Origin of the sequence: Agromyces mediolanus, from assembly GCF_014648575.1 — a bacterium.
GTDB classification, from domain to species: Bacteria; Actinomycetota; Actinomycetes; order Actinomycetales; family Microbacteriaceae; genus Agromyces; species Agromyces mediolanus.
The window spans coordinates 107,463-163,885 of sequence record NZ_BMRJ01000003.1; the positions used below are offsets into that span (position 1 = coordinate 107,463).

Annotated in this window: 53 protein-coding genes (1 of these 53 only partly in view); 15 read left to right on the forward strand and 38 right to left on the reverse strand. The window is 72.9% G+C overall.

The genetic code is table 11. The features are described 5' to 3' along the window. Together IEY71_RS14585 and IEY71_RS14590 are read right to left on the reverse strand one after the other, a co-directional pair. Positions 1-1,425 (reverse strand): aspartate ammonia-lyase (locus IEY71_RS14585; RefSeq protein ID WP_189086198.1); only part of this gene is annotated, 1,425 nt, incomplete at its 3' end. 210 nt (positions 1,426-1,635) lie between these two features. Next, entirely contained in the window at positions 1,636-3,222 is a 1,587-nt protein-coding gene (locus IEY71_RS14590) for an amino acid permease (RefSeq protein WP_189086094.1), read from the reverse strand. A gap of 222 nt (positions 3,223-3,444) precedes the next feature. Here IEY71_RS14590 and IEY71_RS14595 point away from each other — a divergent pair, with 222 nt between their 5' ends. Genes IEY71_RS14595 through IEY71_RS14615 form a run of 5 tightly spaced genes read left to right on the forward strand, consistent with a single transcriptional unit; the run spans position 3,445 to position 8,582 of the window. Continuing rightward, positions 3,445-4,812 (forward strand): glutamine synthetase family protein, encoded by a 1,368-nt coding sequence (locus IEY71_RS14595; protein WP_189086095.1) that lies wholly within the window; start codon positions 3,445-3,447, stop codon positions 4,810-4,812. Continuing rightward, complete coding sequence (locus IEY71_RS14600; RefSeq protein WP_189086096.1) at positions 4,793-5,644, forward strand: gamma-glutamyl-gamma-aminobutyrate hydrolase family protein; 852 nt, start codon at positions 4,793-4,795, stop codon at positions 5,642-5,644. Before IEY71_RS14595 ends, IEY71_RS14600 begins: the two co-directional genes overlap by 20 nt. Then, on the forward strand, positions 5,641-6,996 hold the full coding sequence (locus IEY71_RS14605; protein WP_189086097.1) for an aldehyde dehydrogenase family protein: 1,356 nt from the start codon (positions 5,641-5,643) through the stop codon (positions 6,994-6,996). Before IEY71_RS14600 ends, IEY71_RS14605 begins: the two co-directional genes overlap by 4 nt. 52 nt (positions 6,997-7,048) lie before the next feature. Next, the gene (locus IEY71_RS14610) at positions 7,049-7,837 is read left to right on the forward strand and encodes a 3-oxoacyl-ACP reductase (protein ID WP_189086098.1); all 789 of its coding nucleotides are present in this window, start codon (positions 7,049-7,051) and stop codon (positions 7,835-7,837) included. Positions 7,838-7,847: 10 nt separating this feature from the next. Beyond that, positions 7,848-8,582 (forward strand): FadR/GntR family transcriptional regulator, encoded by a 735-nt coding sequence (locus IEY71_RS14615; protein WP_189086099.1) that lies wholly within the window; start codon positions 7,848-7,850, stop codon positions 8,580-8,582. Between the two features lie 58 nt (positions 8,583-8,640). Here IEY71_RS14615 and IEY71_RS14620 read toward each other — a convergent pair whose 3' ends face one another. From IEY71_RS14620 to IEY71_RS14630, 3 genes are all read right to left on the reverse strand, one after another. Then, positions 8,641-8,988, reverse strand: coding sequence for a DUF4190 domain-containing protein (locus IEY71_RS14620; RefSeq protein ID WP_229781772.1), 348 nt, complete (start codon positions 8,986-8,988; stop codon positions 8,641-8,643). A gap of 89 nt (positions 8,989-9,077) precedes the next feature. Beyond that, positions 9,078-10,544: a glycerol-3-phosphate dehydrogenase/oxidase gene (locus IEY71_RS14625; protein ID WP_189086100.1), complete on the reverse strand. Its 1,467-nt coding sequence runs from the start codon at positions 10,542-10,544 to the stop codon at positions 9,078-9,080. After that, positions 10,541-11,149 (reverse strand): TetR/AcrR family transcriptional regulator, encoded by a 609-nt coding sequence (locus IEY71_RS14630; RefSeq protein WP_189086101.1) that lies wholly within the window; start codon positions 11,147-11,149, stop codon positions 10,541-10,543. The genes IEY71_RS14625 and IEY71_RS14630 overlap by 4 nt, the downstream gene beginning before the upstream one ends. A 20-nt stretch (positions 11,150-11,169) precedes the next feature. Between IEY71_RS14630 and IEY71_RS14635 the strand changes: the two genes are divergently transcribed. From IEY71_RS14635 to IEY71_RS14650, 4 genes are all read left to right on the forward strand, one after another. Continuing rightward, positions 11,170-12,822, forward strand: a complete 1,653-nt coding sequence (locus IEY71_RS14635) for an FAD-binding oxidoreductase (protein WP_229781773.1) — start codon at positions 11,170-11,172, stop codon at positions 12,820-12,822. Positions 12,823-12,824: 2 nt separating this feature from the next. Further along, positions 12,825-13,772, forward strand: coding sequence for a YegS/Rv2252/BmrU family lipid kinase (locus IEY71_RS14640; protein ID WP_189086102.1), 948 nt, complete (start codon positions 12,825-12,827; stop codon positions 13,770-13,772). Further along, positions 13,769-15,418 carry a GMC oxidoreductase gene (locus tag IEY71_RS14645; protein ID WP_189086103.1) on the forward strand — a complete coding sequence of 550 codons (1,650 nt, stop codon included), beginning with the start codon at positions 13,769-13,771 and terminating at the stop codon, positions 15,416-15,418. The genes IEY71_RS14640 and IEY71_RS14645 overlap by 4 nt, the downstream gene beginning before the upstream one ends. A gap of 181 nt (positions 15,419-15,599) precedes the next feature. After that, the gene (locus IEY71_RS14650; RefSeq protein WP_189086104.1) at positions 15,600-16,886 is read left to right on the forward strand and encodes a uracil-xanthine permease family protein; all 1,287 of its coding nucleotides are present in this window, start codon (positions 15,600-15,602) and stop codon (positions 16,884-16,886) included. Positions 16,887-16,952: 66 nt separating this feature from the next. Here IEY71_RS14650 and IEY71_RS14655 read toward each other — a convergent pair whose 3' ends face one another. The 8 genes from IEY71_RS14655 to IEY71_RS14690 all read right to left on the reverse strand — a co-directional run bounded on the left by IEY71_RS14655 (position 16,953) and on the right by IEY71_RS14690 (position 26,821). Beyond that, positions 16,953-18,416 (reverse strand): NCS2 family permease, encoded by a 1,464-nt coding sequence (locus IEY71_RS14655; protein ID WP_189086105.1) that lies wholly within the window; start codon positions 18,414-18,416, stop codon positions 16,953-16,955. Positions 18,417-18,493: 77 nt separating this feature from the next. Continuing rightward, positions 18,494-18,844 (reverse strand): peptidase, encoded by a 351-nt coding sequence (locus IEY71_RS14660; RefSeq protein ID WP_189086106.1) that lies wholly within the window; start codon positions 18,842-18,844, stop codon positions 18,494-18,496. Beyond that, positions 18,841-20,019 (reverse strand): inorganic phosphate transporter, encoded by a 1,179-nt coding sequence (locus IEY71_RS14665; RefSeq protein ID WP_189086107.1) that lies wholly within the window; start codon positions 20,017-20,019, stop codon positions 18,841-18,843. The genes IEY71_RS14660 and IEY71_RS14665 overlap by 4 nt, the downstream gene beginning before the upstream one ends. A 108-nt stretch (positions 20,020-20,127) precedes the next feature. After that, a complete protein-coding gene (locus tag IEY71_RS14670; protein ID WP_189086108.1) occupies positions 20,128-20,610 on the reverse strand; it encodes an 8-oxo-dGTP diphosphatase in 483 nt (160 codons plus the stop codon). Positions 20,611-20,626: 16 nt separating this feature from the next. Further along, positions 20,627-21,658, reverse strand: coding sequence for a 6-phosphofructokinase (locus IEY71_RS14675; protein WP_189086109.1), 1,032 nt, complete (start codon positions 21,656-21,658; stop codon positions 20,627-20,629). Positions 21,659-21,807: 149 nt separating this feature from the next. After that, the gene (locus IEY71_RS14680; RefSeq protein ID WP_189086110.1) at positions 21,808-23,931 is read right to left on the reverse strand and encodes a DEAD/DEAH box helicase; all 2,124 of its coding nucleotides are present in this window, start codon (positions 23,929-23,931) and stop codon (positions 21,808-21,810) included. A gap of 255 nt (positions 23,932-24,186) precedes the next feature. Then, positions 24,187-24,921, reverse strand: coding sequence for a ZIP family metal transporter (locus IEY71_RS14685; RefSeq protein ID WP_189086202.1), 735 nt, complete (start codon positions 24,919-24,921; stop codon positions 24,187-24,189). Between the two features lie 34 nt (positions 24,922-24,955). Further along, positions 24,956-26,821, reverse strand: a complete 1,866-nt coding sequence (locus tag IEY71_RS14690) for a DUF2207 domain-containing protein (RefSeq protein WP_229781774.1) — start codon at positions 26,819-26,821, stop codon at positions 24,956-24,958. Positions 26,822-26,904: 83 nt separating this feature from the next. Between IEY71_RS14690 and IEY71_RS14695 the strand changes: the two genes are divergently transcribed. Next, positions 26,905-27,183: a metal-sensitive transcriptional regulator gene (locus IEY71_RS14695; protein ID WP_189086111.1), complete on the forward strand. Its 279-nt coding sequence runs from the start codon at positions 26,905-26,907 to the stop codon at positions 27,181-27,183. A 22-nt stretch (positions 27,184-27,205) separates the two neighbouring features. Here the strand turns inward: IEY71_RS14695 and IEY71_RS14700 are convergent, their stop codons facing one another. The 10 genes from IEY71_RS14700 to truB form a co-directional block, all read right to left on the reverse strand. Further along, complete coding sequence (locus IEY71_RS14700; RefSeq protein WP_189086112.1) at positions 27,206-27,466, reverse strand: hypothetical protein; 261 nt, start codon at positions 27,464-27,466, stop codon at positions 27,206-27,208. Positions 27,467-27,468: 2 nt separating this feature from the next. After that, positions 27,469-28,329 (reverse strand): aldehyde dehydrogenase family protein, encoded by an 861-nt coding sequence (locus IEY71_RS14705; protein WP_189086113.1) that lies wholly within the window; start codon positions 28,327-28,329, stop codon positions 27,469-27,471. Continuing rightward, positions 28,326-29,915 carry an aldehyde dehydrogenase family protein gene (locus IEY71_RS14710; protein ID WP_189086114.1) on the reverse strand — a complete coding sequence of 530 codons (1,590 nt, stop codon included), beginning with the start codon at positions 29,913-29,915 and terminating at the stop codon, positions 28,326-28,328. The genes IEY71_RS14705 and IEY71_RS14710 overlap by 4 nt, the downstream gene beginning before the upstream one ends. Before the next feature lie 17 nt (positions 29,916-29,932). After that, positions 29,933-30,940, reverse strand: a complete 1,008-nt coding sequence (deoC, locus tag IEY71_RS14715) for a deoxyribose-phosphate aldolase (protein WP_189086115.1) — start codon at positions 30,938-30,940, stop codon at positions 29,933-29,935. A gap of 62 nt (positions 30,941-31,002) precedes the next feature. Beyond that, the gene (locus IEY71_RS14720; protein WP_189086116.1) at positions 31,003-31,947 is read right to left on the reverse strand and encodes a sugar-binding transcriptional regulator; all 945 of its coding nucleotides are present in this window, start codon (positions 31,945-31,947) and stop codon (positions 31,003-31,005) included. A gap of 155 nt (positions 31,948-32,102) precedes the next feature. Beyond that, a complete protein-coding gene (locus IEY71_RS14725) occupies positions 32,103-33,320 on the reverse strand; it encodes an MFS transporter (RefSeq protein WP_189086117.1) in 1,218 nt (405 codons plus the stop codon). A gap of 2 nt (positions 33,321-33,322) precedes the next feature. Further along, the gene (locus tag IEY71_RS14730) at positions 33,323-34,258 is read right to left on the reverse strand and encodes a bifunctional riboflavin kinase/FAD synthetase (protein ID WP_189086118.1); all 936 of its coding nucleotides are present in this window, start codon (positions 34,256-34,258) and stop codon (positions 33,323-33,325) included. After that, positions 34,255-34,728: a hypothetical protein gene (locus IEY71_RS14735; RefSeq protein WP_229781775.1), complete on the reverse strand. Its 474-nt coding sequence runs from the start codon at positions 34,726-34,728 to the stop codon at positions 34,255-34,257. The genes IEY71_RS14730 and IEY71_RS14735 overlap by 4 nt, the downstream gene beginning before the upstream one ends. A 46-nt stretch (positions 34,729-34,774) precedes the next feature. Further along, positions 34,775-35,143, reverse strand: a complete 369-nt coding sequence (locus tag IEY71_RS14740) for a hypothetical protein (protein WP_189086119.1) — start codon at positions 35,141-35,143, stop codon at positions 34,775-34,777. Further along, entirely contained in the window at positions 35,140-36,036 is an 897-nt protein-coding gene (truB, locus tag IEY71_RS14745; RefSeq protein ID WP_229781776.1) for a tRNA pseudouridine(55) synthase TruB, read from the reverse strand. Before truB ends, IEY71_RS14740 begins: the two co-directional genes overlap by 4 nt. Positions 36,037-36,091: 55 nt before the next feature. On the opposite strand from truB, the gene IEY71_RS14750 reads away from it, so the two are divergent. Next, positions 36,092-37,087, forward strand: a complete 996-nt coding sequence (locus IEY71_RS14750; protein WP_189086120.1) for a ketopantoate reductase family protein — start codon at positions 36,092-36,094, stop codon at positions 37,085-37,087. Positions 37,088-37,109: 22 nt separating this feature from the next. Here the strand turns inward: IEY71_RS14750 and IEY71_RS14755 are convergent, their stop codons facing one another. Then, positions 37,110-37,451, reverse strand: a complete 342-nt coding sequence (locus IEY71_RS14755) for a hypothetical protein (RefSeq protein ID WP_189086121.1) — start codon at positions 37,449-37,451, stop codon at positions 37,110-37,112. Positions 37,452-37,805: 354 nt separating this feature from the next. Here IEY71_RS14755 and IEY71_RS18560 point away from each other — a divergent pair, with 354 nt between their 5' ends. After that, a complete protein-coding gene (locus IEY71_RS18560) occupies positions 37,806-37,928 on the forward strand; it encodes a hypothetical protein (RefSeq protein WP_268243570.1) in 123 nt (40 codons plus the stop codon). Positions 37,929-38,006: 78 nt separating this feature from the next. Here the strand turns inward: IEY71_RS18560 and IEY71_RS14760 are convergent, their stop codons facing one another. Continuing rightward, a complete protein-coding gene (locus tag IEY71_RS14760) occupies positions 38,007-38,594 on the reverse strand; it encodes a nucleoside/nucleotide kinase family protein (protein WP_189086122.1) in 588 nt (195 codons plus the stop codon). 52 nt (positions 38,595-38,646) lie between these two features. Here IEY71_RS14760 and IEY71_RS14765 point away from each other — a divergent pair, with 52 nt between their 5' ends. After that, entirely contained in the window at positions 38,647-39,531 is an 885-nt protein-coding gene (locus IEY71_RS14765) for an iron-sulfur binding domain-containing protein (protein WP_189086123.1), read from the forward strand. A gap of 80 nt (positions 39,532-39,611) precedes the next feature. On the opposite strand, the gene rbfA is transcribed toward IEY71_RS14765, so the two are convergent. The 6 genes from rbfA to IEY71_RS14795 all read right to left on the reverse strand — a co-directional run bounded on the left by rbfA (position 39,612) and on the right by IEY71_RS14795 (position 47,312). Continuing rightward, on the reverse strand, positions 39,612-40,076 hold the full coding sequence (gene rbfA / locus IEY71_RS14770; protein WP_189086124.1) for a 30S ribosome-binding factor RbfA: 465 nt from the start codon (positions 40,074-40,076) through the stop codon (positions 39,612-39,614). Positions 40,077-40,135: 59 nt separating this feature from the next. Then, positions 40,136-42,925 (reverse strand): translation initiation factor IF-2, encoded by a 2,790-nt coding sequence (infB, locus tag IEY71_RS14775; protein ID WP_189086125.1) that lies wholly within the window; start codon positions 42,923-42,925, stop codon positions 40,136-40,138. 85 nt (positions 42,926-43,010) lie between these two features. Next, positions 43,011-43,256 carry a YlxR family protein gene (locus IEY71_RS14780; RefSeq protein ID WP_189086126.1) on the reverse strand — a complete coding sequence of 82 codons (246 nt, stop codon included), beginning with the start codon at positions 43,254-43,256 and terminating at the stop codon, positions 43,011-43,013. Between the two features lie 63 nt (positions 43,257-43,319). Beyond that, on the reverse strand, positions 43,320-44,309 hold the full coding sequence (nusA, locus tag IEY71_RS14785) for a transcription termination factor NusA (RefSeq protein WP_189086127.1): 990 nt from the start codon (positions 44,307-44,309) through the stop codon (positions 43,320-43,322). 107 nt (positions 44,310-44,416) lie between these two features. Next, positions 44,417-45,484, reverse strand: coding sequence for an LOG family protein (locus IEY71_RS14790; RefSeq protein WP_189086128.1), 1,068 nt, complete (start codon positions 45,482-45,484; stop codon positions 44,417-44,419). 58 nt (positions 45,485-45,542) lie between these two features. Beyond that, positions 45,543-47,312 carry a proline--tRNA ligase gene (locus tag IEY71_RS14795; RefSeq protein WP_189086129.1) on the reverse strand — a complete coding sequence of 590 codons (1,770 nt, stop codon included), beginning with the start codon at positions 47,310-47,312 and terminating at the stop codon, positions 45,543-45,545. 62 nt (positions 47,313-47,374) lie between these two features. Here IEY71_RS14795 and IEY71_RS14800 point away from each other — a divergent pair, with 62 nt between their 5' ends. After that, positions 47,375-48,841 carry an RNB domain-containing ribonuclease gene (locus IEY71_RS14800; protein ID WP_189086130.1) on the forward strand — a complete coding sequence of 489 codons (1,467 nt, stop codon included), beginning with the start codon at positions 47,375-47,377 and terminating at the stop codon, positions 48,839-48,841. Here the strand turns inward: IEY71_RS14800 and IEY71_RS14805 are convergent. From IEY71_RS14805 to IEY71_RS14835, 7 genes are all read right to left on the reverse strand, one after another. After that, positions 48,807-50,312 (reverse strand): hypothetical protein, encoded by a 1,506-nt coding sequence (locus IEY71_RS14805; RefSeq protein WP_189086131.1) that lies wholly within the window; start codon positions 50,310-50,312, stop codon positions 48,807-48,809. The two genes, IEY71_RS14800 and IEY71_RS14805, sit on opposite strands and share 35 nt — an antisense overlap. Before the next feature lie 229 nt (positions 50,313-50,541). Next, positions 50,542-51,672 carry a flavodoxin-dependent (E)-4-hydroxy-3-methylbut-2-enyl-diphosphate synthase gene (gene ispG, locus IEY71_RS14810; protein WP_189086205.1) on the reverse strand — a complete coding sequence of 377 codons (1,131 nt, stop codon included), beginning with the start codon at positions 51,670-51,672 and terminating at the stop codon, positions 50,542-50,544. A 94-nt stretch (positions 51,673-51,766) separates the two neighbouring features. Next, positions 51,767-52,468, reverse strand: coding sequence for a hypothetical protein (locus IEY71_RS14815; protein ID WP_189086132.1), 702 nt, complete (start codon positions 52,466-52,468; stop codon positions 51,767-51,769). Then, complete coding sequence (locus IEY71_RS14820) at positions 52,468-53,211, reverse strand: hypothetical protein (RefSeq protein ID WP_189086133.1); 744 nt, start codon at positions 53,209-53,211, stop codon at positions 52,468-52,470. The genes IEY71_RS14815 and IEY71_RS14820 overlap by 1 nt, the downstream gene beginning before the upstream one ends. Positions 53,212-53,287: 76 nt before the next feature. Then, entirely contained in the window at positions 53,288-54,283 is a 996-nt protein-coding gene (locus IEY71_RS14825) for a YihY/virulence factor BrkB family protein (protein WP_189086134.1), read from the reverse strand. A gap of 62 nt (positions 54,284-54,345) precedes the next feature. After that, on the reverse strand, positions 54,346-54,990 hold the full coding sequence (locus IEY71_RS14830; RefSeq protein WP_189086135.1) for a CoA transferase subunit B: 645 nt from the start codon (positions 54,988-54,990) through the stop codon (positions 54,346-54,348). Position 54,991: 1 nt separating this feature from the next. Next, positions 54,992-55,765 carry a CoA transferase subunit A gene (locus IEY71_RS14835; RefSeq protein WP_189086136.1) on the reverse strand — a complete coding sequence of 258 codons (774 nt, stop codon included), beginning with the start codon at positions 55,763-55,765 and terminating at the stop codon, positions 54,992-54,994. 132 nt (positions 55,766-55,897) lie between these two features. Between IEY71_RS14835 and IEY71_RS14840 the strand changes: the two genes are divergently transcribed. Continuing rightward, a protein-coding gene (locus tag IEY71_RS14840; protein WP_189086137.1) for an acetyl-CoA C-acetyltransferase crosses the window boundary here: on the forward strand, positions 55,898-56,423 show its start. It continues 659 nt past the right edge of the window; 526 of the gene's 1,185 nt are visible here — the first part of the coding sequence; its start codon is at positions 55,898-55,900; its stop codon lies off the right edge, out of view.

Genomic DNA, 56,423 nt, shown 5'->3' on the forward strand with positions numbered 1-56,423 from the left:
CGGGATCGCCGTCGTGATCGGGCGGATGCCGGAGAGCTTCGACGGCGAGAGCTGCCGCTCGACGTCTTCGCGGCTCATCAGCCCGGCCTCGACGACGAGGTCGGCCACGGGGCGACCGGTCGCGAGCGCCAGCTTCGCGAGCGTCGCGGCCTCGGTGTAGCCGATGAACGGGATGAGTGCCGTGATGACGCCGACGCTCGTCGAGACCATGTGCTCGAGCCGCTCGGTGTTGGCGGTGATGCCGTCGACGCAGTTCACCCGCAGCGTCCAGCAGGCCTGACGCATCCAGGTGATCGACTGCAGCAGCGAGTGCGCGATGACCGGCTCGAAGGCGTTCAGTTGCAGCTGCCCGCTCTCGGCCGCCATCGTGACCGTGAGATCGGCGCCCGCGACGGCGTACGCGACCTGGCTGACCGCCTCGGGGATGACGGGGTTGACCTTGCCCGGCATGATCGACGAGCCCGCCTGCTTCGGCGGCAGGTTGATCTCGCCGAGGCCCGCCTGCGGGCCCGAGGAGAGCAGGCGCAGGTCGTTGCAGATCTTCGAGAGCTTGATGGCGCTGCGCTTCAGCGCGCTCGAGAACGTCATGAAGACGCCGGTGTCGCTCGTCGCCTCGATGAGGTCGGGCGCCGATTCGAGCGTGAGCCCGGTGATCTCGCTCAGCGTGCGGACCACGGCGGCGGTGTAGCCGGGCTCCGCGGTGATGCCGGTGCCGATCGCGGTGGCGCCGAGGTTCACCTCGGACAGCAGCTTGATGGTCTCGCGGAGCCGGTCGACGTCCTCGCCGAGCGTGGTCGCGAAGCCGTGGAACTCCTGCCCGAGCGTCATCGGCACGGCGTCCTGCAGCTGCGTGCGGCCGACCTTCAGCACCTCGTGGAACTCGCGCCCCTTCTTGCCGAAGGCGATGCGCAGCAGATCGAGCTCGGTCAGCATCGTGCGCAGCGAGAACGCCATCGCGAGCTTCACCGCGGTCGGGTAGGTGTCGTTCGTCGACTGGCTGCGGTTGACGTCGTCGATCGGGTGCAGGACGTCGTAGCGCCCCTTCTCGTAGCCGCCGATCTCGAGCGCGAAGTTCGCGATGACCTCGTTCGCGTTCATGTTCGTCGAGGTGCCCGCGCCGCCCTGGATGACGCCGACGACGAACTGGTCGTGCAGCTCGCCGTCGATGATGCGCTGGCAGGCCTCGTCGATCCAGGCGGCCTTCTGCTCGGTGAGCACGCCGAGCTCGCGGTTCGCCCGGGCGGCCGCCTGCTTGACGGAGGCGAGGGCGACGACGAGCTCCGGGTAGACCGAGATGGGGCGCTTCGTGATCGGGAAGTTCTCGAGGGCGCGGAGCGTATGCACGCCCCAGTAGGCGTCGATGGGCACGTGGCCTTCGCCGAGCGAGTCCCGCTCGACTCGGGTGGGGACGTCGGGTCCGATCATGTTCGCCTCCAGGCGGCGCTCGTGGGTCGGGTGTGCGGAGATCGACACGCTGGCTCCATCGCCTCGGCCGCCGGGGATCGCCCGGCGGGTGGTACCGGCGCGGTTCCGCGCCTCCCCCGAGCCTAGCCCGAAGCGCCGAGCGGCGGAGCGCCCCCCGCGCCCCGCCGCTCGGCTCCTCCCGGCACCCCCGCACCGGGATCCGTCGCCCGCTCAGCCGAGCGGGGCCGCACCGCCCGGTCCGCCCGGCGCCCGCCCCTCGGCGGGCTCGTCCACGCCGTCGCTCGCGAGCAGCTCCTCCTCGACCGTGCCGCCGTAGCCCTCGGCCTGCGGGTCGCCGTGCAGGCCGCCGGACACCGCGTACTCCTCCTCCGGGGAGAGCACCAGGCGGTGCCGGCCCCAGACGCCGAAGCCGATGAGCATCACGAGGTACACGACCGCGATCGCGATGATCGCGGGCACGAAGGTCGGGTTCAGCAGGAAGCCGACGAAGATGAGCCCGGCGATGACGGCCGCGGCGATGGCGCCCGGCACGCCCCAGGGGCTGCGGTACGGGCGGCTCGCGTTCGGGAACTTGCGGCGCAGCAGCACGAAGGCGACCATCTGCATGAGATAGGCGAGCACCGCGCCCCACACGGCGATGTTCAGCACGATCGCACCGGCGACACCGCCGGCACCGCCCGCGAGGTCCACGATGTTGAGCGCCACGAAGCCGATGACCGCCCCGGCGACGAGCGCCACCCACGGGGTCTGCCGCGATCCGGTGAGCGAGAGGAACTTCGGGTAGTAGCCCGCACGGGACAGCGAGTACATGTTGCGGCCGTAGGCGAACATGATCCCCTGCAGCGAGGCGAGCAGGCCGACGAGGGCGAAGAGCGCGAGCACGGCGGCCGCGCCGTCGCCGACGATCGCCCGGAAGCCGTCGAGCAGCGGCTCGCCCGCGGTGCCTGTCGCCTCGGCGCCGATGACGCCCGTGTTGAGGAACAGCACGAGCAGGCCGGTGATGATGAGGGTCGCGCGGGCGATGAGCCCGGCGCGCGGGATGTCGCGGACCGGGTTGTGCGACTCCTCCGCGGCGAGCGGGAGCTCCTCGATGCCGAGGAAGAACCACATCGCGAACGGCAGCGCGAAGAGGATCGGCAGCACGCCGTGCGGCAGGAACGCCGTCTGGCCGGCGTCGGGCGCGATGTCCCAGAGCGCGTCCCAGGAGAACTGGCCGGAGAACAGCGCCATGGCCGAGAACACGAGGATGATCGCGATCGAGATGATCGACACGACGATCGCGAACTTGAAGGAGATGCTCGCCCCGGCCGCGTTGAGCGCGATGAACGCGAGGTAGAGGATGGCCCACCAGATCGGCGCCGGCATCGAGAAGCCGAGCAGCTCGCTCGTGATGCCGTCGGCGTACGCGGCCGAGAAGTAGACGATCACCGCCGTGGTGGCGACGTACTCGATGGTCTCGGCGAGGCCCGTGATGAAGCCGCCCCAGGGGCCCATCGCCGCCCGCGAGAAGGAGTAGGCGCCGCCCGTGTGCGGCATCGCGGAGCTCATCTCGCCGATGGAGAAGATCAGGCCGTAGTACATGACGATGAGCACGGCGAAGGCGATCAGCATGCCGCCGAAGCCGGCGAAGTCGATGCCGAAGTTCCACCCCGAGAAGTCGCCGGAGATGACGGCGGCGACCGCGAGGCCCCAGAGCCCCCAGACGCCCGCCGAACGCTTGAGCCTGCGCTTCTCGAAGTACCCCTCGTCGGCCGTCGAGTACGTGACGCCCGACACCTTGAGCGTGTCCTTGGCCATGGTGCTCCCTTGCATTCATGGCGCGCGCCGTTCGGGGGCGAGCGCGGGGGTGCGGTGTATTGGCCACGATGATAGGGGCGTCAATGGTCGGCCGTACAGACCTTTCGCGAAGAAATCTCTCGGAAACATCCAGATCGAGCGCGAGGCATCCATTCCCAGCGGCGCGCACTCGTGATGTAATGGTCGCCACAACCGACCATTCCACTCGAGGAGGAGCATCGAATGTCGGCACCCACGGGACCCCTCACGCTCGAGCAGCTGCGCCAGGCGATCGCCGACGACCACGTCGACACGGTCATCGTCTCGTTCACCGACATGCAGGGGCGGCTCGTCGGCAAGCGGGTCTCGGCCCGGCTCTTCCTGGAGGACGCCGCCGCGCACGGCGTCGAGGCGTGCAACTACCTGCTCGCGGTCGACGTGGAGATGAACACCGTCGACGGCTACGCGATGTCGAGCTGGGAGCGCGGCTACGGCGACATGGCGCTCATCCCGGACTTCGCGACGCTGCGGATGGCGCCCTGGCTGTCGCAGACCGCGATCGTCACCGCCGACCTCCGCTGGCTCGACGACTCCCCCGTCGAGCCGTCGCCCCGACGCATCCTGCAGCGCCAGCTCGAGCGCCTCGCCGAGCGCGGCCTCACCGCCTTCGTCGGCACCGAGCTCGAGTTCATCGTCTTCGACGACTCGTACCGCGAGGCCTGGCGCAAGGGCTATCGCGAGCTCACGGCGGCGAGCGATTACAACATCGACTACGCCCTGCTCGCCTCCACCCGCATGGAACCGCTCCTGCACGACATCCGCCGCTCGATGGAGGGCGCCGGCATGTACTGCGAGGGTGTGAAGGGCGAGTGCAACTTCGGCCAGCAGGAGATCGCGTTCCGCTACGCCGACGCGCTCACCACCTGCGACAACCACTCGCTCTACAAGAACGGCGCGAAGGAGATCGCCGACCGGCACGGCAAGGCGCTCACCTTCATGGCGAAGTACGACGAGCGCGAGGGCAACAGCTGCCACATCCACATCTCGCTCCGCGGCGCCGACGGCGAGGCGGTCTTCGCCGACGGGTCCGCCCCGCACGGCATGTCCAAGCTGTTCCGGCACTTCCTGGCCGGGCAGCTCGCCGCCATGCGCGAGCTCACCCTCTTCTCGGCGCCGAACATCAACTCCTACAAGCGCTACGTCGCCGGCAGCTTCGCGCCGACCGCGATCGCCTGGGGACTCGACAACCGCACCTGCGCGCTCCGCGTCGTCGGCCACGGCCACGGCATGCGCGTCGAGAACCGGGTGCCGGGCGGCGATGTCAACCAGTACCTCGCGGTCGCCGCGCTCATCGCCGCCGGCCTGCACGGCATCGAGCAGGAGCTCGAGCCCGACGAGCTCTTCGCCGGCAACGCCTACGAGTCAGATGTCGCGCGGGTCCCGGCGACCCTCCGCGAGGCCGCCGAGCTCTTCGCGGACTCGACGATCGCGCGCGAGGCCTTCGGCGACGAGGTCGTCGAGCACTATCTCAACAATGCGCGGGTCGAGATCGCCGCCTACGACGCGGCCGTGACGGACTGGGAGCGGGTTCGTGGCTTCGAACGACTCTGAGCCGCAGCGCCCTCCCGCGGCGAGCGCGGACGCGCCCGTCATCGGCATCACCACCTACCTGGAGCAGGCCCGGACCGGGGTCTGGGACGTGCCGGCGTCCTTCCTGCCGAAGGTCTACCTCGACGCCGTCACGGACGCGGGCGGCATCGCCGTGCTGCTGCCGCCCCAACCCGTGGACGCGCCGCTCGCGCGCCGGGTGCTCGCCTCGCTCGACGGGCTGATCGTCGCCGGCGGCGCCGACGTCGACCCGGCCCGCTACGGGCAGCCCGCCCACGAGCGCACGGGTGCGCCCAGGGGCGACCGCGACGATTGGGAGGACGCCCTGCTCACCGCCGCGATCGACGACGGCGTGCCCTTCCTCGGCATCTGCCGCGGCGCCCAGATGCTGAACGTCGCCCTCGGCGGCACCCTGCACCAGCACCTGCCCGACGTCGTCGGCTCCGAGGCCTACCAGCCGGCGCCCGCCGTGTTCGGCGAGACGACGGTGCGCGTCGCCCCGGGCTCGCGCCTCGCGGGGCTCGTCGGCGAGACGGACGCCCTGCCTGTGCACGTCTACCACCACCAGGCGCTCGACCGGGTCGCCGACGGCCTCGTCGTCACCGCGCGCAGCGATGACGGGGTCATCGAGGCCGTCGAGCTGCCCACCGCCCCGTTCGGCGTCGCCGTGCAGTGGCACCCGGAGGAGAACGCCCGCGACCGCCGGCTGTTCGCCGGGCTCGTCGAGGCCGCCCGGGCGCACCGGGTCGCGCGCGAGCGGGCCGCCGCAGCGCCGCCCGCGGCCTCGGTTCCCGCATCCGCCGCATCCGTCGCCCCCGAGAGGACCGCGCCATGACGCACACCATCGTGAACCCCGCCGACGAGGAGCTCGTCACCACCGTCGAAGGCGCCGACGTCGAGCAGACGGATGCCGCGATCGCCGCGGCCGCCGTGGCGCAGCGCGAGTGGGCCGCCGCGGCGCCCGCCGACCGGGCGCGGGCGCTCCGCCGCTTCGCCGAGGCCGTCGACGGCGCTGTCGAGGAACTCGCGGCGATCGAGGTGCGCAACTCGGGGCATCCGATCGGCCAGGCCCGCTGGGAGGCGGGCCACGTCCGCGACGTGCTCGAGTACTACTCGGCCGCCCCCGAGCGGCTGTTCGGGCGGCAGATCCCGGTCGCGGGTGGCCTGGACGTCACCTTCCAGGAGCCGCTCGGCGTCGTCGGCGTCATCACGCCGTGGAACTTCCCCATGACGATCGCCTCCTGGGGCTTCGCACCGGCGCTCGCCGCCGGCAACGCGGTGGTGCTGAAGCCCGCCGAGTGGACGCCGCTCACGAGCCTCCGGCTCGCCGAGCTCGCGCTCGAGTCCGGGCTGCCGGAGGGCCTGTTCCAGGTGATCCCGGGCCGGGGCTCGGTGGTGGGCGAGCGCTTCGTCACGAACGAGACGGTGCGGAAGGTCGTCTTCACGGGCTCCACCGAGGTCGGTCAGCGCATCATGGCCGGCTGCGCGGCGCAGGTGAAGCGGGTCACGCTCGAGCTCGGCGGCAAGAGCGCGAACCTCGTCTTCGCCGACGCCGACCTCGAGCGCGCCGCGGCCACCGCGCCGTACGGCGTGTTCGAGAACGCCGGCCAGGACTGCTGCGCCCGCAGCCGCATCCTCGTCGAACGGAGCGTGTACGAGCGCTTCATGGAGCTGCTCGAACCCGCCGTCCAGGGAGTGAAGGTCGGCGACCCGCGCGACGAGGCCACCGAGATGGGGCCCCTCGTCGCGGCGGCGCACCGCGAGCGGGTCCGGGAGTTTGTGCCCGACGACCGCGACGTCGCGTTCCGCGGGAGCGCGCCCGAGGGCCCGGGGTTCTGGTTCCCGCCGACGGTGCTCACCCCCGCTCGCGACGCCCGCACCGCGACCGAGGAGATCTTCGGCCCGGTCGTGTCGGTCTTCCCCTTCGACGACGAGGCGGATGCCGTCGCGTTCGCCAACGCCGGCCGCTTCGGCCTGTCCGGCTCGATCTGGACGCGGGACATCGGCCGCGGCATCCGCGTCGCGCGCGGCATCGAGTCCGGCAACCTCTCCGTGAACTCGCACTCCTCCGTGCGCTACTCGACCCCGTTCGGCGGCTTCAAGCAGTCCGGGCTCGGCCGCGAGCTCGGCCCCGACGCGCCCGCCGCCTTCACCGAGACGAAGAACGTCTTCATCGCCGTCGACTGAGCCGGCCCATCACGCATCGCCCCGATTCGACCACCGCAACCCAGGGAGCACCATGACCGTCACCCCGCTCGACCTCACCCAGCGCCTCGCCGGCCGCGTCGCCGTCATCACCGGCGGCGCCTCCGGCATCGGCCTCGCCACCGCGCGCCGCCTCGCGGCGGAGGGCGCGAAGGTCGTCATCGGCGACCTCGACCCGAGGAGCGGCGCGGCCGCGGCGAGCGAGGTCGACGGCCTCTTCGTGCAGCTCGACGTCACCGAGGAGGCGCAGGTCGACCACCTCTTCGACGAGGCCGCCCGCGTCTACGGCTCCGTGGACATCGCCTTCAACAACGCGGGCATCTCGCCGCCCGACGACGACTCCATCGAGACGACCGAGCTGCCGGCGTGGCAGAAGGTGCAGGACGTCAACCTGAAGAGCGTGTACCTGTGCTCGCGGGCGGCGCTGCGGCACATGGTCGCGCAGGGCCGCGGCTCGATCATCAACACCGCCTCCTTCGTCGCGGTGCTGGGCTCGGCCACCTCGCAGATCTCCTACACCGCGTCGAAGGGCGGCGTGCTCGCGATGAGCCGTGAGCTCGGCGTGCAGTTCGCGCGCCAGGGCATCCGGGTCAACGCGCTCTGCCCGGGCCCGGTCAACACACCGTTGCTGCAGGAGCTCTTCGCGAAGGACCCCGAGCGGGCGCAGCGCCGGCTCGTGCACGTGCCGGTCGGGCGCTTCGCGAACCCCGAGGAGCTCGCCGCGGCCGTCGCGTTCCTCGCGAGCGACGACGCCTCGTTCATCACGGGGTCGACCTTCCTCGTCGACGGCGGCATCAGCGCCGCCTACGTCACGCCCCTCTAGGCTCGGAAGCATGGACGAGCGGGGAGCGGAGCAGCCGGGCGTGCTGGACGCCGGGCTGCTGCTGCGACCCGCCCGGCCGGCGAACGCCTTCGAGGAGACCGTGCAGCGGCTGCTGCAGACGATCCGGCTCGGGCTCATCGCCCCGGGCGAGCGGCTGCCGGCCGAGCGCGAACTCGCGGCGACCCTCGAGGTCAGCCGGGACACCCTCCGCGAGGCGATCGGCTCGCTCGCGGACGCCGGCTGGGTCGTCGCGCGGCGCGGCCGCTACGGCGGCACCTTCGTCTCCGATCCGCTGCCCGAACCCGGGCCGGGCGTGCCCCGACCGATCGAGCGGCGGAGCCTCGACGACACCCTGGCGCTGCGCGCCGTGGTCGAGGTCGGCGTCGCCCGGCGGGCGGCCGAGAGCGAGCTGAGCGCCGCCGACCGGGAACGCCTCTGGCAGGCGCACCTCGCCTGCGGGCAGGCCGATGAGGCGGGCTACCGGGTCGCGGACTCCCGCCTCCACCTCGTCATCGCCGAGGTGGTGGGGGCGGAGTCGGTGACCCCGCTCGTCGCCGAGGTGCGGATGCGCATCAACGAGCTGCTCGACGGCATCCCGCTGCTCGCGCCGAACATCGCGCACTCCGACGAGCAGCACGGCGCGATCGTGGCGGCGATCCTGAAGGGCAGCCCGGAGGAGGCGGCGCAGGCGATGGCCGAGCACCTCATCGGCACCGAGGCGCTGCTGCGCGGCTTCTACGGCTGACCGCAGGCGACGCGGAACGGGGCGCGCCCGACGGCGCGCCCCGTTCGCGATGCGAGCGTCAGAAAGCGGTCGCGAAGAAGGGCAGGAACGGCAGCGTGAGCGCGCCGAAGGCGAGCATGCCGAAGCCGACGAGCACGGTGCCGACGAGCATCACCGTGTTGAGCACGACGCCCCAGATGGCCATCGTGCGCGACGCCGGCTCGCGCTGGAGGCCGACGATGCCGAGTACGAGACCGCCGATCGGCACCAGGAAGGTGAAGCCGGCGACGATCGACACGAGCCCGAGCACGAGGCTCGCGATCGAGAAGCCGTTCGTCTCGGCCGCCCGGGGCTGCGCCGGGGCGGGCTGCTGGGCCCCGCCCGCCGGGTGGACGGGAGTGACGGTGGGATCGATGGTGGTGGTCATGGCTCCAACGCTACGGATCGCGCCGCGGCGTCGGTATGGGGATATCCCCCGATTCCGGACCCCGAGCACCCCGAACGGGCCGAACGGGTTCACCCCTCGGCGAGCACCTCGGCGACGAGCTGCTCGACGACGGGCAGGCAGCGCGCGCGGTCGGCGGCGACGAAGCCGATCCTGGTGCGCCGGTCGAGCACATCGTCGGCGGTGAGCGCGCCCTCGACGCGCACGGCGTACTCGACGTCGGCGCGGCGCACGGCGACGCCCTCGGCGATCGGCACGGCCGGCTCGCTCAGACGGGTGCGGGCGAGGGCGTCGTCGATCCCGACGAGCCGCAGTCCGGCGGTGCGGCTCGGCGGCGCCGCGATGGTCCGGGTCGCGAGCGCGAGGTCGACGGCGTCCTCCGCCATCCGCCGGTACGTGGTGAGCTTGCCGCCGAGCACGGAGACGAAGCCCGCGTCGGACACCGCGACGAGGTGGCGGCGCGAGAGGTCGGCCGTGCGGTCGGCCCCGCTGTCGATGAGCGGCCGCAGCCCGGCGAACGCACCGAGCAGCTGCTCGCGTCGCACCGGGGTCTCGACGACCCGGTTCAGGCTCGCGAGGAGGAAGGCGATCTCGGCCTCGCTCGGCTCCGGCACGTCCGGCACCGGCCCCGGGGCCTCCTCGTCGGTGAGGCCGACGACGACGCGGCCGGAGCGCTGCGGCAGGGCGAACACGTAGCGGCTGATCGAGCCCTCGTGCGGGATCGTCAGCGCCGCCGACGGCTGGCCGAGGAGCGCGCCGTCGAGCACGAGGTGCGTGCCGCGGCTCGGCCGAACGGCGATGCCGCCGTCGAGGCCGCCGGCCCAGACGCCCGTCGCGTTCACGACGGCCCGCGCGCGGAGCTCGAAGCGCTCCCCGCTCAGCACGTCCGCCACCTCGGCCCCGTCGGCGCGGAGCCGGAGCGCGCGGACGCGGGTGAGGATCCACGCCCCGTGCGCGGCCGCGGTTCGGGCGACGGTGACGACGAGCTTCGCGTCGTCGACGAGCTGCCCGTCGTACGAGAGCATGCCGCCGCGGAGCCCCCGCCCCTCGAGCGCCGGCACGAGCCGCCGCGCCGTGCCGGCCGTGACCGGCCGGGGCGGCGGCAGCACCGCCCGCGGGGTGCGCGCCTGCACGCGGAGCAGATCGCCGAGGCCCATGCCGACGGCCCCGGCGGCGCGCTGACGGAGCGAGACGCCCGGCAGGAACGGGAGCAGTTGCGGCAGCGGGCGGATGAGGTGCGGCGCGATCGAGGTCATCAGCAGGTGGCGCTCGGCGGCGCTCTCCCTGGCGGTCGCGACGTCGCCGGTGGCGAGGTAGCGGAGGCCGCCGTGCACGAGCTTGGAGCTCCACCGGCTCGTGCCGAAGGCGAGGTCCTGGGCCTCGACGAGCACGACGCGGAGCCCCCGCGAGGCCGCGTCGAGCGCGACTCCGGCCCCGGTGATGCCGCCGCCGACGACGAGCAGGTCCGCTGTCTCGGCGGCGGCGCGCTCCATCTCCCGCCCGCGGCGGGTGGCGTCGAGCGCGTCGGTGCCCGTCATGGCCGCAGGTGCCCGTCGAGCGCCGCTCGGAGCTCGCGCTCCCAGGCCTCCTCGTCGATGAGCTCGGTCACGGTGCCGTGCGAGAGCACCGCCGACTGGGCGATGAGCAGCAGCATGACCGCGATCTCCTGCGGCGCCCCCTGGCGCACCGAGCCGTCCTCCTGCGCGGCCGCGATCGCCGTGGCGAGCCAGGCGAGGATCATCCGCTGGCTCGAGCCGACCCGCTGCAGGGTGTAGCGCGTGAAGGCCTCCGGCTCGTCGTCGAGCAGCCGCCCGTAGACCGCGTCGCTGCGGAAGCGGGCGGAGAAGCGCAGCACGTCGTCGACGAGGCCCGCGCGCGTGCTCGCGGGGGTCTCGAAGGAGGCGAGGATGCGGATGACGCGGCGCAGCAGCGCTGAACGGACCACGTCGTCGGCGTCGCTCCAGCTGCGGTAGACGGTCGGGCGGCTGAGGCCCGAACGGCGCGAGAGCTCGGCGATGGTCACCCCGCCGACGCCGCGGCGGCGGATGAGCTCGTCCGCGGCGTCGAGCACGCGCGACTGCGTGGCGTCCCACTCGGGGAGCTCGGCGCCGAAGGGCGGCAGCACTGCTTGACGTTCTTCCATGATCTGTCACACTGTAATGCATGAGCGATGCACGCGACAGGGTCGACGCGGACCCGCCGATGCGGTGGAACGGCTGGGGCGACCCGGCCAAGGCGAAAGACCTGCCCCTCGCCGTGCGCACGCTCCTGCCGCTCCTGCTCGGCCGGGTGCGGCGACCGGCGCCGGCCGCGGAGCTCGACGCCGTGCGCGTTGCGCCGCCCGCGCTCACCGCCGAGGAGCTCGACGCGCTCCGCGCCGTCGTCGGCGAGGCGCACGTCGAGCTCTCCGCCGAGGCGCGGCTCCGGCACGCCGGCGGCCGATCCACGCCCGACCTGCTCCGTCGCAGAGCGCCGGAGCAGCTCGCGCCCGACGCCGTCGTGCGTCCCGCCGATCACGGCGAGGTGCTCGCCTGCCTCGAGCTTGCGCACGCCCGCGGCATCGCGGTCATCCCCTTCGGCGGCGGCACGAGCGTCGTCGGCGCCCTCGATCCCGAACGCGGCGCCCACCACGCCGTCGTGAGCCTCGACCTCCGCCGGCTCACTGGCCTCCTCGCGCTCGACGAGCTCAGCGGCGAGGCCGTCCTCGGCGCCGGCACGACCGGCCCCGAGGCGGAGGCGCTGCTCGCCGCGCACGGCTTCGAGCTCGGCCACTACCCGCAGAGCTTCCGCTACGCGACCATCGGCGGCTTCGCCGCGGCCCGCTCCTCCGGGCAGAACTCGGCCGGCTACGGCCGCTTCGACACCATGGTCACGGGACTCCGGGTCGCCACCCCCACCGGCGAGCTCGAGCTCGGCCGCTCCCCCGGCTCCGCCGCCGGCCCCGATCTCGTCCGGGTGTTCCTCGGCTCGGAGGGCATCTTCGGCGTCATCACCGAGGTCCGGCTGCGCGTGCACCCGGTGCCTCGCGAGCGCGTCTTCGAGGCCTGGACCTTCCCCGACTTCGCGGCGGGCGCCGAGGGGCTCCGCCGGGTCGCCCAGCACGGCGGCGGGCCCACCGTCATCCGCCTCTCCGACGAGGCGGAGACCGCCGTGAGCCTCGCACAGCTCGGCAAGCTCGGCAAGGCGCTCGCGAAAGGCGCGAGCGCCGTCACGGTCTACGAGGGCGACGGCATCGAGGAGCGCCGGGCGCGCACCTCGGAGCTGCTGCGCGCCGCGGCCGGCACCTCCTCCGGCGCGGGCGCCGCCGCCGACTGGCTCGCCGGCCGCTTCGACGGCCCCTACCTGCGCGACGCGCTCCTCGACGCCGGCGTGTTCTGCGAGACGCTCGAGACGGCCACCACCTGGTCGAAGCTGCCGGCGCTGCGCGAGGCCGTCGAGCGCACCCTCCGCGACGGCCTCGGCGCAGCCGGCGCGAAGTCGTACGTCATGTGCCACGTCTCGCACATCTATCCCACCGGCGCCTCGCTCTACTTCACCGTCCTCGCGGGGATCCGCGAGGAGCCGCTCGGAGTCTGGGAGCGGGTGAAGGCCGAGGTGAACGACGCCATCCTCGCCGCCGGCGGCACCATCAGCCACCACCACGCCGTCGGCCGGGACCACGCCCCGTGGCTGCCGAGCGAGATCGGCGAGACCGGCATCCGCATCCTCCGGGCCATCAAGCGCGAACTCGACCCGCGCGCGATCCTGAACCCCGGCGCGGTCATCGCGGCCGAGCCGGCCGCGCACCCCGCGTCCGCACCAAGCCGGGAGGGATGACGGTGGGCGGGCACATCGCGGTGCTGGCCAATCCGTTCGCCGGAAAGGGGCGCGGACGCGCCGCCGCCGCCTCGGCCATCGCCGGACTCCGCGCGCACGGCGTCGAGGTGCGCAGCTACGAGGGGGGCTCGGCCGCCGAGACCGCCGCGCTCGCGGCGCGGGCACTCGATGGCGCCCCGACCGCGCTCGTGGTCGTCGGCGGGGACGGCACCCTCTCCGGGATCCTCGAGCCCCTCCTCCGCGCGTCCGTGCCGATCGTGCTCGTGCCCGCGGGCACCGGCAACGACCTCGCCCGCGCGCTCGGACTCCCCCGTGACGACGCGGCGGCGGCCGCGGCGCTCGCCCTCACCGGCACCGCCCGGGTCATCGACGTCGGCGAGGTGCGCAGCGCCGGCCGGACGACCCCCTTCCTCACCGTCGCCGCCCTCGGCTTCGACGCGAAGGTCAGCGACCGCACGAACCGGCTGCGCTGGCCGCACGGCGCGCTCCGCTACTACCTGGCCCTCGCGATCGAGCTCGTGCGGCTGCGCCCCATGGACTTCACCATCCGGATCGAGGACGAGGACGAGCTCCGCGCGCCCGGCACGCTCGTCGCGGTCGGCAACACCGAGAGCTACGGCGGCGGGATGCCCGTCTGCGTGGGCGCGCTCCCCGACGACGGGCTGCTCGACGTCGTGCACGTCGCCCCGCTCACGCGGCTGCGGCTCGTGCGGCTCTTTCCGCTGCTGCTGCGCGGCCGGCACGACCACCGCCCCGAGGTGACCCACCGGCGCGCCCGCGAGGTGCGGGTCTCGGCCCCTGGACTCACCGTCTACGCCGACGGCGAGCGCGTCGGCAGCGGTGCCTGCGAGATCGTCTCGCGGGCGGGCGCGCTGCGCATCATGGTGCCGCACGCCCAGGGCCGGCCGTCGGCCGCCGACGCGGCGCACGCGGCGGGCGGCCCGGCATGAACGCGGCCACCGGCTTCGACGAGGACGTCGTCATCGTCGGCTCGGGCTTCGGCGGCTCGGTCGCGGCGCTGCGGCTGGCCGAGAAGGGCTACCGCGTCCGGGTCTACGAAGCCGGCCGGCGCTTCGCCGACGAGGACTTCGCGAAGACGAGCTGGAACCTGCGCCGCTACCTCTGGGCGCCCGCGCTCGGCTGCTACGGCGTGCAGCGCATCCACCGTCTGCCCCACGTGATGATCCTCGCGGGCGCCGGGGTCGGCGGCGGCTCGCTGAACTACGCGAACACCCTCTACGAACCCGGACCCGGCTTCTTCGCCGACCCGCAGTGGGAGGGCCTCGCGGACTGGGCGGGCGAGCTCGCCCCGCACTACGCGACGGCCAAGCGCATGCTCGGCGTCGTCGAGCGGTATCCGCACCGCGGCCCCGTCGAACGGATCATGGCGGGCGCGGCGGAGGACCTCGGCGTCGGCGACACGTTCCGGCACGCGCCGGTCGGCGTCTGGTTCGGCCGCCCCGGCGAGCGCACGGCCGACCCCTTCTTCGGCGGCGAGGGGCCCGAGCGCACCGGATGCACGCTCTGCGGCAACTGCATGGTCGGCTGCCGGGTCGGCGCGAAGAACACGCTCGTGAAGAACTACCTCGCGCTCGCCGAGCGCCGCGGCGTCGCCATCGAGCCGCTGCGCACCGTCACCGAGGTGCGCGAGCTGGCGGGCGGCGGCTTCGCCGTCACCACCCGCCGCACCGACGGCCGCCTGCGCCGCGGCGAGCGCACCGTCACCGCGGAGCGGGTCGTGCTCGCCGCCGGCACCTGGGGCACGCAGCAGCTCCTGCACCGGATGAAGCGCTCCGGCGCGCTGCCGGCCGTCTCCGACGCGCTCGGCCGGCTCACCCGCACGAACTCGGAGGCGCTCGACGGGGCCGTGGCCACCGCGGTGCCCGAGTCGCTCGGCCTCGCCCGCGGCGTCGCCATCACGACCTCCTTCCACGTCGACGACCGCACCCACGTCGAGAACGTGCGGTACGGGCCCGGTTCGAACCTGATGGGCGCCCTGGCCACCGTGCTGGTGCCGGGCGAGCTCCCGCTCGCCCGCCGCTTCGGCCGGGTCGTGCGGCTCGTGCTGCGCTCACCGGCGCGTCAGCTCCGGCTCGCCTCGCTGCGCCGCTGGAGCGAGCGCGGCATCATCGCCCTCGTCATGCAGACGGCCGACAACTCGCTGACCCTCTCGTTGCGCCGCCGCTTCGGCCGGCTTCGCCTCACGAGCGAGCAGGGGCACGGCGAGCCGAACCCGAGCCATCTGCCGGAGGCGCACCGTGCCGCCGAAGCCATCGCGGCCCGGATGGCCGTGGAGGGCGGCGTGCCCGCCGAGGCGCGCGGCTCGTGGCCGGAGGTGTTCGGCATCCCGCTGACGGCGCACTTCCTCGGCGGCGCCACGATCTCGGCGTCGCCCGCCGACGGCGTCGTCGACGCCTACCACCGGGTGTGGGGCCATCCGGGGCTCTCCGTCGTCGACGGCGCAGCCGTGCCCGCGAACCCCGGGGTGAACCCCTCGCTCACTATTACCGCGCTCGCCGAGCGCGCGCTGTCGCACTGGCCCATGGCCGGCGCGGCCGACGGTCGGCCGAGTCAGCAGCAGCTGCTCGACCGCTGAGCACGGCCCGCGCGGCAGCCCGTCCTCGCCACGTCGTCGCTTCTCCGCTCGAAGTCGCGACAGGGGCCCCTCCGCTTCGCTATGCTCCGATGCAGCGCACGGTCCCGACCGCGCCGCTCCAGCCCCGGCCCGCCGCGCGATCCGCGATGACGGGCACCCCCACCACGCGAAACGGAGCCCCATGGCACTCCCCTGGACCCTTCACGGCGACGGCAAGACCGTCGCCCCGGGCGAGGTCGTCGCCCCCGGCGAACGCCTGAGCTGGCCGCGCACCATCGGCCTCGGCGCGCAGCACGTCGTCGCCATGTTCGGCGCCACCTTCCTCGTGCCCCTGCTCACCGGGTTCCCGCCGGCGACGACGGTGCTGTTCTCCGGCATCGGCACGATCCTCTTCCTGCTGATCACCCAGAACCGGCTGCCGAGCTACCTCGGCTCCTCCTTCGCGTTCATCGCCCCGGTCACCGCCGCGCTCGCCTCCGAGCAGGCCGCCGACCCGATGGGGGCCGCGCTCTTCGGCATCGTCGCCGTCGGCGTGATGCTCGCCCTCATCGGCGCGCTCGTGATCTGGACGGGCACCGGCTGGATCGACGTGCTCATGCCGCCGGTCGTCGCGGGTGCGATCGTCGCGCTCATCGGTCTGAACCTCGCCCCGGCGGCGAAGTCCAACTTCGACCAGGCGCCGCTCACCGCGCTCATCACGCTCGCGGCGGTGCTGCTCACGACCGTGCTGTTCCGCGGCATCCTCGGCCGGATCTCGATCCTCATCGGCGTGCTCGTCGGCTACATCGCGGCCGTGCTGCAGGGCCAGGTCGACTTCGAGGCGATCCAGCAGGCCGCCTGGCTGGGGCTGCCCGAGTTCCACCTCGCCGGCAACCCCTTCGCGGATGCCGCGCTCTGGGGCCTGCTGCCCGCGTTCCTGCCGATCGTGCTCGTGCTCATCGCCGAGAACGTGGGCCACGTGCGCGGCGTCGCGCAGATGACCGACCCCTCCGTCAACCGGCAGACGGGCCGCGCGCTCTTCGCCGACGGCGTCGCGACCACCATCGCGGGCTTCTTCGGCGGCTCGGGCACGACGACCTACGGCGAGAACATCGGCGTCATGGCCGCGACGCGCGTCTACTCGACGGCCGCCTACTGGGTGGCCGGCTTCGTCGCGATCCTGCTCGGCCTCTCGCCGAAGTTCGGCGCGCTCGTGAACACGATCCCCGCCGGCGTGCTCGGCGGGGCCACGGTCGCGCTGTACGGCCTCATCGGCATCATCGGCGTGAAGATCTGGGTCGACAACAAGGTCGACTTCTCGCGCCCGGTGAACCAGTTCACGGCCGCGACGGCGCTCATCATCGGCATCGCGAACTTCACGATCGAGTTCGGCTCCGTGGTCTTCAACGGCATCGCCCTCGGCACCGTCGCCGCGATCGTCGTGTACCACGCGATGAACGCCATCGGGAAGGCGCGCGGCACGGCGTAGGCCCGCTCGAACGACGGATGCCCCGGGCAGCAGTGCTGCCCGGGGCATCCGTCGTTCCGGGGTCGATCAGGCGAACAGCGCCTCCACCGGGCCGCGGGCGAAGTAGAGCAGGAAGCCGGCCGCGACGATCCACAGCAGCGGGCTGATCTCGCGCGCCTTGCCGCCGAGCGAGCGCACCACGACCCAGGCGATGAAGCCCGCGCCGATGCCGTTCGCGATCGAGTAGGTGAGCGGCATGACGGTGACCGCGAGGAACACCGGCAGCAGCACCGAGAAGTCGCTGAAGTCGATGTACCGGATCTGCGACATCATCAGCGCGCCGACGATGACGAGCGCGGCCGCCGCGACCTCGGTCGGCACGATCGACACGAGCGGTGTGAAGAACATCGCGAGCAGGAACAGCACGCCCGTCACGACGTTCGCGAAGCCCGTGCGGGCCCCCTCGCCGATGCCGGCGCCCGACTCGATGAAGACCGTGTTCGAGGAGCCCGAGGTGAAGCCGCCCGCGACGGCGCCGACGCCCTCGACGACGAGGGCCGACTTGATGCGCGGGAAGTCGCCGCGCTCGTCGGCGAGACCGGCCTCCTTGGACAGGCCCGTCATGGTGCCCATCGCGTCGAAGAAGTTCGTGAAGACGAGGGTGAAGACGAGCATGAGCGCGGCGAGCACGCCGATGCGCTCGAAGGAGCCGAAGGAGACCTGGCCGACGAGCGAGAGGTCGGGCAGGCTCACGGGCGAGCCGGAGAGCTCCGGCACCGACAGGCCCCAGCCGTTCGGGTTCACGAGCTCGCCGTTCGCGATCTTCGGGCCGAGGTTCCAGATCGCCTCGATGACGACCGCGAGCACGGTGCCGGAGACGAGGCCGATGAGGATGCCGCCCTTCACCTTGCGCGCCACGAGCACGCCCGTGATGAGGAGGGTGAGGATGAAGACGAGGCTCGGCACGGTGGCGACCGAGCCGCCGGCGCCGAGGCCGACCGGCGGCGAGGCGACGCCCGTGGCGGTCACGAAGCCGGCGTCGACGAAGCCGATGAAGGCGATGAACAGGCCGATGCCGACCGTGATCGCGAGCTTCAGCTGGATCGGCACCGCGTTGAAGATCATGCGGCGCAGGCCGGTGGCCGCGAGCAGCACGATGATGAGGCCGTTCACGACGACGAGGCCCATCGCCTGGGGCCAGGTGACCTGCCCCACGACGGAGACCGCGAGGAAGGAGTTGATGCCGAGGCCCGCGGCGAAGCCGAACGGCAGCCGCGCGACGACGCCGAAGAGGATCGTCATCACGCCCGCGGTGAGGCCCGTGACCGCCGAGAGCTGGGCGAAGCCGAGCTGGTCGCCGTCGACGTCGACGCCGGAGGACAGGATGATCGGGTTCAGGATCACGATGTAGGCCATCGTCACGAAGGTGACGATGCCGCCTCGGATCTCGGTGCCGACGGAGGAGCCGCGGGCGGTGATCTCGAAGAAGCGGTCGAACGCGTTCTTGGGGGTCTGCTGCGGGGTGTCAGCAGTCGGGGTCGTGGTCGTCATTGGCTGCGCCTTCTGTGGGGTCGCCGAGCTCGCGCTCGGAGGTGGGGAATCCGAAGGGTGGAGCAGCGACTCGGGCGTCAGGCCCCGCCGACGAGCCGCGTGAGGTGCTCGCCGAGGATCAGGTAGATCCCGACGAGCACGGCGATCGCGCTCAGCGCGAAGCACCCCCACGCTCCGATGAGCGCGAGCCGCTTCTGGCCTTCCGTGAGCGGACTCTTCTTGGCCGCCTTCGCGGCGCGCTTCGCTGCGGCCTTGATCTCGGCGGGCGTGACGATGGTGATCGCGTCGGTGAACTCGGCGGGCGTGACGAGCGGGGTGCGACCGGACAGGGTGAGCAGGCGGATGCCGAGCGCGTAGGCGCTCACGACGACGCAGGCCCCGACGAGCGCGGAGACGAGCACGAGGAGGAAGTCGAGCCAGTCGATCACTTCTTCGCCTTCCGCTTGGGCTTCGGGTTGCGCTTGATCTTGACGGCGCGACCGGAGTCGGCGACCTCGGAGACCACGTTGTGGTGGGAGACCTCGCTGCGCCGGGACCACATGAAGATGCCGATGATCACGACGACGCCGACGACCGCGTCGATGATGACGCCGCCGACGCCCAGGTGGGCGACGAGCGCGGCGAGCGCGCCGACGGCGCCCGCGGCGGGCAGCGTCAGCAGCCAGCCGACGCCGATGCGACCGGCCGTGCGCCAGCGCACCTTCGACCCCCGCCGGCCGAGGCCCGAGCCGATGACCGAGCCCGAGGCGACCTGCGTCGTCGAGAGCGCGAAGCCGACGTGGCTCGAGGCGAGGATCGTCGCGGCGGTCGCCGTCTCGGCGGCGAAGCCCTGCGCGGGCTTCACGTCGGTGAGGCCGGTGCCGAGCGTCTTGATGATGCGCCAGCCGCCCATGTACGTGCCGAGCGCGATCGCGACGGCGCAGGTGACGATGACCCACCACTGCACGTCGCTGCCGGGCGACTGCAGGTTCGCGGCGACGAGCGTGAGCGTGATGACGCCCATGGTCTTCTGCGCGTCGTTCGTGCCGTGCGCGAGCGCGACGAGCGAGGACGAGAAGATCTGCGCGTAGCGGAACCCGTCGCGGCCGTCGGGCTTGCCGTCGTAGCGCCGGGTGATCGCGTAGGCGAGCTTCGTGGCGGCGTAGGCCACGAGCCCCGCGGTGAGCGGCGCCAGGAGCGCCGGCAGGATGACCTTGGACACGACGACCGGGAAGTCGATCGCGCCGAGGCCGGCGCCCACGATCGCCGCGCCGATGAGGCCGCCGAACAGGGCGTGGCTCGACGAGGACGGGAGCCCGAGCAGCCAGGTGATCATGTTCCAGACCACGGCGCCGATGAGGCCCGCGAACACGAGCTCGGGGGTGATCAGCACGCCGCCGTCGCCCTCGCGGATGATGCCGCCCGAGATGGTCTTCGCGACCTCGGTGGAGAGGAACGCGCCGACGAGGTTCAGGATCGCGGCGAGCGTGACGGCGGCCTTGGGCCGGAGCGCGCCGGTGGCGATGGGCGTCGCCATGGCGTTCGCCGTGTCGTGGAAGCCGTTGGTGAAGTCGAAGAAGAGCGCCAGTGCGATGACCAGCACGACGATGAGGGTGAGATCCACCGGCGCCTTTCTGTAGTGGACGCTGCCTCTTGTGATCGGTGAAGACGTTCACCAGAAGTTCATGGGGTATCGCTTGCGGCCTCCGGGGAGCCCGCGCACCCGTCGATCCTACGCGACGGACGGGCCCGGTTCCACCACGGTCGCGAGATCGTCGCCGAAGACGAAGGAGCGCTCCACCCGGCCGCCCGCGAGCACGCCCGGGAGCCAGCGCGAGGCGTCGTCCCACATGCGCTCGAGCGGCACCTCGTCGACCGGGAACCACTCGGGGTCGAGCTCGTCGGAGCCGCTCGCTTCGCCCCGCCACCGGCGGCAGACGAAGACGTGCGAGCGCTGGCTCCACGACTCCCGGCTCGGGAAGCGGTAGTCGATCACGCCCCGCGCCTCGAGGTCGGCCTGGTCGAGGTCGAGGCCGACCTCCTCGGCGACCTCGCGGACGCACGCGGCGGCCGGGGACTCTCCCGCCTCGAGCTTGCCGCCGGGCGCGACGAGCCGTCCCTCGCCGAGGCCGTGCTTCTTGCGCCCGAGCAGCACCTCGAGCCGCCCCTCCCGCTCGCGCAGCAGGTAGCAGACGCACACCTCTGGGTGCCGCATCCGGCGGGCCCGCCCCTCAGCCGAAGAGGATCCTGGCCTCGTCGTAGCGCGACTGCGGCACCGTGTTCAGGCTGCCGGTCGCCTCCGCGATCGAGACCGTGCGGATGTCGGTGCCGCGGAGCGTCACCATGGAGCCCCAGGCCTCGTCGTAGACGGCCTCGACGGCGGCCATGCCGAGCCGGGTCGCGAGCACCCGGTCGTAGGCGCTCGGCTCACCGCCGCGCTGGATGTGGCCGAGCACGGTCGCGCGGGACTCGATGCCCGTACGCTCCTCGATCATCGGGGCGAGCACGTCGGCGATGCCACCGAGGCGCGGCCGGTTGAAGGCGTCGAGGCCCTTGTGCGAGTGCGGCTCGTCCATGCCGGGCAGGGTGAAGCCCTCGGCGACGACGACGAGCGGGGCGCGGCCGCGCGAGCGCACCGACTCCACCCACTCGCAGATCTGCTCGATCGACTGCGGCTGCTCGGGGATGAGGATGGCGTGGGCGCCACCCGCCATGCCGGAGTGCAGCGCGATCCAGCCGACGTGCCGGCCCATGACCTCGAGCACCATGCAGCGGCCGTGCGAGTCGGCCGTGGTGCGGAGCCGGTCGATGGCCTCGGTGGCGATCTCGACGGCGGTGTCGAAGCCGAAGGAGTAGTCGGTCGCGGCGAGGTCGTTGTCGATCGTCTTCGGCACGCCGACGACCTTGATGCCGCCCTCGTCGTAGAGCCGGCGGGCGGCCGTGAGCGTGCCCTCGCCGCCGATCGCGATGATGGCGTCGATGCCGTGCTCGTCGAGGGTGCGCTGGATGTTCTCGGGGCCGCCGAGCTCGCCCTCGAAGGGGTTGGTGCGGCTGGAGTGCAGGATGGTGCCGCCCTGGCGGGCGAGGCCGCGCACGTCGTGCCGAGTGATGGGCACGATGTCGCGCTCCACGACGCCGCGCCAGCCCCAGCGGAAGCCGACGAACTCGGTGTCGTGGGAGATGACGCCTTTCAGCACGGCGCCGCGGATGACCGCGTTGAGGCCGGGGCAGTCGCCGCCTGAAGTGAGCAGGCCGATCTTCATAGGTGCACGTCTCCTGGGGAAGTGGGAAGGCGGGAAGGGTGCATGACCACGTCGGCGGGGTCGAATCGGAGTCTATACGGTCGCCGGAGCCGTCCGGAGACGCCGACGGGGCCGGGGCGTCGCCCCGGCCCCGTCGTGCGCGGATCGCCTCAGAGCGCGCCGTCGAGCGCCTGCCGCAGGAGGTGCTGGAGCGCGTCGAGCTGCACCGAGTCCGCCGAGCCCGGCTCGACGTCCTGGCCGTCGAGGGCGCGGGCGGCGAGGCCCTGCTTCTGGTCGATGAGCTCGGCGATGCGGGCGTCGATCGTGTGCGCGGCGATGATCCGCCACGCGGTGACCGGCTCGTCCTGACCGATGCGGTGCACGCGGTCGATCGCCTGCGTCTGCTCGGCGCTCGTCCAGCTGAGCTCGGCGAGCACGACGTTCGAGGCCGCCTGCAGGTTGACGCCGACGCCGGCCGCCGTGAGCGAGCAGACCGCGACGTGCACCTCGGGGTCCGAGTTGAACGCGTCGATCGCGGCCTGGCGGGCGAGCGCCGTCTGGTCGCCGCGCAGCGAGACGGTGCGGATCTCGCGCGCCGCGAACGCCGCCTCGGCCTGGTCCATGACGTCGATGTGCTTCGCGAAGAAGACGACCTTGCCGACCGAGCGGGCGAGCTGGGCGGCGTAGTCCGCCGCGAGCCCGGCCTTCGCCTGGCCGATGCGGCGCACCATCGTGAAGACGTTCTCGCCGGACTTCGCCTGCTTCGACTCCTCGAGCTCGGCGCTCGCGACCGCGCGGACGAACTGGTCGCGGGTGTCCTCGTCGAGGTCGCCCACGCGGAGGTCGCGCGCCTCGACGAGCGCCCGGAAGCGCTGCACGAGCCGGTTGCCGAGCTCGCGCTCGGCGGCCCGCACGGAGCGGCCCAGCTCGTCGTCGAGCTCCACCGGGAGGTCGGCGATGCGCTTGGCGGGCAGGTCCGCGGCGACGTCTACCTTGCGGCGGCGGACGATCCCGAGGTCGATGACCGCGCGGCGCGCCTCGGCGTAGAAGCCATGGTCGGCGGGCGTGAGCCCGATGCGCTCGAGCTCGGCGAGGAGCTGCGGGGCCGGCTTGTCGCCGTCGATCCAGCCGAGGAACTGCCAGATCGCCCGGAAGTCGTCGACGTCGTTGATGAGCGGCGTCCCGGTGAGGGCGAGCAGCAGCGGGTCGCCGCCCGGGGCGCTGCGACGGATGCGCTCGGCGAGGGCGAGCACGTTCTTGGAGCGCTGCGAACCGAGGTTCTTGATGAAGTGCGCCTCGTCCACGACCATGCCGCGGAAGCCGAGGGTCGACAGCCACGACATGTGCCGGTCGAGCACGTCGTAGTTCACGACGACGACGTCGGCGAAGGCGTCGACGCTCTGGCCGTCGCCGTGGATGACCGTGGCTCGCCGCTGCGGCGTCCAGCGCTCGACCTCGCGCGCCCAGTTCATCTTCACGACGTTCGGCACCACCGCGAGCAGCGGGTAGGCGTCGGCGACGGAGGCCGCGAGCACGGACTGCGCCGTCTTGCCGAGGCCGGGCTCGTCGGCGAGCAGGAAGGTGCGGTGGCCGAGCCGGGCCGCCTCCACGAAGCGGGCCTGGTGCTTCATGAGCTCGAGGCCGCGCGGGGTGACCCGGTCGATCTTCGGCGCCTCGGGCAGCGGCATCGTGGCCGACTGGCCGCCCGAGCCGAGCTCGAAGGCCTTGAACAGCGGGCTCAGCAGCTCCCAGTTCGCGAGCCGCCGGGCCGGGACGGCGGCCTGCGGCTGCCGCGAGAAGTCGGGTGCGAGGAACGGGCTCGCGAGCTGCCGCGACTTCACGGAGCGCGGCACGACCTGGTTCTCGGCGAGCATCGGCGCGGGCTCCGGCTCGCGCGTGATGATGAGCTCGTCGGCGCTGAGCTCGGCGCCGGACTCGAGCAGCCAGTCGCGGCGGAAGCGCTGCGCGACCGTGGAGATCGAGGCATCCGGTTCGAGCAGGGTGATGAGGCTGGTGTCGCGCGCCGCGGTCTTCGCGAGGATCTGCGCGATGCCGTCGAGGCGCTTCAGCAGCTCGGCGCGCTGGGCGTCGCTGAGCTCGGCATCGGCCTTCACGCGGGTGCGCTCCTCGCGCATGAGCAGGGCGATCACCTGGAACTTGGTCCGATTGGTCGGGCCGAGCTTGTTCTTCTGCGCCTTCTGCTCGACCTCGCGCACCTTGCGCGCGAGGATCGGGATGATGGGCGCGTCGTCGTCGCGGGAGCGCGTGCGGGAGCGCTGCCTGGTCTGGGCCATGGTCCTCCGGTCTCTTGGCCGTCGCGCCGAGCGTCGGCCCGTTCGGAACGACGACTCCCCCTCGCGGCCCCCGGCTGACGGATGCCGCACGACCGGAACCGCGGACTGCGCGGTGTCGATCGTCGACTGCAGGGCGGCATCTGGGACGGCTGGCGCGGATCGCACCGCCTGCCCCTGAGCGGAATCGCCCGGCGCACCCGCCATTCTAGCGGGAATCGCGCCGAACAGGCGAGTTCGCGCGGATCGGCGCGGCGCTCAGCCGCCGAGCACGTGCACGGTGTAGCTGAGCAGGAAGCCGGCGGTCGCGAGCAGGCCGGTCGCGGCGTGCGCCGTGCGGAACGCCTCGGGGATCATCGTGTCGCAGATCATCGCCAGGATGGCGCCCGCCGCGATCGCGGTGACGATGGCGGTCGTCTCACCGCTCGCCCCGTCGAGCAGCATGAAGCCGGCGATCGCCGAGACGGCGCTCGCGATCGCGATGCCGGACCACAGCAGCAGCACGTAGCGGCGGCTGCGGCCGGCGGTCTTCAACTCGGCGGTGCTCGACAGCCCCTCCGGCAGGTTGGAGATGAGGATGGCGACGAAGACGGGCACGCTGACGCCCGACCCGCCGACCATGCTGAGCCCGAGCACCGCGGACTCGGGGATGCCGTCGAGGAGCGCGCCGACCGCGATGCCGGTGCCGGTGCCCGGGTCCTCGCCGCTGCCGGGCCGGTTGCGCTGATCGAGCCGGTCGAGGAGCTGGTTGAGCACGACGTAGACGACCGCGCCGCCGGCGAAGCCGAGCACCGTCGGCCAGAGCCCGCCCTGCTCCTGCGCCTCGAGCACGAGATCGAAGGCGAGCGCGGAGACGAGCACCCCGGCGCCGAACGCCATGATGCCGGCGACGATCCGCTTCGGGACGTCGACGTACCAGGCCACGAGCGCGCCGACGAGGAGGGCGCCGCCGGCGAGCAGGCCGGCGACCCCCGGGGCGATCCACTCGGGGATCACCGCAGCGCTCCCGCGCCGCCCGCGGCCGGGCTCACAGTCCGCCGCCTCCGCCGCCGCCCCCGCCGCCGCCCGAGGCGCCGCCGCCGCCGGACCCGCTCGAGGAGGAGCTGGAGCTCGAGCCCGACCACGAGCTCGAGGCGGTCGTCGAGAACGCCGAGACCCCGGCGCTGAACGCGAGCGCATCGAACGGCCCGCGTCCCGCGTACCAGTCGGGCTGGGCGCCGCGCTCCGCGTACTCGGCGGCGAGCACCCGGCTCCACTCCCGCTCGATGCCGAAGAGCACCGCGTACGGCAGGAGCTTCTCGTGCAGCTTCAGCACGGCTTCGGGGCCGCCGGTGCGCAGCGCGCCCTCCGGGCTCTGCAGCATGCGGATGCGGTCGGCCTCGGCGAGCCGGAGGTAGACCCTGAGTCCCTCGAGGTGATCCTTCGCCGCGCGTCCCGGCTCGGTCAGCGGCCGCACGTCGATCACCGCGAACGCCGCGGCGAGCACCGCGAGGATGCCGAGCACGAGGCCGAGCACCGGCCAGCCGCCGCCCATCGCCTGGTCGAGGGCCACGATGCCGAAGACGACGGCGACGATGCCGCCGAGCAGGGCGAGCAGGCCGAGCAGCAGTCGCGGCCCGACGGCCGGCGTGCGGCGGAGCCCCTCGGTCACGACCCGGCTGCGCACGGCGCTGCGCAGCGCGAGCAGCTTCTTGCCGAGCGCGGTGTCCTGCTGCTTCAGCTCCCGCCGGCCGCTCGTGGCGAAGAGCTCGCGCAGCAGCCGGTCGGCATCCGGATCCGGCCCTTCGCCGCCCCCGTACTCGACCGCGAAGCGCTTCGGGCCGAGCTCGACGACTCGGAGCCGATGCTGCACCGCGAGCTGCAGGATCGTCGCGGTGACGCCCTTGCCCGGCTGTCCGACGAGCTCCGCGGCCTCCATCACGCTCAGCCCGGGCGGCGGCTCGTACTGGGCGATGATCGTGCCGCGTCCCGGATGATCCCGCCACCGCGTGGCCCGGGCGACGATGGCCGCGCCCGCCGCGCCGAGGGCGAGGAGGGCTCCCCCGGCCCCGGCGAGCGCCGCCGGCGAGGAGGTGAAGGCGTCGTCGCGCGGCACGAAGGTGCCGGGCTCGAAGGCGAGCGCGACGGTGAGGTTCTCGTACGGCCCGAGCCCCTCGGCCGTCGCGAGGGCCCCTTCGTCGCCGAGCTCGAGCGCGGTGCACGGCGTGGCGGAGCCGGACGGGCCCTGATAGCAGGCGCCCTCCCGCGTGAATCCCGCGGCCGCGGCCCCGGAGAGCCGCACCTCGGCGCTCACCCGTCCGAAGGGCTGCGCCCAGCCCGTGCCGTTCACGTCCCAGTAGAACTCGTCGATCGGCCGGTCGTCGGGCACGTGGGTCACGTTGTGCTGGCGGTACTCGATGACGTAGCTCTGCCGGCCGTGCACATACTCGTCGCCCGCGATGGAGACGAGGAGGAACTCGTCGTCGTCGTCCGGCTCGGTCGAGTAGGCGCGCGGCGTGCCGTTCTCGTCGGTCACGGAGCGCACCTCGAGGTCGACCGGGTGGCCGTCGTAGGAGAGCGGGATGGCCCGGCGGATGCCGCGGTTCTGGTCGAACTCGGGGAACACCGCGACGAGCGTCTCGGTGGTGTCGAGCACGGATCGGCCGTCCGCGTCGGTGCCGAGCTCGTACACGGCGTCGAAGGAGTCGAAGACGAAGTCGTCGGTGCCGGTGGGCAGCACGGACACGCCGGCCGGCGGGGCGGGGGCGAGCGCGGCCGGGCCGAGCGCGGCCGCGGGGGCCGCCGAGCCGCCCGGCTCCGCGAACGCGAGCGGGGCGCCGGCGAGCGCGAGCCCGGCACCGGCGAGGAGGCCGGCCACGAGGGCGGCGGCGGTGCGGGGCATCCGGCGGCTCATGCTGCCACCGTAGCGAACCCGGCCGACTCGGCGGCGCTGAATACCCCGGTCGGTACCGGATTCGCAGGCGCTATCCTGAGGGGGTGATCGAGGACATCAAGAAGCGCGCGCTGCACCGCACGAAGATCATCGAGGGCCAACTGCGCGGCATCGAGAAGATGATCGAGAACGAGGACTACTGCGTCGACATCATCACGCTGTCGCTCGCCGTGCAGAAGTCCCTCGGCTCGCTGAACAAGCTGCTCGTCGAGAACCACCTGCGCACGCACGTGAGCCACCAGTACGAGGCCGGCGGCGAGGAGCGCGAGGCCGCCGTCGCCGAGCTGATCCGCATCTTCGAGCTGTCGAACAACCGCAGCTGATCCCCGCGAACGGCGCCGGGGCTCAGCCCCGGCCGCGCCGTTCGTTCCCACGGCGGTAGTTGCCGGTCGCGCGGGCGAGCAGGTGCTGCACCGCGGGCTCGTCGCCGGCCGACTCGGCCCGCTCCAGGCGCGCGAGGAGGCGCGCGGCCTCCGCTCCCCCGACGGTCACGACGTGGCGGCCGCCACGGGAGACGAGCAGCTGGCCGGCCGCCGTGGCGCGCCACGCGAACGGGTCGTCGACGAGACGACCGCGTTCGTCGGAGGCGCCCCGGCGACCGGCCACGCTCAGCGCAGGCTCTTCGTGTGCCAGACCGTCTTCGTCTCGGTGAAGCCGACGATCCGCTCGAGGCTCGGCGCCGCGGCATCCGCGCCCTGCTCGGGGCGGTGCACCCGCTTCAGGGTGTCGGCCGCCGCGATCTCGAGGTCGATCCAGTCGAGCGCGCCCGCGCCGACGAGGTCGAGCGCATTGACGTCGGCGTGGCTCGCGAGCCACGGCGCGATCTCGGCGGGCGAGCCCGTGAGCACGTTGACGACGCCCTTCGGCACGTCGCTCGTGGCGAGCACCTCGGCCAGCGAGATCGCCGAGAGCGGGAAGCGCTCGCTCGCGACGACGACGACCGCGTTGCCCGCGACGAGCGCGGGGGCGACGGCCGAGACGAGGCCGAGCAGCGCGGAGTCCTGCGGCGCGACGATGGCGACGACGCCGGTCGGCTCCGGCACGGAGAGGTTGAAGTAGGGCCCGGCGACCGGGTTGGCGTTGCCGGCGACCTGGGCGAACTTGTCGGCCCAGCCCGCGTACCAGACCCAGCGGTCGATGGCCTCGTCGACCTGCGCGCCCGCGGCGGCGCGGGAGACGCCCTCGGCCTCCTCGATCTCGGCGACGAACTGCGCCCGGCGGCCCTCGAGCAGCTCCGCGATGCGGTAGAGCACCTGGCCGCGGTTGTAGGCGGTCGCGCCGGCCCAGCCCGCGACGGCGCCGCGGGCCGCGACGACCGCGTCCCTGGCGTCCTTGCGCGAGGCCTTCGCCGCGTTGGCGAGGAAGCCGCCCGAGGCGCTCGTCACCTCGTAGGTGCGGCCCGACTCGCTGCGGGGGAAGGCCCCGCCGATGAACAGCTTGTACGTCTTCGGCACGGTGAGGCGGCTCACTTCGCGGCTCCCTTCTCAGCGGACTTGCTCGTTCGGCGGCTCCGCTTCGCGGGGGCCGGCTTCGCCTCGGCATCCGCCTTCGCGGCGGGGCGCGTCTTCGCGGCGGGCGCGGCGGATGCCTCGACGGCGCGCGCGGCACGCGCGCTGCGGCTCGCGGCGGGCGCGAGGTAGGCGCCGAGCCCGTGCCGACCGCCCTCGCGGCCGTAGCCGGACTCCTTGTAGCCGCCGAACGGGCTCGCCGGGTCGAAGCGGTTGAAGGTGTTCGCCCAGATGACGCCCGCGCGGAGCTGGTCGGCGACCGCGAGGATGCGGCTGCCCTTGTCGCTCCAGATGCCGGCCGAAAGGCCGTACGGCGTGTTGTTCGCCTTGGCGATCGCCTCCTGCGGGGTGCGGAAGCTCAGCACCGAGAGCACCGGGCCGAACACCTCCTCGCGGGCGATGCGGTGGCTCGTCTCGACGCCCGTGAAGATCGTCGGCGCGAACCAGAAGCCCTCGGCGGGCAGTTCGCACGGCGCGCTCCAGCGCTCGGCGCCCTCGGCCACGCCGACGTCGCTGAGCTCGCGGATGCGGGCGAGCTGCGCCGCGGAGTTGATCGCCCCGATGTCGGTGTTCTTGTCGAGCGGGTCGCCGAGACGGAGCGTCGAGAGGCGCTGCTTCAGCCGATCGACGACCTCGTCGTGGATGCTCTCCTGCACGAGCAGGCGGCTGCCGGCGCAGCACACGTGGCCCTGGTTGAAGAAGATGCCGTTGACGATGCCCTCGATGGCCTGGTCGATGGGCGCGTCGTCGAAGACGATGTTCGCCGCCTTGCCGCCGAGCTCGAGGGTGACCTTCTTCTGCGTGCCCGCGACCTGCTTCGCGATCGCCCGGCCGACGCCCGTCGAGCCGGTGAAGGCGACCTTGTCGACGTCGGCGGCGACGAGCGCCGCGCCCGTCTCGCCCGCGCCGGTGACGATGTTCACGACGCCGGCGGGCAGCTCGGCCTGCTGCAGGATCTCGGCGAACAGCAGTGCCGTGAGCGGCGTGGTCTCGGCCGGCTTCAGCACGACCGTGTTGCCCGCGGCGAGCGCCGGGGCGATCTTCCAGGCGAGCATGAGCAGCGGGAAGTTCCACGGGATGACCTGCCCGGCCACGCCGAGGGCGCGCGGGTCGGCGCCGAGGCCGGCGTGGTCGAGCTTGTCGGCCCAGCCCGCGTAGTAGAAGAACCAGGCGGCGACGAGCGGCACGTCGACGTCGCGCGACTCCTTGATCGGCTTGCCGTTGTCGAGGGACTCGGCGACGGCGAGCTCGCGGGCGCGCTCCTGCACGAGGCGCGCGATGCGGAAGAGGTACTTGCCGCGGTCGCGGCCGCTCATCTTGGACCAGACCCGCTCGTAGGCGCGGCGGGCCGCGGCGACGGCGTCGGCCACGTCCTCCGCGTTCGCGGAGGCGATCTCGGCGATCCGCTCCTCGTTCGCCGGGGAGATGGTCTGGAAGGGCGTGCCGCGTCCGTCGACGAACTCGCCGTCGATGAAGAGGCCGTATCGGTCGCGCAGCGACAGGATGGCCCGGGACTCCGGGGCCGGTGCGTATTCGAGGAAGCTCATTGCAGGTCTCGTCTCGGTCAGTCGATGGTCACGTAGTCGGCGCCGGAGTAGTGCCCGCTCGCGAGCTTCTGGCGCTGCAGCAGCACGTCGTTCAGCAGGCTGGAGGCGCCGAAGCGGAAGAGGTGCGGCACGAGCCACTCCTCGCCCACGGTCTCGGCGACGGTGACGAGGTACTTGATGGCGTCCTTCGAGGTGCGGATGCCGCCGGCGGGCTTCACGCCCACCTTGTGCCCGGTGAGCCGGTGCCAGTCGCGGACGACCTCGAGCATCAGCAGGGTCACGGGCAGGGTCGCGGCGGGCTGCACCTTGCCGGTCGAGGTCTTGATGAAGTCGCCGCCGGCGAGGATCGAGAGCCACGAGGCGCGGCGCACGTTGTCGTACGTCACGAGCTCGCCGGTCTCGAGGATCACCTTGAGGCTCGCGCTCGTGCCGTCGGGGCGGCGGCAGGCGTCTTTCACGGCGGCGATCTGGTCGAAGACGAGGCCGTAGCGGCCGGCGAGGAACGCCCCGCGATCGATCACCATGTCGATCTCGTCGGCGCCGGCCGCGACGGCCTCGGCGGTGTCCGCGAGCTTGATGTCGAGCGAGGAGCGGCCGGACGGGAAGGCGGTCGCGACGGCCGCGACCGAGATGCCGCCGTCGTCGGGGTCGCCGTGCGCGGCGCCGAGCGCCTCGACCGCGTACGGGACCATGTCGCCGTAGACGCAGACGGCGGCGACCCGCGGAGTGGCGGGGTCTGCGGGGTCGGGGTTCTGCGCCTTCGCGACGAGCGAGCGCACCTTGCCGGGGGTGTCGGCGCCCTCGAGCGTGGTCAGGTCGATGAGCGAGATGATCCGGTCGAGCGCCCAGGCCTTGGAGCTGGTCTTGACGGAGCGGGTGCCGAGCGCGGCGGCCCGCTGTTCGAGGCCGACCGCGTCGACGCCGGGGATGCCGTGCAGATAGCGGCGGAGCGTCGCGTCGTCGGGGTCGCCGCCGAGCACGGCGAGCGCGCGCTCGCGGGCGGTGACGAGGGTGGTGCCAGTCATTCTGGGTGACCTGCCTTCCGGCTGTTGTGGCGATACGTGGTTCGTGGGGAGGTGCGCGGCGTTCAGCCGTCGAGGAGGTGGAGCGCCGTGGCCTCGTCGGTGACGAGCACGGTGCACAGCCCGCTGCGCACGACCGCGTCGGCGACGGGATGCTTCGCCTGGCCGGCGATGACGGCGATCGCGAGCGGGGCCTGGCGCAGTTCGTCGAGGGTGAGCCCGACGGTGCGCGCGTCGAGGGCGGGGTCGACGATGTTGCCGTCGGAGTCGAGATAGCGGCCGACGACGTCGCCGACGGCCCCCTTCGCGACGAGGAGATCGACGTCGGAGACGGAGAGGTAGCCGCTCTCGACGTGCACCGAGCTCTCGTCGGCGGCGCCGGCGCTGAAGAGGTAGGCGTCGGCGGAGCGGGCGAGCTCGATCACGCCCGCGACGACGCGGTCGGACTCGATGGCCTGCTTCGTCTCGAGCCGTTCCAGGATGGCGGGGCTCGGCAGCAGGGTGGCCTGCCCGCCGCCCTTCTGGGCGATGCCGACGGCGGTGGCCGCGGCGGTGCCCGGCCGCCGGTTGAGGCTCACACCGCCGTTGATCTGCACGACGTTCACGCCCGTGGCCCAGCCGTTGCGGAGGTGCTGCGAGATCTCGTAGAGCGTGCGCCCCCAGCTCACGCCGAGGGTGCGCGGCACCGGGCGGAGCGCGGTGAGGTAGTCGGCGGCGGCCTGGGCCGTTCGCGCCTGCAGCTCCTCGGGGCCGGCGACGCCGGCGGAGGACACGACGATCGCGTCGCTCAGCCCGCGCTCCTCGCGCAGGCGCCGCTCGATCGGCAGGCGCCGGGCGCGCGGGTGCAGGATCTCGATGCGGATGAACCCGCGCTGCTTGGCCTGGGCGAGCAGCCGCCCGACCTTCCAGCGGGTCAGGCGCAGCGCCTGACCGATCTCGTCCTGGGTCTTGTTCTCTTCGTAGTAGAGCTCAGCGGCCCGGATCGACAGCAGCTCATCGGTCTCGTCCATCCGTCTCCTTCCCCTCGTTCCAGGGTAGGCACCGGATCCGCGCCCAGCAACACTCGCAGGCGATTCTGCTCAGATGAGCAGCCGGGCCCCGCGGTGCACGCGCGCGAGCACCGCGAGGAGGCATCCGCGCGCGAGGCGCCCGAGCGATCCGGCGCTCAGCGCCGCTCGTCCTCCAGGAACCGCGATCGCGCCACGACGGCGCCCGCGACCGCGGCCGGCAGCGCAGACGCGAGCAGCAGTAGCAGCGGCCACCTCCAGCCCCCGCTCGCCTCGTGCAGCAGACCGACCGCGAGCGGGCCCGCGGCGACCACGAGATAGCCCGCCGACTGCACGAAGCCGCTCAGCGCGACCGCCCCGTCGTGGCTCCGCGTGCGGAGGTTGATGAGCACGAGCGAGAGCGGGAACAGCATCGGACCGCAGCCGACGAGCGCGACCCAGAGCCAGGTGACGTGGCCGGGGGCGAGGAGGAGACCCAGGTACCCGATCACGAACGCCAGCACCGCGAACCAGACGAGCGGCCGCACCCAGCCGAACCGCACCGCGAGCACCGGCACGAAGAGCCCCGCCGGGATCCCCATCGCCGCGTACAGCGAGAGCAGGGCCCCAGCCTCCGCCGGAGCGGACCCCGCGAGGTCGTGCAGGATCTCGGGTAGCCACGCGAACGCCGAGTACGCGTTGAAGCCGGCCGCCGCGAAGACGACGAGCAGTGCCCAGCCGAGCGGCGAGCGCGCGGCGAGCGCGAGCAGTCCCGCCGCCGGCTCGTCGGAGCCCCCTGGGGCCCGGCTCGCCGGCCGCGCGAGGAGCATCGCCCACGGCACGAGCGCGACGGCCGCCACGACCGCCCACTCCCCCACCGACACCCGCCAGCCGGCCGCCTCGGCCACCGGCTCGGCGAGGAGCGGCGGCACGAGCGTGCTCACCGACATCGCCGTGACGTAGACCGTCGTCAGCAGCCCGATCCGTTCCGGGAAGTAGCGCTTCACGAGCGGCGGCAGCAGCACGTTGCCGACCCCCATCGCCGCGAACGTCACGACGCTCGCCAAGACGAGCTGCGCGGCGTCCGCGGCGAGCCCGCGCCACGCCAGCCCGCCTGTCAGCAGCAGGAGCGAGCCGACGAGCGTGCGCTCGAGCCCGAACCGGCGGGCCACGGACGGCGTCAGGATGCCGAAGGCCGCGTAGCAGAGCGGCGGCAGCATGCCGAGGAAGCCGACGAACGCCGGGCTCAGCGCGATGTCCTCGCCGACCCGGCCGAGCACCGGCGAGAGTGCGGCGACGGCCGTGCGCAGGTTGAACGCGACGAGCACGATGCCGAGGAGCGCGAGCAGCCGGCCGCGCCACGGGGCTCTGGGCGAGGCCGGACCCGCGGGGGCCACGCTCAGCCCAGCAGGATGGTGCGGATGCGGTCGACGTCGTCCTGGATCGTCGCGATCAGGTCGGGGATGGTCGTGAACGCCACCATGCCGCGGATCCGCTCGACGAACTCGACGTCGACGAGGTGGTCGTACAGGTCGAGCTCGCGGTCGAGCACGTACGCCTCGACCTGCTTCTTCGGCACGCCCTCGAACGTCGGGTTGTCGCCGACGGAGATCGCCGCCGGATACCGCACGCCGGCGTCGGTCAGCCAGCCCGCGTACACCCCGTCGCCGGGGATGAGCCCCTCCGACTCCGGCGAGAGGTTCGCCGTCGGGAAGCCGAGCTCGCGCCCGCGCGCGGCGCCGTGCACCACGACGCCGCTCACCGTCGGCCGGTGGCCGCCGAGCAGCTCCGCGGCGCGGGCGACGTCGCCCTCGTCGAGCAGCTCGCGCACCCAGGTCGAGGAGACCCGGCGTTCGCCGTCGGGCCGGATGTCGCCCAGCACCTCGACCGTGAACCCGTGGCGTTCGCCGAGGCGTTCGAGGAGCGCGACATCGCCCGCGCCCCTGGCGCCGAAGCGGAAGTCGTCACCGACGAGCAGCGCCTTCGCGCCGAGCGCGCCGACCAGGATGCGCTCGACGAACTCCTCGGCGGGCACCGAGGCCAGCACCCGGTCGAAGTGCAGCAGCAGGGTCGCGTCGAGCCCCGTCGTCGCGAGCAGCTCGAGCTTCTGCCTCGTGCTCACGAGCGAATCCGGGCACTTGTCGGGTGCGAGCAGCGCGAGCGGGTTACGGTCGAAGGTGACCGCGACCGCCGAGAGCTGCCGTTCGGCCGCGATCTCGCGCAGCCGGCCGATGACCGCGCGGTGGCCGACGTGCACGCCGTCGAACTTGCCGATCGTGACCGCAGCGGGGCCGAACCCCGCCGGCACGCCGGCGAGGTCGTCGAAGACCCTCACGAGGCCGGCCGTTCGGCGGCGGCGAGGGGCGATTCGGCCGGGGCGGCGTCGGGGCGGTGCTTCGCGAGCCACCACATGCCGAGCACCGGCAGCACGAGCGGGATGAACAGGTAGCCGCGGCCGTACCAGGACCACACCGTGTCGTGCGGGAAGAGGCCGGGGAGCACGACGCTCAGCGTGCCGACGACGATGACGCCGGTGAACTCGAACACGATCGTCGCCCAGGCGACGCGGTACCAGCCGCGCCCCGAGCGGACGAGGGCGACCGTGGCGATGACGTAGACGACCGCGGCGAGCGCCGAGAGGGCGTACGCGAGCGGCGCCTCGTCGAACTTCTGCACGATCTGCACGAAGGAGCGGCCGAGGGCCGCGAGGGCGAGCACGCCGTAGACGGCGACGAGGACGCGGCCGATGCCGCTCATCCGCCGACGCGCGGAGGGCGCGTCCGGGCTCTGGGGTGCGCTGTTCATGTCGCTTCGATTCTCTCAGACGCGCCGGGCGTTGCGGCGCGCGGGGTCAGAGCCCCTGGACGGTCCAGATCTGCAGCATCCGGTACACCATGACGCCCACGGCGAAGGCGGCGACGCCGAGCACCACCGTCGACCAGCGGTTGCGCTCCAGCAGCGCCCACAGCGCGGCCGCCGGCGGCAGCAGCAGGGCGCTCACGAGGTAGGTGTAGAACTCGAGCACGCTGCCGCTCGGGGCGTTGCCGAACGCGGGCGCCAGGAGCGCGACGACGAGCTGCGCGACGAGCAGCAGCTCGACGAGGGCGAGCGCGCCGATGGTGAGGTCGCTGGGCTGGCGCCCGGCGAGGCCCAGGACGAGGCAGAGCAGGCCAGCCGCGACGGCGACGCCGAGCTGCACCCAGGTGTACCACTCGATCATGGGGTCGTCTCCTCGTTCGGGAAGCCGGTGACGACGCGGAGCTCCTCGCCGCGGCGCTCGACGATGGCGACGAGCCGGTCGGCGGGCCCGATCGCGGCGAGCGGCTGCTTCGTCGGGGCGTCGCCCGCGGGGATGCGCTTGCCGTGACCGAGGTCGATCGCCTGCTGCGCGTCGATCGCGACGACCGGCAGCGCGCGGCTCGCCGCATCGGCGGGGCTCAGGATGCGCGCGGCGACGTCCAGCCCCTCGAGCGGCGCGGCCTGCTCGACCGGGAAGCTCCCGATCCTGGTGCGCCGGAGCGCCGTCAAGTGCCCGCCGACGCCGAGGCCGGCGCCCAGGTCGCGAGCGAGCGCGCGGATGTACGTGCCCGAGCTGCAGTCGACGCGCACATCGAGGTCGAGGTGGTCGTCCGCGCGCCGGGTCTCCAGCAGCTCGAACGCCGAGACGGTGACGCGGCGGGGCGCGAGCTCGACCTGCTCGCCCGCGCGGACGCGGTCGTAGGCGCGTCGCCCGTCGACCTTCACGGCGCTCACGGAGCTCGGCACCTGCTCGATCTCGCCGGAGAGCGCCGACATTCCGGCGGCGATCGCCGCGTCGGTGACGGCCGCGATGCGGCTCGGATCGGTCGCCGGGTGCGGCTCGCCCTCGGCGTCGTCGCTCGTGGTGCCCCAGCCGAGACGGATGGTCGCGAGGTACTGCTTGTCGAGCCCGACGAGGTAGTGCAGCAGCCGGGTGGAGCCGCCGACGCCGAGCAGGAGGAGTCCGGTCGCCATCGGGTCGAGCGTGCCGGCGTGGCCCACCCGACGGGTGCCGGCGAGGCGGCGGACGCGCGCGACGACGTCGTGGCTGGTGATCCCCTGCGGCTTGTCGACGAGAAGGATGCCGCTGTTCACGCCGACCAGGCTAACAGTCGCCCGCGGGCCGGGGCGCCGCCCCTACGCTGGTGGGATGCGGATCGGGATCATCGGCGCCGGCGCCCTGGGCGGCACCTTCGCCGCGCTCCTCGCCCGCGCGGGCCACGAGGTCGAAGTGACCGCGCGCGGCGCCGGGCTCGAGGCCATCCGCGCCGGCGGCATCCGCCTGTCCGGCGGCTACGGCGAGGCCGCCGTCGAGGTCGCGGCGAACCCCCGGCTCACCCGCCGCCCGGAGCTCGTGCTCGTCTGCACGAAGGCGCAGGATGCCGAGGCCGCGATCACCGCGAACGCGCAGTCGATCGAGGGCCTGCCGACCGTCGTCGTGCAGAACGGGCTCGACGGCGTCGCCACGGCCGAGCGCCTGCTGCCCGGCACACCGTGCTTCGGCGTGCTGTCGATCATCGCCGCGAACTACACGGAGCCGGGCGTCGTGCGCGTGACGACCACGGCCACGAGCTACCTCGGCCGCGGCGAGGGGCCGGCCGACGCCGAGAGCCGGCGCATCGCGGCACTGCTCAGCGACGCCGTGCCGGTCACGGCGATCGGCAACTTCCGCGGCGCGCAGTGGTCGAAGCTCGTCGTCAACATGGTCAACGCGGTGCCCGCGATCCTCGGCCGCCCCGTGCAGGACGTCCTCCGCCACGGCCCGACCCGCCGGGTCGTCGCCCGCTCGATGCGCGAGACCGTGCGGGTGGGCGTGGCGCGCGGCGTGCGGTTCGGCGCGCTGCAGGGACTCGGCGACCGACGGCTGCGGTGCTTCGCCGCGCTCCCCGTCGTGCTCGGCCAGGTGCTGCCGTGGCTGATGGGCGTGCGCATGGGTCAGGTGCCGAACCTCGGCTCCACCCAGCAGAGCCTCCGCCGCGGGCAGCCGACCGAGGTCGACTACCTGAACGGCGCGGTCGTGCGCGAGGCTGGGGCGGCCGGGCTCGCCGCACCGGTGAACGCGGCGCTCGTCGAGCTCGTGCACCGCGTCGAGCGCGCCGGCGCGCCGCTCGACGAGCGCGAGCTGCTCGCGGCCATCCCGAGCTGAGCGCGGCGTCGCCCGGCCAGGCTCAGGCGGCCGGGACCGCCGCCGCGTCGAACGAGGCGGTGAGGGCGCGGTGCTCCTCCTCGCTCAGCGAGTCCCGGAAGCGGTCGGCGAGGAGCGCCCAGCGGATGGTCGCGAGCGCGGTGTTCCGGCCGCCGGTGTAGCCCACCCGGTCCATGAGCTCCATGATCTCCTCGGTGAACTCGGCGGAGGCCTGGGCGAACTCGGGGGCACCGGCGATCGTGACCCGGGCGCGCAGGTACTCCGCGCTGAAGCGGGCGCGCTTGGCGGCCTCGTGCGCGACGACGATCCGGTGCAGCTGCTCGGCGTCGAGGCTGGCGAGACGGTCGGTGGTGGTGGTGGCCATGGTCGTGGTCCTTTCTGCGGTCGGACGGCGGTGGACGGCGGGGACGGAGAACGCCACCCGGTCGTCGACCGGGTGGCGTTGAGCGTCTGGGTGTCCGGCTCAGCTGCCTGGCGGTCGGGCGGGGCGGTCGGGGGTGACGACGCGGTCGCGCAGCAGCGCGTCCGCGGTGCGGTGAACCATCACGACTGCCCTCCCTGCAAAGATTCCGATTGAACTGACTATCATCCCAGATTCCCTGGTGAACGGCAATTCCCGGCGCCGCGAGCGGTGCTGACCACCCCGGGCCACCCTCGCACAGAAAATGGACTATGGTGTCCGGAAGCCCGCCAGCTGACGAAGGGAAGCGAGCTCATCATGGCCGGAAAGTCACCCAAGGCAAGCACGTCGAAGAAGCAGCCTCAGCTCTCGCTGAAGGAGAAGCGAGCGCAGAAGCGCGAGAAGGCCGACGAGGGCATCATCAAGGCGCGCAAGCGCTGAGCCCGGCCGGGTGCGGGCGGCCGCCGCACCCGGCGATACCGCCCCATGACCGGACCGTCGCGATGCGACCGTCGCGACTCAGAGCGCTCGCGGCCTCGCCGGGTCCGCGAGGTCGACGACCACGTCCGCGACGCGGCGCGGGTCGCACCTGGCATAGGCGATCGCGTCGGCGGGGTCGACCGGATCACCGGCGATCGCGATCGAGAAGTCCCAGAGCGGGCGGAGCCGGTCGCGCAGCAGGAAGCGGCCGTCGAGGAGGAGCAGCGCGTCCTCGGGCCCCGTGAGCCACTTCGGCTCCACCCAGGCATCCCGTCCGACGTCGCGAACCCGCGTGACGAACCCCGTCGAGCCCGCGAGCCGGAACGGCTCGACGAGCACCCGGCGCAGCGCCGACTCGTCGAAGCCGTAGTCCACGTACCGTTCGGCCGTGTCAGGACCGAACGCCGCTTGCGCTTCGCGCGAGCGGTGGAAGCCCTCCATGCGCGCCCGGAACACCGTCGCACCGCGCTCCTCGAGCACCGCGCCGAGGTCGTCGGCGAATGCGGTCTTGCCCGAGCGCAGCGGACCGTCGACCGCGAGCACCACCCGGCCCCGGGCGGTGCGCAGCTGCACGAGGTCGGCGAGGTCCCGCAGGAACGTCACTCGCGGGGTCGTCACGAGTCGCATACTGCGAGCCTAACCGCCGCGGCCCGCCTCGGCACGGCCTAGGCTCGAGAGGATGCCACACCCCACCGAGCCGAGCTTCGCCGAGCTCGTCGACGACTGGTTCGCCGACGCCGCGCGGCCCCTGCCCTGGCGCGCCGCCGAGGTGTCGCCCTGGGCGGTGCTCGTGAGCGAGTTCATGCTGCAGCAGACGCAGGTCTCGCGCGTGCTCCCCCGCTGGACGGCGTGGATGGAGCGCTGGCCGACGCCCGCCGCCCTCGCCTCAGCTCCCCCGGCCGAGGCCGTGCGGGCCTGGGACCGCCTCGGCTACCCCAGGCGCGCGCTCTGGCTGCACGAGGCCGCGACGGAGATCGTGGAGCGCCACGGCGGCGAGGTGCCGTCCGGCCTCGACGAGCTGCTCGCCCTCAAGGGCATCGGCCCGTACACGGCACGGGCGGTCGCCGCCTTCGCCTTCGGTGAGCGCCATCCCGTCGTGGACACGAACACCCGCCGGGTGCTCGCCCGCGCGATCGACGGCCGCGCCCACGCCGGCGCGCCCTCGACGGCGCGCGACCTCGCCGCCATGTCGGCGCAGCTGCCCGTCGAGCGCGACGCGGCACGCCGCTTCAACGCCGGGGCGATGGAGCTCGGGGCGACCGTGTGCACGGCGCGCACGCCGGACTGCGACGGCTGCCCCGTGCGCTCGCGCTGCGCCTGGCTCGCCGCAGGGCGCCCCGACGACGGCGCACCGAAGCGGAGGCAGGCGCGCTACGAGGGCTCCGACCGCCAGGTGCGCGGCATCGTGCTCGCGGAGCTGCGCGCCGCGCACGCGCCCGTCGACCGGGCGCTGCTCGACGCCCGCTGGAGCGATGCGGCGCAGCTCGAGCGCGCGCTCGGCACGCTCGTCGCCGACGGCCTCGCGGTCGTCGGCGACGAGGGGTACTCGTTGCCTGACGCCTGACGCCCGCCTGCGGGCGGAGACGCCGAACGCCCGGCGGCGCCGGGCGTTCAGCGACGCAGGGCCAGAGGGCCGGATGCGGCTCAGTCGCGAGCGGCGGCGGGGGCCTCGTCCTCGTCGTCCTCGTCCACGCGGGGCTTCACGTAGGGGTCTGCCTCCCCCGCGAAGCTCGCGCCCGAGGCGAGCGCCGTGGTCTCCGCGTCGCGCTCGCGCGCCTCGCGGAGCAGCTCCTCGATGTGCTCGGCGTTCTCGGGGATCGCGTCGGCGATGAACTCGAGCGACGGCGTGAGCCGAGCGGTGATGTTGCGACCGACCTCGGTGCGCAGCATCCCGGTCGCCGCCTTGAGGGCGAGCGCCGAGTCGCGACGCTCCTCCTCGCTGCCGTAGACCGTGTAGAAGATGCTGGCGTGCTGCAGGTCGCCCGTCACGCGGACGTCGGTGATCGTCACGAAGCCGAGGCGCGGGTCGCGCAGCCCCTTCTCGAGCCGACGGGCGACGATCTCGCGGATCCGGTCCGCCATCTTCCTGGCGCGCTGGGGATCAGCCATGATGCAGGGTCTCCTTTCGAACGAAAGGCCGGGGCGGCGAACCGCCCCGGCCGTTTCGATCAGACGCGAGGCTTCTCGCGCAGCTCCACGGTCTCGATCTCGTCGCCGACCTGGATGTCGTTGTACTTGCCGAGGCCGATACCGCACTCGAAGTCCGTGCGGACCTCGGTGACGTCGTCCTTGAACCGGCGCAGCGACTCGATGGCGAGCCCGTCCGCGAGGACGACGCCGTCGCGGATGACGCGCGCCTTCGCGTTGCGGGTGATCGTGCCCGAACGGACGATGACACCGGCGATGTTGCCGAACTTCGAGGAGCGGAACACCTCGCGGATCTCGGCGACACCCGACTGGACCTCTTCGTACTCGGGCTTGAGCATGCCCTTGAGCGAGTTCTCGATGTCGTCGATCGCGTTGTAGATGACCGAGTAGAAGCGCACGTCGACGCCCTCGCGGGCGGCGCGCTCGCGCGCCTTCACGTCGGGCCGCACGTTGAAGCCGATCACGATCGCGTTGTCGATGGTGGCCAGGTCGATGTCCGACTCCGTGATCGCACCGACGCCGCGGTGCAGGATGCGGAGCTGGACCGAGTCGTCGACCTCGATCTTCATCAGGGACTCCTCGAGCGCCTCCACGGCACCCGACACGTCGCCCTTGATGATGAGGTTGAGCGCCTCGACCTTGCCCTCCTCGAGGGCCCGGGTGAAGTCCTCGAGCGAGATGCGCTTGCGGGCCTTCGCGAGCTGCGCGTTCCGCTGGGCGGCCTCGCGCTTCTCGGCGATCTGGCGCGCCGTGCGGTCGTCCTCGGTCACGAGGAAGGTGTCGCCGGCGCGGGGCACCGAGGACAGACCCTGCACCTGGACCGGACGCGACGGCAGCGCGGCCTCGACCGGCTCGCCGTTCTCGTCGCTCATCGCCCGGACGCGGCCGTACGCCGTGCCCGCGACGATCGCGTCGCCGACCTTGAGCGTGCCCGACTGGATGAGCACGGTCGCCACGGCGCCGCGGCCCTTGTCGAGCTTCGCCTCGATCGCGACACCGCGGGCGTCCTTGTCGGGGTTGGCCCGCAGGTCGAGCCCGGCGTCGGCCGTGAGCAGCACCGCGTCGAGCAGGTCCTGGATGCCGATGCCCTCGCGAGCCGAGACGTCGACGAACATGACGTCGCCGCCGTACTCCTCGGCCACGAGGCCGAACTCGGTGAGCTGCTGGCGCACCTTGGCGGGGTTCGCCTCGGGCTTGTCGATCTTGTTCACCGCGACCACGATCGGCACGTTCGCCGACTGCGCGTGGTTCAGCGCCTCGACCGTCTGCGGCATGATGCCGTCGTCGGCCGCGACCACGAGGATCGCGATGTCGGTGACCTGCGCACCACGGGCACGCATGGCGGTGAACGCCTCGTGACCCGGGGTGTCGATGAAGGTGATCGCGCGGTCGATGCCCTCGTGCTGGGTGTGCACCTGGTAGGCACCGATGTGCTGGGTGATGCCGCCGGCCTCGCCCGCCACGACGTTCGCGTTGCGGATGGCGTCGAGCAGTCGGGTCTTACCGTGGTCGACGTGACCCATGACGGTGACGACCGGGGGCCGCTGGGCCAGGTCTTCGTCGGTCTCGTCCTCGAGCTCCTGGTCGAGGTCGATGTCGAAGCCCTCGAGGAGCTCGCGGTCCTCGTCCTCGGGCGAGACGATCTGGATCTTGTAGCCGAGCTCCTCGCCGAGCACCTGGAAGGTGGCCTCGTCGAGCGACTCGGTCGCCGTCGCCATCTCACCGAGGTGGAACAGCACGGTCACGAGCGAACCGGGGTTCGCATCGATCTTGTCGGCGAAGTCCGAGATGGAGGCGCCGCGGCGCAGACGGATCGGGGTCGAGCCGTCGCCGCGGGGCACGCTCACGCCGCCGAGCGACGGAGCCTCCCGCATCTCGAATTCTGCCCGCTTCGTCCGCTTCGACTTGCGCGCCTTGCTCTTGCCGCCACCGCGGCCGAACGCGCCGGCCGTGCCGCCGCCGGGGCCACGGCCACGGCCGCCGCCACCCGCGGGACGCGGGCCGCCGAAGCCGCCGCCGGGGCGCTGGAAGCCGCCGGCACCTGCACCGGGACCGCCCGGACGGCCTGCGCCGCCGGGAGCGCCGCCGGGGCGGAAGCCGCCGCCACCGCCGGGACGACCTGCGCCGCCCGGACGACCGGGGCCGCCGGGACGCGGGGCGCCGGGGCGCGGCGAACCGGGACGGGGCGCCTGCGGGCGCGGGATGTTGCCGGGGCTCGGGCGCTGGCCCATGCCCTGCGAGCTCGAGAACGGGTTGTTGCCCGGGCGGGGCTGCGCGGGGCGCTGGCCCATGCCCTGCGAGCTCGAGAAGGGGTTGTTGCCCGGACGCGAGGAGGCGGGCTTCGGGCCGGCCGGACGCGGCGCGCCGGGCTTCGGTGCGCCACCGGGCTTGACGGCGTCGCCGGCGGGCTGCTCGGCGGCGGGCGCCTGCGGGGCGCCGCCCTGCTCGGCGGCGGCCTTCTCGGCAGCAGCCTTCTCGGCGGCGGCCTTCTCGGCCTGCGCCTGGCGCTCGGCGACCGTCAGCGGGGCCTCGCCAGCGGGGGCGGGTGCCGGCGCGGGAGCCGCAGCGGGCTTCGGACCCGGCTTGGGGCCGGGCTTCGCCGCCGCCGGCTTCGGTGCCGCGGCGGGCGCCGCGGTGCCAGCGGCTCCGGCGGCCTCGAGGGCGGCCTTGAGCTTGCGGGCGACGGGGGGTTCGATCGACGAGGACGGGCCCTTGACGTATTCGCCCAGTTCCTTCAGCTTCTCGAGGGCGATCTTGGTGTCGACCCCGAGCTCGCTGGCGATCTCGTGTACGCGTGGTTTGGCAGCCACAACTCTCCTGTTCCGGGTCTGCGCCCGGACAGGGGCAGACCGATTAGTGGACGGGTCTCATTTCGAGCCGCTCATCAGTGGTCCATTAGCCGTTCAGCCTGTTCTGTACGTCGCTGGTGTCCAGCGAGCCCGTGAATCGGAGCGCGCGTCCGAAGGCACGGCGCCGGTCAGCGAGCAGGAAGCACTCGCGCGTCGGATGCAGCCACGCGCCCCGCCCAGGACGCACCGCTGCCGCATCTGCGACGAGGTGGGAATCTTGGAGAACGACCCTCAGAAGTGAGGATCGTGGGGCACGCGCACGGCAAGCGATGCACGTTCTGACGGGTTCCATGTTACACCCCCGGGCCGCATCCTTCGTCGCGCCGGGACGCGACGGAGCCGCCGGCGCGGTTCCCTACTCTGCCGTGTCCGGCTGGATGTCGATCTTCGCGCCCGTGAGCTTCGCCGCGAGGCGCGCGTTCTGCCCCTCCTTGCCGATGGCGAGGGAGAGCTGGTAGTCGGGCACGAGCGCGCGCACCGCGCGCAGGGTCTCGTCGACGACGTACGCCCGGGTCACCTTCGCGGGCGACAGGGCCGAGGCGACGAAGGTCGCGAGGTCGTCGGAGAAGTCGACGATGTCGATCTTCTCGTTGCCGAGCTCGGCGGTGACCGCGCGCACGCGCTGGCCGAGCTCGCCGATCGCGGCCCCCTTCGCGTTCACGCCGGGCTGGGTGGCGCGGACCGCGATCTTCGTGCGGTGCCCCGCCTCGCGGGCGAGCGAGACGATCTCGACCACGCCCGAAGCGATCTCGGGCACCTCGAGGGCGAACAGCTTGCGCACGAGCGCCGGGTGCGTGCGGGACACCGTGATCGAGGGGCCCTTCGCGCCCTTCGCGACACTCGTCACGTAGACGCGGATGCGCTGACCGTGCGGGTACTCCTCGCCCGGCACCTGCTCCTCGGGCGGCAGGATCGCCTCGACGGTGCCGAGGTCGATGTGCACCATCTTGGGGTTCGGGCCCTGCTGGATGACGCCGGCGACGATGTCGCCCTCGCGGCCCCGGAACTCGCCGAGCACTGCGTCGTCGGCGATGTCGCGCAGCCGCTGACTGATGACCTGCTTGGCCGCGTAGGCCGCGATGCGGCCGAAGTCGTCGGGGGTGTCCTCGGCCTCGCCCAGGACGTTGCCCTCCTCGTCGAGCTCGGGCACGAAGATCGCGACGTGCCCGCTCTTGCGGTCGAGCTCGGCGCGCGCGCCGTTCGGATTGGCGTGCCCGTGCTGATTCGGATTGCTGTGCTTGAGGTAGGCCATCAGGATCGCCTGCTCGATGATCTGCACCAGTTCGTCGAACGGGATCTCTTTCTCGCGCTCCACCATGCGGAGCATGCTGAGGTCGATATCCATCGCCGGCCTCCTCTATTCAGCTCTTCCCGCCGATTCGGCGGAGATCCCAGGGTACCGGATCGACCGGCCGGTCAGTACCGCCCGATCCCACCCGGCGGCGCCGCCGCTCAGACGCCGAGCGGCGGCTCCGTCGGCGCGCTGGGCAGTTCGTCGATGGCGCGGATGAGCCGGTGCAGCTCCCCCACCTGCCGGGGCACGAGTTCGAGCGCCAGTCGCGGCAGCTCGAGCCGGTCGTCGTCGTTGCGCTCGACGGCGAACGGGGCGACCCGTTCGATCCGGCCTCCCGCGAGAAGCCCGGCGAAGCGCTCGTTGAGCCCGGCGATCTCGGCGTCGCTCGGCTCGGCCCGAAGGCGCAGCACGAGCCGCCCGCCCACCCAGCGGAGCGAGTCGTAGTTGCGCCAGAAGCCGACGATCTCGTCGACCGCCCGCACCGGGTCCTCGGTGATCAGCACCCGCTCGAGGTCGTCGCTCGCGATGAAGCCGCCGCCCGCGAGCTCGGTCTCGACGAAGTCCGCCAGTCCGCGCCAGTAGTGGCCGCCCGGCCGGTCGAGCAGGACGATCGGCACCGGCTCGGCCTTGCCCGTCTGCTGCAGGGTCAGCAGCTCGAACGTCTCGTCGAGCGTGCCGAAGCCCCCAGGGAGGCAGACGAAGCCGCGCGACTCCTTCACGAGCATGAGCTTGCGGGTGAAGAAGTACTTCATCGCGACGCGGTTCGGGTCGACGAGCACCGGGTTCGGGCTCTCCTCGAACGGCAGCCGGATCGAGACGCCGAGCGAGCGGCGCGGCCCGGCGCCCTTCGTGGCGGCCTCCATGATGCCGGGACCGGCGCCGGTCACGACCATCCAGCCCTGTTCGGCGAGCGCGGCGGCGACCTGCTCCGCCTGCGCGTAGCCCGGATCGTCGGGCCGCGTCCGTGCCGAGCCGAAGACGGTCACCTTCGGCACGTCCGCGTACGGCGCGAAGAGCCGGAACGCCGCCCGCATCTCCTCGAGCGCGGCCGCGGTGATCTTGAGGTCGAGCCGATCGGTGGGATCGGTGCCGAGGTGGAGGCCCGTGACGAGGATCCGCTCGATCAGCGAGCGGTTCGCGGAGATGCCCGCCTCGGCGATCAGCTCGTCGACGGCGCCCTGCAGCTCGGGCGGAAGACTCGGGGTGTCGGCGGGCGTGAGACTCATGCCCCCAGCCTCGCACGGGGCGCGGCGATCCTCGCCCGCCGCGCCCGCGCGATCCGGCTCAGTCGGCGTCGAGCGCGGCGACGACGCCGTCGATCGGCAGCTGCACGCGGTCGCCGCTCGCACGGTCCCACAGCTCGACGACGCCCTCGGCGACGCCGCGGCCGGCGATGACGATCTTCGGCACGCCGATGAGCTCGGCATCGGCGAACTTCACGCCGGGCGAGAGCTTCGGGCGGTCGTCGTAGAGCACTTCGCGTCCGCTCTCCTCGAGCTCGGCGACGATGCGCTCCGCGGCGTCGAAGGCGGCCTGGTCCTTGCCCGTCGCGAGGACGTGCACGTCGAACGGCGCGACCGCGGCGGGCCAGACGAGGCCCTTCTCGTCGTTGTTGAGCTCGGCGATGATCGCGAGGATGCGGGTGACGCCGATGCCGTACGAGCCCATCGTCACGGTGGCGAGCTTGCCGTTCTCGTCGAGCACCTTGAGGCCGAGCGCCTCCGCGTACTTGCGGCCGAGCTGGAAGACGTGGCCGATCTCCATGCCGCGGGCGATCTCGACCGGGCCGGAGCCGTCGGGGGCGGGGTCGCCGTCGCGGACGTCGGAGGCCTCGACCGTGCCGTCGGCGACGAAGTCCCGACCGGCCACGAGCCCGAAGACGTGCTTCTGGTCGACGTTGGCGCCGGTGATCCACTCGGTGCCGTCGACGACGCGCGGGTCGAGCAGGTAGCGGATGCCGGTGGCCGACTCCTCGCCGAGCACCGGGCCGTCCTCCGACCAGGGGCCGATGTAGCCCTTGACGAGACCGGGGTGCTTGGCGAAATAGGCCTCGGTGGCGGGCTCGACCTCGGCCGGCGCGAACGCGACCTCGACGCGCTTCATCTCGACCTCGCGGTCGCCGGGCACGCCGACGACGACGAGCTCGCGGCTGCCGTCGAGCTGGGTCAGCGCGAGCACGACGTTCTTCAGCGTGTCGGCCGCGGTCCAGTCGCGACCGTCGGGCCGGGGCACCTCCGCGTTCGCCAGGTCGACGAGCGTCTGGATGGTCGGCGTGTTCGGCGAGTCGACCACGACGGGGGCGGGCAGGCCGTCGAAGGGGATGGGATCCGGCACCACGGTCGTGAACGCCTCGACGTTGGCCGCGTAGCCGCCGGCGGAGCGCACGAAGGTGTCCTCGCCGACCGGCGTCGGGTGCAGGAACTCCTCGCTCTTCGAGCCGCCCATCGCGCCGGCGTCGGCCTGCACGATGACGTACTCGAGGCCGAGCCGCGTGAAGATGCGCTCGTAGGCGTCGCGCTGCGCCTGGTACGAGGCATCCAGCCCCTCGTCGCTGACATCGAAGGAGTAGGCGTCCTTCATCGTGAACTCGCGGCCGCGGAGGAGGCCCGCGCGCGGCCGGGCCTCGTCGCGGTACTTGTCCTGGATCTGGAAGATCGTGAGCGGCAGATCCTTGTACGAGGAGTACAGGTCCTTCACGAGCAGCGTGAAGGACTCCTCGTGCGTCGGCGCGAGGAGGTAGTCGGCGCCCTTGCGGTCCTGCAGGCGGAACAGTGCGTCGCCGTACTCGGTCCAGCGATTCGTGAGCTCGTAAGGCTCGCGCGGCAGCAGCGCGGGGAAGTGCACCTCGTGGGCCCCGGCCGCGGTCATCTCCTCGCGGACGATGCGCTCGATCTTCGCCTTCACCCGCAGGCCCAGCGGCAGCCACGCGAAGATGCCCGGCGCCTGGCGCCGGATGTAGCCGGCGCGGACGAGCAGCTTGTGGCTCGTGACCTCGGCGTCGGCGGGGTCTTCACGGAGGGTGCGGAGGAAGAAGTTCGTAAGACGTGTGGGCACGCGACGAGTCTAGTTGCGAGCGGCGGACCCCTCCGCGCGCGGGCGGCTCGTAGGCTGGCTGCATGCCGGCCCGACGCACGCACCTCGCCCTGTCCACCGCGCAGAGCGAGCTCGGCGAGGCCCTCGCGGCGCTGCGCACGGAGCTCGAGCTGCCGGGCGAGTTCTCTCCCGAGGTGCTCACCGAGGCCGAGGCGGCGCGCGCCGCGGAGCCCCCGCCCGCGCGCGACCTCCGCGAGCTGGCGTTCGTCACGCTCGATCCGGCCGGAGCGCGCGATCTCGATCAGGCGTTCCTGATCGAGCCGCGGGCGGGTGGCGGATGGCTCGTCCGCTACGCGATCGCCGACGTGCCGTCGTTCGTCCGCCCGGGCGGCGCGGTCGACGCCGAAGCCCGCCGCCGCGGGCAGAGCCTGTACGCGGCGGACGGCATGATCCCGCTGCATCCGCCCGTCATCGGGGTGGACCACGCGTCCCTCCTGCCGGGCGAGGACCGCACCGCCTACGTCTGGTCCTTCGAGCTCGACGACCGCGGCGCCGTGCAGCGGAGCGGTCTCGAGCGCGCGCTCGTCCGCTCGCGGGCCCAGCTCGACTACGAGTCGGCGCAGCGCGCCGTCGACGGCGGCGAGCACGACGGACCGCTCGCCGAGCTGCCCGCCTTCGGGGCGGCCCGGCTCGAGCAGGAACGGCTCCGCGGCGGTGCGAGCCTGGACCTGCCCGACGAGGAGGTGGTGCGGGACGAGCACGGCGGCTACCGCATCGAGCGGCGACTGCCCCTGCCGGTGGAGACCTGGAACGCGCAGCTCTCGATCCTGACGGGCATCGAAGCCGCCCGGCTCATGCTCGAGGGCGGGGTCGGGGTGCTGCGGACCATGCCGCCGCCCGCCCCCGATGCGATCGCGGCGTTCCGCACCCGGGCGGCCGCGCTCGGGCTGCCATGGCCGGAGCGGATGGCGTACGGCGACTACCTGCGCGGCCTCGATCGGCGGGACCCGCGCACCGGACCGGTGCTGCGGGCCGCCGCCTCGCTCTTCCGCGGCGCCGGCTACGAGGTGTTCGACGGCACCGCGCCCGCCGATCCCGGGCAGGCCGCGATCGCCGCGCCGTACGCGCATGTCACCGCGCCGATCCGGCGGCTCGTCGACCGCTGGGGACTCGTCGCGAGCCTCGCGATCGCCGAGGGCCGGCCGGTGCCCGCCTGGCTCCGCGAGAGCCTGCCCGAGCTGCCGCCGCTCATGCAGGCCGCCGCCGCCCGCGCGAGCCGGCTCGAGCAGGCGACCCTCGACCGGGTCGAGGCGGCGCTCCTGGCCGACCGGGTGGGCGAGGTCTTCGAGGCGACCGTCGTCGAGGCGCGCGGCGAGGACCGCCTCGTCGTCCAGCTTGACGAGCCGGCGGTCACCGCGAACTGCCAGGCGCCGGCCGGACGGCCGATGCCGCGAGCCGGCGAGCGGATGCCGATCGTGCTGGAGCACGCCGACATCCGCTCTGGCTCGATCGGATTCAGGCCCGGCGGCGGCGCAGCGCTGCCGTCGTGACGAGCCCGATCCCCGCGAACGCGAGGAGCGCCGCGGCGAGCAGGCCACCGGCGGGTTCCGCCCCGGTCGACGCGAGCTCGTCGCCGGAGACCGCGGCGGGCTCCAGGTCCGCGACGACGACGGACGCGGCGGGTGCCGCGGCCGGAGCGGGCGCCGGCGCCGCCGGCTCCTCCCCCTCGTTCGGGAAAATCGGCGCACCGCCGACGTTCCCGAAGGCGAAGATGAAGGTGTTCGGCGTGCCGCCGCTCGGGTCGCTGCTCGTCTGGCCGAAGGAGTAGGCCTCGGCGCCGACCGCGGCGAGGGCGGCCCGCGCCTCCGCCTCGTTCGCGGCCGCCCCGTAGAAGATCACGAAGCCGAGCGAGGCACCGGGCCCGAGCGGACCGAAGGCGAAGTCGAACAGCGCCCCGTGATCGGCGGGACCGTCGTCGACGGCGTTGCCCTCGAAGCGGATCGAGCTCGGTCCCGCCAGCGGGTTCGGGCTCGCGAAGCCGTCGTCGCTCGAGTAGGCGAGCGCGCTCGCCGAGCCGCCGTCGATCGTGACGAACTCGTTGAACGCCGTCGGCTCGATGTCCCAGTCCATGACGCGGCGGTACTTCACGGTGGCGATGGTCTCCCCCGTCAGGTTCTCGATCGTCACGTTCACCTGGTAGAGGTTGCTCGTCGCCGTCGAGGGCACGTACTGATGGGTGACGCGGAACACCGGTCGGGCCTCCGCGTCCTGGATCACGACGACGGACGTCGCCGTCGAGGCGGTGTGCGTGAAGGACTCGAGCACGAGGTTGGTGCCGCCCGGTCCTTCGGTGTCGAGGTTCGCGCCGCCCCAGACCCCGCTCGCCGGGTCTGCGACGCCCCAGCCCTCGCAGAGGCATCCCGGCGAGGTGGCGTCGTTGTTCGTCGGCAGGAAGTCGAGCCCGGCGTCGCCCGGTCCGGCCTTCGAGCCGGCGGCGTTCGAGGTGTTGAGCTCGCCCGTCGGGTTCACGGCGAGCAGGATCGTGCCGTTGTCGATGCAGACCGCGGGGTAGCACGGGTCGCCGGGCTCGGGGACGGCCAGCGGGAGCAGTGCCGACGCCTCGGTGGCGCCGAAGAGCGTCACGATGGGTTCCGTCGCCGGTTCGGCGAAGGAGTCCGCCGCGCTCGTGCCGGGTTCGGCGACGACCACCGCGGGCGGAACGGGCGCCGGCTCGGGTGCGGCGGCGGGATCGGACTCGTCGGATGCCGCGTCGACCGGTGCCGTGGCAGGGTCGGGTGCCGGCTCGGGTTCCGGCGTGGGTTCGGCGGGCGCCGGGGCGGGTTCGGGCGCCGGCTCGGCGGCCGCGGGATCTGCCGGGGCGGTGACGGCCGCGGGATCGGCCGGAGCCGGCTCCTCGGCCTGCGCCGCGAGCGGCGCGATCAGGAGGCTCAGCGCGGCGAGCGCGGCACCGGCACCGAGGCCGGCGCCGAGCCGCGCGCGAGCGCGCGTTCGGATGGACATGGGTATCGCTCCATTCGTGCAGCCGCCCGGGCAGGCGGCAGTCGGGTTCGGCGATTCCCGGAACGGGGCGGAGGCGGTACCGGCGCGGCGTCCCGGTTCACGCCATCACGGTACTGATCTGTGAGGTTTTCTCAGATCAGGGAGTGCCCCGATTCTCCACCCCTGGCGCACACGGAGCGACCCCCAGCTCGGGGCACCCGAGTGGGGGTCGTTCGACGCGGAGCTCGGATCAGACGGTGACGACCGTCGGGGCGCCCGTCGGGGCGTCCCCGCCCATCTCGTCCGCGATGCGCTGCGCCTCGGCGATGAGCGTCTGCACGATCTCCGCCTCGGGCACCGTCTTGATCACCTCGCCCTTGACGAAGATCTGGCCCTTGCCGTTGCCGCTGGCGACGCCGAGGTCGGCCTCGCGCGCCTCGCCGGGGCCGTTCACGACGCAGCCCATGACGGCGACGCGGAGCGGGACGGTGACGTCCTTGAGGCCCTCGGTCACGTCGTTCGCGAGGGTGTAGACGTCGACCTGCGCGCGCCCGCAGGACGGGCAGGACACGATCTCGAGCTTGCGCTCGCGGAGGTTCAGCGACTGCAGGATCTGCAGGCCCACCTTGACCTCCTCGACCGGCGGGGCCGACAGGGAGACGCGGATGGTGTCTCCGATGCCCTCCCCGAGGAGGATGCCGAAGGCCGTCGCGCTCTTGATGGTGCCCTGGAACGCCGGACCCGCCTCGGTCACGCCCAGGTGGAGCGGCCAGTCGCCGCGCTCGGCGAGCAGTCGGTACGCCTTCACCATGACGATGGGGTCGTTGTGCTTCACGGAGATCTTGAAGTCGTGGAAGTCGTGCTCCTCGAAGAGCGAGGCCTCCCACACCGCCGACTCGACGAGCGCCTCCGGCGTCGCCTTGCCGTACTTCTCGAGCAGCCGCGGGTCGAGCGACCCGGCGTTCACGCCGATGCGCAGCGAGACGCCGGCGGCCTTCGCCGCGGCCGCGATCTCGCCCACCCGGTCGTCGAACTTGCGGATGTTGCCGGGGTTCACCCGCACGGCCGCGCAGCCGGCGTCGATCGCGGCGAACACGTAGTTCGGCTGGAAGTGGATGTCGGCGATGACCGGGATCTGGCTCTTCTTCGCGATGATCGGCAGCGCCTCGGCGTCGTCGCGGCTCGGCACCGCGACGCGCACGATGTCGCAGCCCGAGGCGGTGAGCTCGGCGATCTGCTGCAGTGTCGCGTTGATGTTCGTGGTGGGCGTCGTGGTCATCGACTGCACGCTCACCGGGGCGTTGCCGCCGACGAGCACCTTGCCCACCTTGATCTGGCGGGACTTGCGTCGCGGGGCCAGGACTTCGGGGACCTTCGGCATTCCGAGATTCACTGCAGGCACGTCTTGCAGTCTAGTTCCGCCCGGCTGGGTCGCGGCCGAGTGGGGCGAAGTCCCGACGTGTCCCGTGGTCGCGCTACGCGCAGCCGTCCGCCTCCATCTCGGGAGCGCCGATCCAGCGCACGGTGCCGTCGTCCTCGTTCTCCGTCGCCACCACGTTCGCCCGGTCGGGCGAGTCGCCGGGCACCTGGATCGTCTCCGCCTCGATCGACGTGCCGACGCACACCCGGAGCTCGGGGTCGAACGACGGCAGCTCCGCGAGCACCGCCCACTCCTCCCCGGCCTGCGAGCCGTCGTGCGCCCGAAGGGCGATGCCTTCTGCGACCGGACCGTCGAAGTAGACCGCGAACCGCGGCCAGATGAGCCAGTCGTAGCCATCGCGCTGCCGGCGATCCTCGTCGTAGAACCGCTCATCGAGGACGAAGTCGCCCCACGCGTGGCGGATGCCGTCGGGCCGGTGGTTGCCGCCGTCGTAGGGTTCTTCGGCGGCCGGGCGACCGAACAGCGCGGTGAGCACGGCAACGGCCTCACTCGGGTCGGACATGTAGTCGAGCGACTCGACCACTTCCTCGCCGGCGCGGAGCTCGAGCACGGTCGGCCGGACGACGAGCGCGTCGACGGCGGCCAGCGGGTCGGCGCTGGGAGTGGGGGTCGGCGAGACGGGCGGCGCCGCCGAAGGGCTCGGAGTCGGGGTCGGAGCCGGCTCCGCCGCGCATCCCGTCAACACCAGCGCGGTCGCCACGACGGCCCCGAGGATCCCCACACGCGTGCGGCGCATCAGGCGCACCCGGCCGTCACGGCGATCGGCGCACGAACGGCCGCCACGGTCAGTCCGTCCTCGGACTCCACGAAGTCCACGCCCGTACGCGACACGTATGCCTCTCCGTCGGCGTTGACCGCCGGTTCATCCAGGAAATCGACGTAGGGACCGGAGCAGCCGGACGGGTTGGTCTGAAGCTCCGGCAGTTCCTCGAGGTCCGTCCATGCCGCCCCCGCCCCGATCCCGGATATCGTCTCGAGCCGAACACCTGCGGCTTCGGGCCCGGTGAAGCGAACGAGGAAGCTGGGCTTGACGAACGAGCGCTCGTCGTCCGCGAAGCTCTCCCAACGGTCCACGTAGCGCTGCTCCCAGAGCTCGAATCCGCCCCAGCGGTGCATCGTGCTCGGCGGGAAGTGGCTCGTCCCGCGAGCTTCCTCCGTCTCCTCGGCTGCGCCGAGCACCGTTTCGAGCTCGGCCTTGACCTGGTCGAAGTCGCTGCGGTAGTCGAGCCGCTCGAGCACCTCCCCGGCCTCGTTGCGCAGCTCGAGCTCCGTCGGACGCAGGACCAGCGCGACGACCGATGCCGACGGATCTGCACTCGGGGCGGACTCGCTCGGTGTCGGCGCGGCTTCACTCGCCGACGGAATCGGGGTCGGAACCGGCTCCGCCGCGCATCCTGTCAACACCAGCGCAGCCGCCACGACGGCCCCGAACATCCCCACGCGCATCCGGCGCATTCCCCACCATGCCTCTCCGGGCATCCCCCGCCCGTCGAGTACATTCTGCTGGACGCATCCACCCCTGCGCAGCGAGCGGAGAGTACGATCCGGTAACGAGCTACTCGCCGGCGTCGCGGCGCAGCCGCCGGGCCCGCTCCCGTTCGGCAGCGATCCGCTCGGCGTTCCGCGCCATGCGCGTCGTGTCGCGCGGCTCCAGGAGGATCCGATCCTCGGCGTGCGCCCCCGCCTGAAGTTCGCGTGCACGCTCGAGCTCGGCGTCGAAGGCGGCACCGATCAGTAGACCGCCGTTCACCAGCCAGAGCCACACCAGGAAGACCACGGCGCCGGCGAGCGAGCCGTACACCCGGTCGTAGTCGGCGAACGCCGTGAGGTACCAGGCGAAGGCCGCCGAGGCGCCCGCGACCACCACGATCGCCAGGACGGCACCGACGCTCAACCAGCGGAACCTCGGCTGCCGAACGTTCGGCGTCGCCCGGTAGAGCAGCGCGATGAGGCAGACGAGCACCGCGAACATGAGCGGCCAGCGCGCGATCGCCCAGGTGAGTTGAACTGCCTCGCCCGCGCCGAGCTGCTCGGCGACCGCCGTGGCGATCCCGCCGCCGAGGAGGAGGAGCAGCACGATGATCGAGACGAGGGCCAGGAACCCCGCCGTGACGAGCAGCTGGATGCCCCGCAGCTTCCAGACGGGCCGCCCCTCGTCGACGCCGTAGACGTCGTTCATGGCTCGGCCGAACGCCGTCACGTACGCGGAGGCGGTCCAGAGCGCCACGACTGCACCCGTCACCACGCCGAGCGTCGCCGCCGGCGAGACCGCGAACTCGCCGAGCCGCTCCCTGAGGAATTCGACCGTCTCACGAGGCAGCACGTCGCCCGCGAGGTCGATCGCCGCGCCGAGTGCGCGGCCCTCCTGCCCGGCGAGGGCGAGGATCGACGCGGTCACGAGGATCGCCGGGAAGAGCGCGAGCACGCTGAAGAAGGCGAGCGCCGCTGCGCGGTCGATGCCGTTGCCCTCGAAGAAGGTCCGCGCCGTGCGACGGGCGGCGACCCACCACGCGGCACGGCTCAGCTGCACGGGCGATGCTGGGCGTTCCACCCTGCGATTCTGGCCGAACGCGGCGGGATGCCGCAGCCCCTTCCGCCGTCGCCGGATCCGCGCTAGTGCGCGACGGCCGTGACGTCGAGCGGGGGCTCGGTCGCGGCGACGACCTCCTCGACCCCGACGCCCGGTGCGAGTTCCACCAGCCGCAGCCCGGCCGGCGTGACGTCGATGACGGCGAGATCGCTGATGATCCGGTCGACCACGCCGCGGCCGGTCAGGGGCAGCGAGCACTCGCGCACGATCTTGGGCGAGCCGTCCTTCGCGACGTGCTCCATCAGCACGATCCGCCGACGGGCGCCGTGCACGAGATCCATCGCCCCGCCCGGGCCCTTCACCATCTTGCCGGGGATCATCCAGTTCGCGAGGTCGCCCGTGGCGGACACCTGCATCGCACCGAGGATCGCGGCGTCGACCTTGCCGCCGCGGATCATGCCGAAGCTGGTCGCCGAGTCGAAGAAGGCCGCGCCGGGCAGCACCGTCACGGTCTCCTTCCCCGCGTTGATGAGGTCGGGATCGACCTCGTCCTCGCGCGGGTACGGGCCGACACCGAGGATGCCGTTCTCGGACTGCAGCACCACGGTGACACCGTCGGGCACGTAGTTCGGCACCAGGGTCGGCAGTCCGATGCCGAGGTTCACGTACGAGCCGTCGGCGAGCTCCTTCGCGGCTCGCGCCGCCATCTCCAGTCGGCTGAGCGCCATCTCAGTGCTCCTCTCGCACGGTGCGACGTTCGATGCGCTTCTCGACGTCGGCGCCCACTTCGACGACCCGGTCGACGAAGATCCCGGGCAGGTGCACCGCGTCCGGATCGATCTCGCCGGGCTCGACGAGCTCCTCCACCTCGGCGATGCAGATCCGCCCGGCCATCGCGGCGAGCGGCGAGAAGTTGCGAGCCGACTTCTCGAAGACGAGGTTGCCGTGCCGGTCGCCGCGCTGCGCGTGCACGAGCGCGAAGTCGGTCGTGATGGCCTCCTCGAGCACGAAGTCGCGCAGCTCGCCGCGGACCTCGAAGCGCTGCACCGGTTTCGGGGCGGATGCCACGGCGATCCCGCCGTCCACGGCGTACCGCTGCGGCAGCCCGCCCTCGGCGACCTGCGTTCCGACTCCGGTCTGCGTGAAGAAGGCGGCGATGCCCGCTCCCCCGGCGCGGAGCTTCTCGGCGAGGGTGCCCTGCGGGGTCAGCTCGAGCTCCAGCTCACCGGACAGGTACTGCCGTTCGAACTCCTTGTTCTCGCCCACATACGAGGAGGTCATCTTGCGGATGCGTCCGGCGGCGAGCAGCACGCCGAGCCCCCAGTCGTCGACGCCGCAGTTGTTCGACACCACCGCGAGCTCGCGGGACCCGCGCGCGAGCAGCGCGTCGATGAGCACCATCGGGATGCCGCAGAGGCCGAAGCCGCCGACGGCGAGCGAGGCGCCGTCGGGGATGTCGGCGACCGCCGTCGCGGCATCGGGCACGGTCTTGTCGAGCGTCATGTCGCGACCTCCTCGTCACGTCGACCGCCGGGAATCGGGCCGCTCGCCGCGATTCCGGTGAATCACCGTTAACTGAACCGTAGAATGGTGAGGTCGCGCAAGCCCGCGCCCCGACGAAGGAGTCCACCCACCATGAGCACCGAAGACGTCGTCATCATCGCCGGCGCCCGCACCCCGTTCGCCCGCATCAACGGCAATCTCGCGAGCCGCACGGCCGTCGAGCTCGGCACGGCCGCGATCCGCGGGGCCCTCGAGCGCGCCGGCGTCGCCCCGGAGGACGTCGACGCGGTCATCATGGGCCAGGTGCTGCAGGCCGGCGCCGGGCAGAACCCCGCCCGGCAGTCCGCCGTCGCCGCGGGCATCCCCTGGAGCGTGCCGGCGACGACGCTGAACAAGGTGTGCCTGTCCGGCCTCGTCGCGATCACCGATGCGGCGCGCCTGATCCGCCTCGGCGAGGCGAGCGTCGTCGTCGCCGGCGGGCAGGAGTCCATGACCAAGGCGCCGCACCTGCTCCCGGGCTCCCGCGCCGGGCACACGTACGGCAGCATCGAGCTCATCGACCACGCCGCGCACGACGGGCTCACCGACGCCTTCGACCGCGAGTCGATGGGGGCCTCCACCGAGCGGGTCAACGGCCGCTACGGCATCGGCCGCCCCG

Bases quoted from the DNA above. Each gene is read 5' to 3' on its own strand.
- IEY71_RS14590 (WP_189086094.1), bottom strand. From the start codon at position 3,222: ATGGCCAAGGACACGCTCAAGGTGTCGGGCGTCACGTACTCGACGGCC.
- IEY71_RS14595 (WP_189086095.1), top strand. From the start codon at position 3,445: ATGTCGGCACCCACGGGACCCCTCACGCTCGAGCAGCTGCGCCAGGCG.
- IEY71_RS14605 (WP_189086097.1), top strand. From the start codon at position 5,641: ATGACGCACACCATCGTGAACCCCGCCGACGAGGAGCTCGTCACCACC.
- IEY71_RS14610 (WP_189086098.1), top strand. From the start codon at position 7,049: ATGACCGTCACCCCGCTCGACCTCACCCAGCGCCTCGCCGGCCGCGTC.
- IEY71_RS14615 (WP_189086099.1), top strand. From the start codon at position 7,848: ATGGACGAGCGGGGAGCGGAGCAGCCGGGCGTGCTGGACGCCGGGCTG.
- IEY71_RS14620 (WP_229781772.1), bottom strand. From the start codon at position 8,988: ATGACCACCACCATCGATCCCACCGTCACTCCCGTCCACCCGGCGGGC.
- IEY71_RS14625 (WP_189086100.1), bottom strand. From the start codon at position 10,544: ATGACGGGCACCGACGCGCTCGACGCCACCCGCCGCGGGCGGGAGATG.
- IEY71_RS14630 (WP_189086101.1), bottom strand. From the start codon at position 11,149: ATGGAAGAACGTCAAGCAGTGCTGCCGCCCTTCGGCGCCGAGCTCCCC.
- IEY71_RS14635 (WP_229781773.1), top strand. From the start codon at position 11,170: ATGAGCGATGCACGCGACAGGGTCGACGCGGACCCGCCGATGCGGTGG.
- IEY71_RS14645 (WP_189086103.1), top strand. From the start codon at position 13,769: ATGAACGCGGCCACCGGCTTCGACGAGGACGTCGTCATCGTCGGCTCG.
- IEY71_RS14650 (WP_189086104.1), top strand. From the start codon at position 15,600: ATGGCACTCCCCTGGACCCTTCACGGCGACGGCAAGACCGTCGCCCCG.
- IEY71_RS14655 (WP_189086105.1), bottom strand. From the start codon at position 18,416: ATGACGACCACGACCCCGACTGCTGACACCCCGCAGCAGACCCCCAAG.
- IEY71_RS14670 (WP_189086108.1), bottom strand. From the start codon at position 20,610: ATGCGGCACCCAGAGGTGTGCGTCTGCTACCTGCTGCGCGAGCGGGAG.
- IEY71_RS14675 (WP_189086109.1), bottom strand. From the start codon at position 21,658: ATGAAGATCGGCCTGCTCACTTCAGGCGGCGACTGCCCCGGCCTCAAC.
- IEY71_RS14680 (WP_189086110.1), bottom strand. From the start codon at position 23,931: ATGGCCCAGACCAGGCAGCGCTCCCGCACGCGCTCCCGCGACGACGAC.
- IEY71_RS14690 (WP_229781774.1), bottom strand. From the start codon at position 26,821: ATGAGCCGCCGGATGCCCCGCACCGCCGCCGCCCTCGTGGCCGGCCTC.
- IEY71_RS14710 (WP_189086114.1), bottom strand. From the start codon at position 29,915: ATGAGCTTCCTCGAATACGCACCGGCCCCGGAGTCCCGGGCCATCCTG.
- deoC (WP_189086115.1), bottom strand. From the start codon at position 30,940: ATGACTGGCACCACCCTCGTCACCGCCCGCGAGCGCGCGCTCGCCGTG.
- IEY71_RS14720 (WP_189086116.1), bottom strand. From the start codon at position 31,947: ATGGACGAGACCGATGAGCTGCTGTCGATCCGGGCCGCTGAGCTCTAC.
- IEY71_RS14735 (WP_229781775.1), bottom strand. From the start codon at position 34,728: ATGAACAGCGCACCCCAGAGCCCGGACGCGCCCTCCGCGCGTCGGCGG.
- IEY71_RS14740 (WP_189086119.1), bottom strand. From the start codon at position 35,143: ATGATCGAGTGGTACACCTGGGTGCAGCTCGGCGTCGCCGTCGCGGCT.
- IEY71_RS14750 (WP_189086120.1), top strand. From the start codon at position 36,092: ATGCGGATCGGGATCATCGGCGCCGGCGCCCTGGGCGGCACCTTCGCC.
- IEY71_RS14755 (WP_189086121.1), bottom strand. From the start codon at position 37,451: ATGGCCACCACCACCACCGACCGTCTCGCCAGCCTCGACGCCGAGCAG.
- IEY71_RS18560 (WP_268243570.1), top strand. From the start codon at position 37,806: ATGGCCGGAAAGTCACCCAAGGCAAGCACGTCGAAGAAGCAGCCTCAG.
- IEY71_RS14760 (WP_189086122.1), bottom strand. From the start codon at position 38,594: ATGCGACTCGTGACGACCCCGCGAGTGACGTTCCTGCGGGACCTCGCC.
- IEY71_RS14765 (WP_189086123.1), top strand. From the start codon at position 38,647: ATGCCACACCCCACCGAGCCGAGCTTCGCCGAGCTCGTCGACGACTGG.
- rbfA (WP_189086124.1), bottom strand. From the start codon at position 40,076: ATGGCTGATCCCCAGCGCGCCAGGAAGATGGCGGACCGGATCCGCGAG.
- IEY71_RS14780 (WP_189086126.1), bottom strand. From the start codon at position 43,256: ATGGAACCCGTCAGAACGTGCATCGCTTGCCGTGCGCGTGCCCCACGA.
- nusA (WP_189086127.1), bottom strand. From the start codon at position 44,309: ATGGATATCGACCTCAGCATGCTCCGCATGGTGGAGCGCGAGAAAGAG.
- IEY71_RS14790 (WP_189086128.1), bottom strand. From the start codon at position 45,484: ATGAGTCTCACGCCCGCCGACACCCCGAGTCTTCCGCCCGAGCTGCAG.
- IEY71_RS14800 (WP_189086130.1), top strand. From the start codon at position 47,375: ATGCCGGCCCGACGCACGCACCTCGCCCTGTCCACCGCGCAGAGCGAG.
- IEY71_RS14805 (WP_189086131.1), bottom strand. From the start codon at position 50,312: ATGTCCATCCGAACGCGCGCTCGCGCGCGGCTCGGCGCCGGCCTCGGT.
- ispG (WP_189086205.1), bottom strand. From the start codon at position 51,672: ATGCCGAAGGTCCCCGAAGTCCTGGCCCCGCGACGCAAGTCCCGCCAG.
- IEY71_RS14815 (WP_189086132.1), bottom strand. From the start codon at position 52,468: ATGCGCCGCACGCGTGTGGGGATCCTCGGGGCCGTCGTGGCGACCGCG.
- IEY71_RS14820 (WP_189086133.1), bottom strand. From the start codon at position 53,211: ATGCCCGGAGAGGCATGGTGGGGAATGCGCCGGATGCGCGTGGGGATG.
- IEY71_RS14830 (WP_189086135.1), bottom strand. From the start codon at position 54,990: ATGGCGCTCAGCCGACTGGAGATGGCGGCGCGAGCCGCGAAGGAGCTC.
- IEY71_RS14835 (WP_189086136.1), bottom strand. From the start codon at position 55,765: ATGACGCTCGACAAGACCGTGCCCGATGCCGCGACGGCGGTCGCCGAC.